Source organism: Dechloromonas sp. HYN0024, from assembly GCF_003441615.1.
Lineage (GTDB): Bacteria > Pseudomonadota > Gammaproteobacteria > Burkholderiales > Rhodocyclaceae > Azonexus.
Genome location: NZ_CP031842.1, coordinates 2,693,845 through 2,749,638, shown reverse-complemented (window position 1 = coordinate 2,749,638; position 55,794 = coordinate 2,693,845). Strand labels below are relative to the sequence as shown.

At 59.3% G+C, this 55,794-nt stretch carries 55 protein-coding genes, 1 tRNA gene and 1 pseudogene (2 of these 57 cut by a window edge); 25 read left to right on the top strand and 32 right to left on the bottom strand.

The window, feature by feature from the left end; all coding sequences use genetic code 11:
* A protein-coding gene (gene rpiA, locus HYN24_RS13220) for a ribose-5-phosphate isomerase RpiA (RefSeq protein ID WP_117609681.1) crosses the window boundary here: on the bottom strand, positions 1–508 show its 5' portion. The gene continues 161 nt to the left of window position 1, outside the view; only the first 508 of its 669 coding nucleotides appear in the window; the start codon lies at positions 506–508; its stop codon lies off the left edge, out of view.
* A 137-nt stretch (positions 509–645) separates the two neighbouring features.
* On the opposite strand from rpiA, the gene HYN24_RS13215 reads away from it, so the two are divergent.
* The 8 genes from HYN24_RS13215 (at position 646) to phoR (ending at position 7,872) form a co-directional block, all read left to right on the top strand.
* Positions 646–1,260: a hypothetical protein gene (locus HYN24_RS13215; RefSeq protein WP_205421392.1), complete on the top strand. Its 615-nt coding sequence runs from the start codon at positions 646–648 to the stop codon at positions 1,258–1,260.
* 107 nt (positions 1,261–1,367) lie between these two features.
* On the top strand, positions 1,368–2,369 hold the full coding sequence (locus tag HYN24_RS13210) for a PstS family phosphate ABC transporter substrate-binding protein (protein WP_117609680.1): 1,002 nt from the start codon (positions 1,368–1,370) through the stop codon (positions 2,367–2,369).
* Positions 2,370–2,451: 82 nt separating this feature from the next.
* Complete coding sequence (gene pstC / locus HYN24_RS13205) at positions 2,452–3,387, top strand: phosphate ABC transporter permease subunit PstC (protein ID WP_205421391.1); 936 nt, start codon at positions 2,452–2,454, stop codon at positions 3,385–3,387.
* A complete protein-coding gene (pstA, locus tag HYN24_RS13200) occupies positions 3,387–4,325 on the top strand; it encodes a phosphate ABC transporter permease PstA (RefSeq protein ID WP_117609679.1) in 939 nt (312 codons plus the stop codon). Before pstC ends, pstA begins: the two co-directional genes overlap by 1 nt.
* A gap of 69 nt (positions 4,326–4,394) precedes the next feature.
* Positions 4,395–5,174 carry a phosphate ABC transporter ATP-binding protein PstB gene (gene pstB, locus HYN24_RS13195; protein ID WP_117609678.1) on the top strand — a complete coding sequence of 260 codons (780 nt, stop codon included), beginning with the start codon at positions 4,395–4,397 and terminating at the stop codon, positions 5,172–5,174.
* Between the two features lie 27 nt (positions 5,175–5,201).
* Entirely contained in the window at positions 5,202–5,891 is a 690-nt protein-coding gene (phoU, locus tag HYN24_RS13190; protein ID WP_117609677.1) for a phosphate signaling complex protein PhoU, read from the top strand.
* Entirely contained in the window at positions 5,888–6,574 is a 687-nt protein-coding gene (phoB, locus tag HYN24_RS13185) for a phosphate regulon transcriptional regulator PhoB (RefSeq protein WP_117609676.1), read from the top strand. Before phoU ends, phoB begins: the two co-directional genes overlap by 4 nt.
* A gap of 5 nt (positions 6,575–6,579) precedes the next feature.
* The gene (phoR, locus tag HYN24_RS13180) at positions 6,580–7,872 is read left to right on the top strand and encodes a phosphate regulon sensor histidine kinase PhoR (protein WP_117609675.1); all 1,293 of its coding nucleotides are present in this window, start codon (positions 6,580–6,582) and stop codon (positions 7,870–7,872) included.
* Positions 7,873–7,961: 89 nt separating this feature from the next.
* Here phoR and HYN24_RS13175 read toward each other — a convergent pair whose 3' ends face one another.
* Positions 7,962–8,441, bottom strand: coding sequence for a bacteriohemerythrin (locus HYN24_RS13175; protein ID WP_117609674.1), 480 nt, complete (start codon positions 8,439–8,441; stop codon positions 7,962–7,964).
* Positions 8,442–8,561: 120 nt separating this feature from the next.
* On the bottom strand, positions 8,562–9,761 hold the full coding sequence (gene purT, locus HYN24_RS13170; protein ID WP_117609673.1) for a formate-dependent phosphoribosylglycinamide formyltransferase: 1,200 nt from the start codon (positions 9,759–9,761) through the stop codon (positions 8,562–8,564).
* Positions 9,762–9,882: 121 nt separating this feature from the next.
* Between purT and HYN24_RS13165 the strand changes: the two genes are divergently transcribed.
* From HYN24_RS13165 to HYN24_RS13150, 4 genes are all read left to right on the top strand, one after another.
* A complete protein-coding gene (locus tag HYN24_RS13165) occupies positions 9,883–11,508 on the top strand; it encodes a glycosyltransferase family 39 protein (protein ID WP_117609672.1) in 1,626 nt (541 codons plus the stop codon).
* Positions 11,505–12,341: a phosphatase PAP2 family protein gene (locus HYN24_RS13160; protein WP_117609671.1), complete on the top strand. Its 837-nt coding sequence runs from the start codon at positions 11,505–11,507 to the stop codon at positions 12,339–12,341. Before HYN24_RS13165 ends, HYN24_RS13160 begins: the two co-directional genes overlap by 4 nt.
* Positions 12,342–12,426: 85 nt before the next feature.
* Positions 12,427–13,224 carry a UDP-2,3-diacylglucosamine diphosphatase gene (locus HYN24_RS13155; RefSeq protein ID WP_117609670.1) on the top strand — a complete coding sequence of 266 codons (798 nt, stop codon included), beginning with the start codon at positions 12,427–12,429 and terminating at the stop codon, positions 13,222–13,224.
* A gap of 1 nt (position 13,225) precedes the next feature.
* Positions 13,226–14,407 carry a glycosyltransferase gene (locus HYN24_RS13150; protein WP_117609669.1) on the top strand — a complete coding sequence of 394 codons (1,182 nt, stop codon included), beginning with the start codon at positions 13,226–13,228 and terminating at the stop codon, positions 14,405–14,407.
* Positions 14,408–14,608: 201 nt separating this feature from the next.
* Here HYN24_RS13150 and HYN24_RS13145 read toward each other — a convergent pair whose 3' ends face one another.
* Both HYN24_RS13145 and HYN24_RS13140 read right to left on the bottom strand, forming a co-directional pair.
* Positions 14,609–14,983 carry a Crp/Fnr family transcriptional regulator gene (locus tag HYN24_RS13145; RefSeq protein ID WP_117609668.1) on the bottom strand — a complete coding sequence of 125 codons (375 nt, stop codon included), beginning with the start codon at positions 14,981–14,983 and terminating at the stop codon, positions 14,609–14,611.
* 92 nt (positions 14,984–15,075) lie between these two features.
* A complete protein-coding gene (locus HYN24_RS13140) occupies positions 15,076–15,759 on the bottom strand; it encodes a hypothetical protein (RefSeq protein WP_117609667.1) in 684 nt (227 codons plus the stop codon).
* A 108-nt stretch (positions 15,760–15,867) separates the two neighbouring features.
* On the opposite strand from HYN24_RS13140, the gene HYN24_RS13135 reads away from it, so the two are divergent.
* On the top strand, positions 15,868–16,284 hold the full coding sequence (locus HYN24_RS13135; RefSeq protein ID WP_117609666.1) for a diacylglycerol kinase: 417 nt from the start codon (positions 15,868–15,870) through the stop codon (positions 16,282–16,284).
* On the top strand, positions 16,284–17,414 hold the full coding sequence (locus tag HYN24_RS13130) for a glycosyltransferase family 1 protein (RefSeq protein WP_117609665.1): 1,131 nt from the start codon (positions 16,284–16,286) through the stop codon (positions 17,412–17,414). The genes HYN24_RS13135 and HYN24_RS13130 overlap by 1 nt, the downstream gene beginning before the upstream one ends.
* A 5-nt stretch (positions 17,415–17,419) precedes the next feature.
* On the opposite strand, the gene gloA is transcribed toward HYN24_RS13130, so the two are convergent.
* The 6 genes from gloA to glyQ are packed head-to-tail and all read right to left on the bottom strand — an operon-like array spanning position 17,420 to position 22,870.
* Positions 17,420–17,803 carry a lactoylglutathione lyase gene (gene gloA, locus HYN24_RS13125; protein ID WP_117609664.1) on the bottom strand — a complete coding sequence of 128 codons (384 nt, stop codon included), beginning with the start codon at positions 17,801–17,803 and terminating at the stop codon, positions 17,420–17,422.
* Between the two features lie 10 nt (positions 17,804–17,813).
* Entirely contained in the window at positions 17,814–18,533 is a 720-nt protein-coding gene (locus HYN24_RS13120) for a M48 family metallopeptidase (RefSeq protein WP_117610387.1), read from the bottom strand.
* The gene (locus tag HYN24_RS13115; RefSeq protein WP_117609663.1) at positions 18,511–19,263 is read right to left on the bottom strand and encodes a 1-acyl-sn-glycerol-3-phosphate acyltransferase; all 753 of its coding nucleotides are present in this window, start codon (positions 19,261–19,263) and stop codon (positions 18,511–18,513) included. The genes HYN24_RS13120 and HYN24_RS13115 overlap by 23 nt, the downstream gene beginning before the upstream one ends.
* Positions 19,260–19,811, bottom strand: a complete 552-nt coding sequence (gene gmhB, locus HYN24_RS13110; protein WP_117609662.1) for a D-glycero-beta-D-manno-heptose 1,7-bisphosphate 7-phosphatase — start codon at positions 19,809–19,811, stop codon at positions 19,260–19,262. The genes HYN24_RS13115 and gmhB overlap by 4 nt, the downstream gene beginning before the upstream one ends.
* Before the next feature lie 15 nt (positions 19,812–19,826).
* Positions 19,827–21,935: a glycine--tRNA ligase subunit beta gene (gene glyS / locus HYN24_RS13105; protein WP_117609661.1), complete on the bottom strand. Its 2,109-nt coding sequence runs from the start codon at positions 21,933–21,935 to the stop codon at positions 19,827–19,829.
* A 2-nt stretch (positions 21,936–21,937) separates the two neighbouring features.
* Positions 21,938–22,870, bottom strand: a complete 933-nt coding sequence (gene glyQ, locus HYN24_RS13100; protein ID WP_117609660.1) for a glycine--tRNA ligase subunit alpha — start codon at positions 22,868–22,870, stop codon at positions 21,938–21,940.
* 119 nt (positions 22,871–22,989) lie between these two features.
* On the opposite strand from glyQ, the gene msrA reads away from it, so the two are divergent.
* On the top strand, positions 22,990–23,541 hold the full coding sequence (gene msrA, locus HYN24_RS13095; protein ID WP_117609659.1) for a peptide-methionine (S)-S-oxide reductase MsrA: 552 nt from the start codon (positions 22,990–22,992) through the stop codon (positions 23,539–23,541).
* Positions 23,542–23,965: 424 nt separating this feature from the next.
* Positions 23,966–24,697 (top strand): transglycosylase SLT domain-containing protein, encoded by a 732-nt coding sequence (locus HYN24_RS13090; RefSeq protein ID WP_117610386.1) that lies wholly within the window; start codon positions 23,966–23,968, stop codon positions 24,695–24,697.
* Between the two features lie 18 nt (positions 24,698–24,715).
* Here HYN24_RS13090 and HYN24_RS13085 read toward each other — a convergent pair whose 3' ends face one another.
* Entirely contained in the window at positions 24,716–25,552 is an 837-nt protein-coding gene (locus HYN24_RS13085) for an alpha/beta fold hydrolase (RefSeq protein WP_117609658.1), read from the bottom strand.
* Between the two features lie 67 nt (positions 25,553–25,619).
* On the opposite strand from HYN24_RS13085, the gene HYN24_RS13080 reads away from it, so the two are divergent.
* The 5 genes from HYN24_RS13080 to HYN24_RS13060 all read left to right on the top strand — a co-directional run bounded on the left by HYN24_RS13080 (position 25,620) and on the right by HYN24_RS13060 (position 31,695).
* Positions 25,620–26,564 carry an MBL fold metallo-hydrolase gene (locus HYN24_RS13080; protein WP_117610385.1) on the top strand — a complete coding sequence of 315 codons (945 nt, stop codon included), beginning with the start codon at positions 25,620–25,622 and terminating at the stop codon, positions 26,562–26,564.
* A gap of 219 nt (positions 26,565–26,783) precedes the next feature.
* On the top strand, positions 26,784–27,353 hold the full coding sequence (locus tag HYN24_RS13075; RefSeq protein ID WP_117609657.1) for a lipocalin family protein: 570 nt from the start codon (positions 26,784–26,786) through the stop codon (positions 27,351–27,353).
* A 293-nt stretch (positions 27,354–27,646) separates the two neighbouring features.
* On the top strand, positions 27,647–29,119 hold the full coding sequence (locus HYN24_RS13070; RefSeq protein ID WP_256372110.1) for a DUF4118 domain-containing protein: 1,473 nt from the start codon (positions 27,647–27,649) through the stop codon (positions 29,117–29,119).
* Positions 29,116–29,805, top strand: coding sequence for a two-component system response regulator KdpE (gene kdpE / locus HYN24_RS13065; RefSeq protein WP_117609655.1), 690 nt, complete (start codon positions 29,116–29,118; stop codon positions 29,803–29,805). Before HYN24_RS13070 ends, kdpE begins: the two co-directional genes overlap by 4 nt.
* 9 nt (positions 29,806–29,814) lie before the next feature.
* On the top strand, positions 29,815–31,695 hold the full coding sequence (locus HYN24_RS13060; RefSeq protein WP_117609654.1) for a potassium transporter Kup: 1,881 nt from the start codon (positions 29,815–29,817) through the stop codon (positions 31,693–31,695).
* A 32-nt stretch (positions 31,696–31,727) separates the two neighbouring features.
* On the opposite strand, the gene HYN24_RS13055 is transcribed toward HYN24_RS13060, so the two are convergent.
* From HYN24_RS13055 to miaB, 7 genes are all read right to left on the bottom strand, one after another.
* Positions 31,728–32,888 carry an IS30 family transposase gene (locus tag HYN24_RS13055; RefSeq protein WP_117608264.1) on the bottom strand — a complete coding sequence of 387 codons (1,161 nt, stop codon included), beginning with the start codon at positions 32,886–32,888 and terminating at the stop codon, positions 31,728–31,730.
* Positions 32,889–32,998: 110 nt separating this feature from the next.
* Positions 32,999–34,891 (bottom strand): ATP-binding protein, encoded by a 1,893-nt coding sequence (locus HYN24_RS13050; RefSeq protein ID WP_117609653.1) that lies wholly within the window; start codon positions 34,889–34,891, stop codon positions 32,999–33,001.
* Positions 34,892–35,042: 151 nt separating this feature from the next.
* Positions 35,043–36,518: an apolipoprotein N-acyltransferase gene (gene lnt / locus HYN24_RS13045; protein ID WP_117609652.1), complete on the bottom strand. Its 1,476-nt coding sequence runs from the start codon at positions 36,516–36,518 to the stop codon at positions 35,043–35,045.
* On the bottom strand, positions 36,496–37,347 hold the full coding sequence (locus HYN24_RS13040) for an HlyC/CorC family transporter (RefSeq protein WP_117609651.1): 852 nt from the start codon (positions 37,345–37,347) through the stop codon (positions 36,496–36,498). The genes lnt and HYN24_RS13040 overlap by 23 nt, the downstream gene beginning before the upstream one ends.
* A 5-nt stretch (positions 37,348–37,352) precedes the next feature.
* Positions 37,353–37,718 carry an rRNA maturation RNase YbeY gene (gene ybeY / locus HYN24_RS13035; protein ID WP_371413213.1) on the bottom strand — a complete coding sequence of 122 codons (366 nt, stop codon included), beginning with the start codon at positions 37,716–37,718 and terminating at the stop codon, positions 37,353–37,355.
* A 55-nt stretch (positions 37,719–37,773) separates the two neighbouring features.
* Positions 37,774–38,748: a PhoH family protein gene (locus HYN24_RS13030; protein ID WP_117609649.1), complete on the bottom strand. Its 975-nt coding sequence runs from the start codon at positions 38,746–38,748 to the stop codon at positions 37,774–37,776.
* Positions 38,749–38,770: 22 nt separating this feature from the next.
* On the bottom strand, positions 38,771–40,108 hold the full coding sequence (miaB, locus tag HYN24_RS13025) for a tRNA (N6-isopentenyl adenosine(37)-C2)-methylthiotransferase MiaB (RefSeq protein ID WP_117609648.1): 1,338 nt from the start codon (positions 40,106–40,108) through the stop codon (positions 38,771–38,773).
* 130 nt (positions 40,109–40,238) lie between these two features.
* Here miaB and HYN24_RS13020 point away from each other — a divergent pair.
* Positions 40,239–40,315: transfer RNA gene (locus tag HYN24_RS13020), tRNA-Met, on the top strand.
* Between the two features lie 384 nt (positions 40,316–40,699).
* On the opposite strand, the gene HYN24_RS13015 is transcribed toward HYN24_RS13020, so the two are convergent.
* From HYN24_RS13015 to HYN24_RS16205, 11 genes and pseudogenes are all read right to left on the bottom strand, one after another.
* Positions 40,700–41,140, bottom strand: a complete 441-nt coding sequence (locus tag HYN24_RS13015) for a type II toxin-antitoxin system PemK/MazF family toxin (protein ID WP_117609647.1) — start codon at positions 41,138–41,140, stop codon at positions 40,700–40,702.
* A 53-nt stretch (positions 41,141–41,193) separates the two neighbouring features.
* A complete protein-coding gene (locus tag HYN24_RS13010; RefSeq protein WP_117610312.1) occupies positions 41,194–42,420 on the bottom strand; it encodes an IS256 family transposase in 1,227 nt (408 codons plus the stop codon).
* Between the two features lie 222 nt (positions 42,421–42,642).
* Positions 42,643–43,374 (bottom strand): hypothetical protein, encoded by a 732-nt coding sequence (locus HYN24_RS13005; RefSeq protein ID WP_162888736.1) that lies wholly within the window; start codon positions 43,372–43,374, stop codon positions 42,643–42,645.
* Positions 43,352–43,780: a single-stranded DNA-binding protein gene (locus HYN24_RS13000; protein ID WP_117609645.1), complete on the bottom strand. Its 429-nt coding sequence runs from the start codon at positions 43,778–43,780 to the stop codon at positions 43,352–43,354. Before HYN24_RS13000 ends, HYN24_RS13005 begins: the two co-directional genes overlap by 23 nt.
* 169 nt (positions 43,781–43,949) lie before the next feature.
* The gene (locus HYN24_RS12995) at positions 43,950–45,926 is read right to left on the bottom strand and encodes an AAA family ATPase (RefSeq protein WP_240327678.1); all 1,977 of its coding nucleotides are present in this window, start codon (positions 45,924–45,926) and stop codon (positions 43,950–43,952) included.
* Positions 45,923–46,279: a hypothetical protein gene (locus HYN24_RS12990; protein ID WP_162888735.1), complete on the bottom strand. Its 357-nt coding sequence runs from the start codon at positions 46,277–46,279 to the stop codon at positions 45,923–45,925. Before HYN24_RS12990 ends, HYN24_RS12995 begins: the two co-directional genes overlap by 4 nt.
* Before the next feature lie 404 nt (positions 46,280–46,683).
* The gene (locus HYN24_RS12980) at positions 46,684–47,415 is read right to left on the bottom strand and encodes a hypothetical protein (RefSeq protein WP_117609642.1); all 732 of its coding nucleotides are present in this window, start codon (positions 47,413–47,415) and stop codon (positions 46,684–46,686) included.
* A 196-nt stretch (positions 47,416–47,611) separates the two neighbouring features.
* A pseudogene (locus tag HYN24_RS12975) lies at positions 47,612–48,716 on the bottom strand (IS3 family transposase).
* A 522-nt stretch (positions 48,717–49,238) separates the two neighbouring features.
* Positions 49,239–49,424 (bottom strand): hypothetical protein, encoded by a 186-nt coding sequence (locus HYN24_RS15965; RefSeq protein ID WP_162888734.1) that lies wholly within the window; start codon positions 49,422–49,424, stop codon positions 49,239–49,241.
* A gap of 78 nt (positions 49,425–49,502) precedes the next feature.
* A complete protein-coding gene (locus tag HYN24_RS16210; protein WP_240327677.1) occupies positions 49,503–50,291 on the bottom strand; it encodes a tyrosine-type recombinase/integrase in 789 nt (262 codons plus the stop codon).
* 182 nt (positions 50,292–50,473) lie between these two features.
* Entirely contained in the window at positions 50,474–50,944 is a 471-nt protein-coding gene (locus HYN24_RS16205; protein WP_240327676.1) for an Arm DNA-binding domain-containing protein, read from the bottom strand.
* Between the two features lie 438 nt (positions 50,945–51,382).
* On the opposite strand from HYN24_RS16205, the gene HYN24_RS12960 reads away from it, so the two are divergent.
* Positions 51,383–51,907, top strand: a complete 525-nt coding sequence (locus HYN24_RS12960) for a DsrE family protein (protein ID WP_117610383.1) — start codon at positions 51,383–51,385, stop codon at positions 51,905–51,907.
* 17 nt (positions 51,908–51,924) lie between these two features.
* On the opposite strand, the gene ahpF is transcribed toward HYN24_RS12960, so the two are convergent.
* Both ahpF and ahpC read right to left on the bottom strand, forming a co-directional pair.
* The gene (gene ahpF, locus HYN24_RS12955) at positions 51,925–53,478 is read right to left on the bottom strand and encodes an alkyl hydroperoxide reductase subunit F (RefSeq protein ID WP_117609640.1); all 1,554 of its coding nucleotides are present in this window, start codon (positions 53,476–53,478) and stop codon (positions 51,925–51,927) included.
* 89 nt (positions 53,479–53,567) lie between these two features.
* Positions 53,568–54,131: an alkyl hydroperoxide reductase subunit C gene (gene ahpC / locus HYN24_RS12950; protein ID WP_117609639.1), complete on the bottom strand. Its 564-nt coding sequence runs from the start codon at positions 54,129–54,131 to the stop codon at positions 53,568–53,570.
* A gap of 290 nt (positions 54,132–54,421) precedes the next feature.
* Here ahpC and HYN24_RS12945 point away from each other — a divergent pair, with 290 nt between their 5' ends.
* Both HYN24_RS12945 and napA read left to right on the top strand, forming a co-directional pair.
* Positions 54,422–54,682, top strand: coding sequence for a chaperone NapD (locus HYN24_RS12945; RefSeq protein ID WP_117609638.1), 261 nt, complete (start codon positions 54,422–54,424; stop codon positions 54,680–54,682).
* Positions 54,679–55,794, top strand: the 5' end (the start) of a protein-coding gene (napA, locus tag HYN24_RS12940) for a nitrate reductase catalytic subunit NapA (RefSeq protein WP_117609637.1). Its footprint extends 1,398 nt past the window's final position; the window shows 1,116 of its 2,514 coding nt (coding positions 1–1,116); the start codon lies at positions 54,679–54,681; its stop codon lies beyond the right edge, outside the window. Before HYN24_RS12945 ends, napA begins: the two co-directional genes overlap by 4 nt.

Here is a 55,794-nt window from a genome sequence, read left to right as displayed (position 1 = left end):
TGCCGTTGTCGGTCACGAAGCCGTCACGCAGGACGGGGGTGCCGCCCAGTTTGGTCAGCTCCCTGGCCACATAGGCGCGGGACATGGGGATCACTTCGACCGGCAGCGGGAACTTGCCCATGGTGTCGACCAGCTTGGAACCGTCGCAGATGCAGACGAATTCGCGGGCGACCGCCGCGACAATCTTTTCACGGGTCAGCGCACCGCCGCCGCCCTTGATCATGTTGAGCCCGGCATCGATCTCGTCGGCACCATCGACGTAGACCGGGATGTCGGTCACGTCATTGAGATCGAAAACCGTGATGCCATGGCCTTCGAGACGTTTGCGGGTGGCTTCCGAACTGGCCACGGCACCCTTGTATTGGTCTTTCAGCGGGGCCAGCGCATCGATGAAGAAGTTGGCGGTCGAGCCGGTGCCGACGCCAATGATGCTGCCGGCCGGCGCCGTTTTCGCCACGTAGTCGGCGGCGGCCTGGGCCACGGCCTGTTTGAGTTCGTCCTGGGTCATGCTGTTGCTCCTGATGGATTTTTCGCCATTTTAACCTGTGCCGGGGCACGTGCCTGAGTCCGAAAATGTCATAAAAGTGTCATCTTTGAGTGATGTAATAAGGACTAAACTAGCCATACTGTTTTTTGGAGAACATGATGAGCGATAAAACCAAGAAATCCGCTGCACCGAAGCCGGCTGTAGCAGCCAAGCCGCCAAAGAAGCTGGTGCCGCGTACGGCACCCGTCGCGGCGAAGCCGACCCCGGCTGCCGTCGCCGATGTGGCCGTGGCCGCCCCCAATCTGGCGCCGGCACCTGCCGCAGCGCAGCCGGCCCCGGCTGCGGCCAAGGCCGTCCTGGCAAAACCGGTTGCCGCCAAGCCGGCTGCCGAAAGCAAGGCCAAGCCGGCGCGCAAGCCGACCCAGGTCGAAGCCACCGTGGCCAAGCATCAGAAGGTGCTGGCCGATGCGCTGGTCAAGGCGCAGGCGATCAAGTACGACCAGCCCAAGGTGGTCAAGGCTGAAACGGCCAAACCCGCCAAACCGGCAAAAGCGAAAAAGGTGAAACTGGTCCGTGACAGCTATGCCATGCCGGAAACGGAATATGCCCGCATCGGCGAACTCAAGAAGCGTCTGGTCGGGCTCGGCAGCGAGGCCAAGAAGAGCGAACTGCTGCGCGCCGGTATTGCCCTGCTGGCGGCGCTTAACGACGCCGAACTGAAAGCCGTGATGGGGCGTGTCGAACGCATCAAGACCGGACGCCCGGCCAAGTAGTTCAAAAGTAATAACTTTTTCGATTGTTACAGCCTGTCATCCGGCTGTAACAATCGACCGGTAACCTGCGTGGCGTTATCAGTCCAACCCTGTGCAGGAGTTACCTCATGTTCAAGTATTCCAAGCTTGTTTCCGCGCTGGCGGTTGCCGGTGTCGCCCTGTTTGGCGCCCAGGCCGCCCAGGCACAAGTCATCAAGATCGACGGTTCGTCGACTGTCTATCCGATCACCGAAGCGGTGGCCGAAGAGTTTCAGAAAGCCAAGAAGAACGTCATCAAGGTGACGGTCGGCATTTCCGGTACGGGCGGTGGCTTCAAGAAGTTCTGCCGCGACGAAACCGATATTTCCAACGCTTCCCGCCCGATCACCAAGAGCGAAATGGACCTTTGCAAGGCCGCTGGCGTCGATTACATCGAAATGCCGGTCGCCTTCGACGCGCTGACCGTCGTCATCAACCCCAAGAACACCTTCCTCAAGCAGGCTACCGTGGCCGAGCTGAAGACGATGTGGGAACCGGCAGCCCAGGGCAAGATCACCAAGTGGAACCAGATCAACCCGGCCTGGCCTGATGCCCCGATCAAACTGTTCGGCGCGGGTGCCGACTCCGGTACTTTCGAGTACTTCACCGAAGCCACTGTCGGCAAGGCCAAGTCCTCGCGCGGCGACTACACCGCTTCGGAAGACGACAATGTGCTGGTCCAGGGCGTCTCACGTGACGTCAATGCCATCGGCTATTTCGGCTACGCCTACTACGCTGAAAACAAATCCCGCCTGAAGGCGCTGGCCATCGTCAATCCGAAGACCGGCGTCGCTGTCGAGCCGTCCGAAGAGTCGGTGATCAAGGCCTCCTACCAGCCGCTGTCGCGTCCGATCTTCATCTACGTCAAGGCAAAGTCACTCGACAAGCCGGAAGTCCGCGAGTTCGTCGAGTTCTACATGAAGAATGGCGCCAAGCTGACCAAGGAAGTCAAATACGTCCAGTTGCCGGCCGCAGCCTACACCGGCAATATCGAGCACATGAACAAGAAGAAGCTCGGCACGGTGTTTGGTGGTCACAACGAAATCGGCATCACCATCGAAGAACTGATGAAGCGCGAAGCCAAGAACTGATTTTCCTGACCGCATCAAAAAGCCCGATCCCTCGCGGGTCGGGCTTTTATTCTAGGGAATTCCACCAGTGAATTCGCAAGCCATGACTGCAAATAATCCTTCCGACCTGTCTGTCGTCAGCGATCGCCTTTCCAAGAAAGCGATGCGCCACGCCAGCGAACGGTTCATCGAGGCGCTGCTTTTCGCGGCTGCCGCCGTTTCGGTGTTGACGACCATCGGCATCGTCTATGTGCTCGTTTCCGAGTCCGTACATTTTTTCCAGAATGTCAGCATTATCGATTTTCTGACCGACAGCCAATGGACGCCGCTTTTCGATGACGCCCATTTCGGTATTGGCGTGCTCGTCTCGGGTACGCTCGTTTCATCAGTGGTGGCGCTCGGTGTTGCCATCCCGATGGGCACCATCATCGCCATCTACCTGTCCGAATTTGCCCACAGCAATGTGCGCGAGATTGCCAAGCCGATCCTCGAGTTGCTCGGTGGCATTCCGACCATTGTCTTTGGCTATTTTGCGCTGCTCATGGTGACCCCGCTGTTGCAGATGATCTTTCCGGAGCTGCCGGGCTTCTCGCTGCTGTCGGCCGGTCTGGTCATGGGCATCATGATCGTCCCCTACATCGCCTCGCTGTCCGAGGATGCCATGCGCGCCGTGCCGATGAGCCTGCGTGAAGGCTCGTATGCACTGGGTTCGACCCGTCTGCACACCGCCTTGCACGTCGTCGTCCCGGCTGCCTTCTCCGGTCTCGCTGCCTCCTACATCCTGGCCATCTCGCGGGCTGTCGGCGAAACGATGATTCTCGCGGTGGCTGCCGGCATGCAGCCGAATCTGACCTGGAACCCGATGGAACCGGCCGCAACGATCACCTCCTTTATCGTCCAGGTTGCCCTTGGCGACCTGCCGCACGGCTCGATCGGTTACCAGACCATTTTCGCAGCCGGCCTGACGCTGATACTGATCACGCTCATGTTCAATATTCTCGGCCAGTGGCTGCGCCGCAAATTCCGGGAGAATTACTAATGCAAGCAACGACCCTGACCACCGAACAAATCCGTGCCCTGATTGCCCGCGGAAAGCTCAAGGACGCAATCTTCAAGGGCCTGGGTATTTTCTGCCTGGCCGTCGCCCTGCTCGTCATCGTGCTCCTCGTCTCCGACATGGTGATCAAGGGCTCGGAACGCCTGACGCTGGATTTCTTCACCAACTTCGCCTCGCGTCATGCCAGCAAGGCCGGCATCCTGTCGGCCTGGGTCGGCTCGCTGCTGGTCATGTTCGTCACTGCCCTGGCGGCCGTACCGATCGGCGTGGCCGCCGGTGTCTATCTGGAAGAATATGCAGCGCGTAACTGGGTCACCGAGATCATTGAGATCAACATCACCAATCTCGCTGCGGTGCCGTCGATTGTCTATGGCCTTCTCGCCCTCGGCATCTTCGTGTACCAGTTCGGTTTCGGCCAGAGCATCCTGTCGGCCGGCCTGACCCTGGCCCTGCTCATCCTGCCCATCATCATCGTGTCCACTCGTGAAGCGATCCGCGCCATTCCGGCGATGATCCGCGAAGGCTCGATGGCGGTCGGTGCGACGCGCTGGCAGACCTGCCGTTACCACATCATCCCCTACGCCATGCCCGGCATTCTGACCGGTGTCATCATCGGTCTTGCCCGCGCTATCGGCGAAACGGCACCGATCATCACCATTGGCGCGCTGACCTTCATTGCTTTCCTGCCGCCGGTGCCCTACACCGAAATCAGCGAAGGGGTGAATGCCGGCCTCTTCGACTGGGTGATGTCGCCCTTCACCGTCATGCCGATCCAGATTTTCAACTGGACCTCGCGCCCCGACCCAGCCTTCGAAGTCAACGCTGCTGCTGCCGGCTTTGTGCTGATGGCCATGGTGCTCAGCATGAACGCCATCGCCATCTACCTGCGCTACAAGATGCGCAAAAACATCAAATGGTAATTTCATGCGCCGGAACGCCCCGGCGCATGAGATGAAATGCCGCATACGAATATCGATATGGAGTCTCCAATGCAGATCCAAGACACACCGAACCTCAAGGCCGAAGCACGCGGTCTAAACTTTTATTACGGTGAAAAGCAGGCCCTCAAGGGCATCAACATGCCCATCTACGACAAGAAGGTGACGGCGCTGATCGGGCCTTCCGGCTGCGGCAAGTCGACCTACCTGCGCAGCTTCAACCGCATGCACGACCTCTACCCGGGTAACCGCTACGAAGGCGAGATCCGTTTCTTTCCGGACAACACCAACCTGCTGTCGCCGGAAGTCGATCCGATCGAGGTGCGCATGCGCGTCGGCATGGTTTTCCAGAAGCCGAATCCTTTCCCCAAGTCGATTTACGAAAACGTTGCCTATGGCCTACGCGTGCGCGGCGAGAACAATCGTCGCGTCCTCGATGACAAGGTCGAGCATGCCCTGCGTGGCGCGGCGATCTGGGACGAAGTGAAGGACCGTCTGCAGGACATGGCACCGAATCTTTCCGGTGGTCAGCAGCAACGTCTGTGCATCGCCCGCGCCCTGGCGACCGATCCCGAACTGCTGCTCTTTGATGAGCCGACTTCGGCCCTCGACCCGATTGCTACCGGTGCCATCGAAGAACTGGTGCATGAACTGAAAAAGCGCGTCACCATTCTCATCGTCACCCACAACATGCAGCAGGCAGCACGGGTGTCCGACTACACGGCGTACATGTATCTGGGCGAAATGATCGAATTCGGCAAGACCGACGAAATCTTCATCAAGCCGCAGGACAAGCGTACTGAAGATTACATCACCGGCCGTATGGGTTAAGCGCACAGCGCCATCGAGGAAATGAAAATGAACGAAAGCCAACACCTGTCCAGCCAGTTCGACGAAGAACTCAGCCGCCTGCGCACCCACGTGCTACAGATGGGCGGACTGGTTGAAACTCAGGTTTCCGCCGCCATCGAGGCTTACTCGACGGGTGAGATCGCCAGCGTCAAGACCATCGTCGAGACCGACCGCAAGGTCAATGAACTCGAAAAAGCCATCGACGACGACTGCGCCCACATCATCGCCAAGCGTCAGCCGACCGCCTCCGACCTGCGCCTCATCCTCGGCATCAGCAAGATCGTCACCGATCTTGAACGGGCCGGCGACGAAGCCAAGAAAATCGCCAAGGGCGTTCGCCGCATTTACGAAAACGGTCATCTGCCCGGCCAGTACGGCGTCGGTATCCGCCATCTGGCGGAAGCTGCGCTGACCATGGTGCGCCAGGCCCTCGACGCCTTCGCCCGTCTCGATACGCCGCAGGCGGCCGATGTCATCCGGGCCGATACCGATGTCGATGCCGAATTCAAGTCGATCATCCGTCAGTTGATCACCCACATGATGGAAGACCCACGCACCATCACCACCTCCATCGACATCATCTGGATCGCCCGCGCCATCGAACGAATCGGCGACCATGCCAAGAATGTGTCGGAGCAGGTAGTCTATATCGTCGAAGGGCGTGACATCCGTCATACCAAGGAGCTGGCCAAGTGACACCGACGATACTGGTCGTTGAAGACGAGCCAGCCATCCAGGAACTCGTCACCATCAATCTCAAGCACGCCGGCTTTCTGGTCGTCCGTGCCGGCAGCGCCGAGGAAGCCGAGTCGGCGATCCGCGCTGCGCTGCCCGATCTGGTCATTCTCGACTGGATGTTGCCCGGTCAGTCGGGCGTGGCGCTGGCCAAGAAAATCCGTGCCGATGAGCGGACGCGCGAGCTGCCGATCATCATGTTGACCGCCCGTGTCCATGAAGAAGACAAGGTTCAGGGACTCGAAGCCGGTGCCGACGATTACATCACCAAGCCCTTCTCGCCCAAGGAAATGGTCGCCCGGGTCCGCGCCGTGCTGCGCCGCCGGGCTCCGCACCTGGCCGGCGAGGCAGTCGAGATCGGTACGCTGGCCCTTAATCCGGCGACCCATCGGGTGATGGCAGGTGGTCAGCCGATCGAGCTGGGGCCAACCGAGTTTCGCCTGCTTTTCTTTTTCATGACCCACGCCGAGCGGGTCTATACCCGCGCCCAGTTGCTGGATGAGGTGTGGGGTGACCATGTCTTCATCGAGGAACGCACGGTTGATGTGCATATCCGTCGTCTGCGCGCCGCGCTCGAAGGCTCGGGCAACCACGAGCGGGTCGAAACCGTGCGCGGTACCGGCTACCGCTTTCGGGGAGCCTGAACGGCGTGTCATCGCAACTGATTCGGGCCCTGTTGCTGGCCTTGCTGTCGATGGTCATTGCCCTGCCGGTCGGGCATTTCATCGCCCACTGGGCCGGCTGGCTGGTCTTCTGTGGCGGTCTCGGCCTGCAGATGGCCTTTCATTTTCGCAACTTCGCCCGGCTTGATCGCTGGTCATACCAGCCGATAGTCGATGCCGGCCTGGAAGGTGAAGGGGCCTGGGACGGGATTTTTGGCCGCCTTTACCGGCACGAGAAAGAACTGCGTAGCCAGATCGCTGAGCGTGACGATCAGATCGTCCGTCTTTTTGCGGCCTTGCAGGCGCTGACCGACGGTGTCGTTGCCCTCGATTTCAATCAGCAGATCGTCTATTGCAACACCACGGCCGAAGAACAGTTGGGCCTTGCCTTGAGCACCGATGTCGGGCAGCCGATTGTCAATCTGGTACGCCAGCCCGAGTTTGTCGCCTACCTGACCGGTGGCGACTTTGAACGGCCCCTCACCCTGCGTTCGGATCGTGGCTCGGATCGTGTCCTCTCCATCCACATTGTTCCCTATGCCGGCAACCGCCGGCTCATGCAGATCAAGGATGTGACGCAGACTGATCGTCTCGACCAGATGCGCCGCGATTTCGTGGCCAACGTTTCGCATGAACTGCGTACCCCGCTGACCGTGCTGGCCGGCTTTCTTGAAACCTTGCAGGAAATCGACCTCGACAAGGCCGATCAGCAACGCTATCTCGACCTGATGGCCGAGCAGTCCAAGCGTATGGAGTCGATTGTCCAGGATCTGCTCACCCTGTCGTCCATCGAGTCGGCACCGCCGCCGTGTACCGACGTGGTGGACATGAGCAATCTGATCGACAAGCTGCGGCGAGATGGCGAGGCCCTGTCGGGTGGCCGTCACCGCATCCTGGCCGAGAACGACGGGATGTGCGACCTGCGTGGCTCCGAGCCCGAACTGGTCAGTGCTTTCGGGAATCTGGTTGCTAATGCCGTGCGCTACACGCCGGCCGGCGGTACGGTGCGCATCGAGTGGAAGCGGACGCCGCAGGGGGCCGAGTTTGCTGTCGAGGATACCGGGATCGGCATCGATGCCAAACACATTCCGCGTTTGACCGAGCGCTTTTACCGGGTGGATCGTGGGCGCTCACGCGACGCCGGCGGTACCGGCCTTGGCCTGGCTATCGTCAAGCATTCGCTGAATCGTCACCAGGCCCAACTTGAGATCAAGAGCGCACCGGGTGTCGGCAGCCGCTTTGCCGCAAGGTTTCCGGGTAGCCGCGTGGCCAGCCTTTAAACGTGGGAAATTGAGCCGCGATTCCCGCCTTGGCGGGAGATCACATCGTCATGGCGCGCGCCCCGCGCTGTCACGGGGCGTCTGACTGATCAGCGGAAGAAGCGACCGAAGATGCTACCGAAGAAGCCCGGACGGGCCGTTTGCGTGATGGCGGCCTTGGCTGTCTCATCGCCATCGGCAACCATCTTCTTGACGGCATCGGCGTAGTCGCGGTCTTCGCTGGCGATGTGATTGATCAGCCACTTGGACAGCATCAAATGCAGTTCATCGGCAATATCCTCACCCTTGGCGGCGCGCATGGTGAACTCGGTGACGCGCTTGATGAACAGTTCGTGCACCTTCTTGTGCGGCTTGAGGAACTTGTAGCCGGCATCTTCGAGCATCGATTCCTCAAAGCCGAAATGCGACTGGGTGTAGTCAATCAGTTGCTCGATGATGTCGGTGACCATGTGCTTGTCACCCTTCATCTTGGCGATTTCCAGGTCGTTGATGTAATCGACGATGCGCTGGTGCTGCGAGTCGATGACGTCGATTCCGGTATTAAGTCGATCTTCCCAAATGATAGGCATGCTGTTTCCCCCGGTATTTTTGCGATCTAGAGAGTAGATATTACTTTTAGGATAGTGCTGTTGACGTGAGTCAACATTGTCGCGCAAGTCATCCCTGGTCGGGTGAGTTCCGTTGAATTTTCAGGCTTTGACCGGCCTCACCTTGCTGGCGGCGAGCTTGGCAGCAGCCCTCGCCTGGTCGGTCGTGCCGGCATTGGCGACGGCAACGCCCATGCGCCGCTTGGCGAATGCTTCTGGTTTGCCGAACAGGCGCAAGTCGGTGCGTGGCACGGCAAGCGCCTCTTCGATGCCGGTGAAGGCAATCCCCTTTTCGTCCATGCCGCCATAGATGACGGCCGAGGCGCCGGGCTCGCGCAGGGCGGTGTCGACGGGCAGGCCAAGGATGGCCCGGGCGTGCAGCTCAAATTCTGAGAAACGCTGCGAACACAGCGTGACCAGTCCGGTGTCGTGCGGGCGCGGGCTGACTTCGGAAAACCAGACCATGTCACCCTTGACGAACAGTTCTACGCCAAAAAGCCCACGCCCGCCGAGATTGCCGGTTACGGCGGCAGCGATTTCCTGGGCGCGGGCCAGTGCCGTCGGTGTCATCGCCTGTGGCTGCCATGATTCGACGTAGTCGCCGGCCACTTGAATGTGGCCGATCGGCTCGCAGAAGTGAGTCACCACTTCGCCGGCTGCATTGCGGGCGCGGACGGTGAGCAGGGTTATTTCGTAGTCGAAGTCGATGAAGCCTTCGACGATGACCCGGCCCTGATTGACCCGGCCTCCGCTTGCTGCGTAGTCCCAGGCCTTCTGCACATCATCCGGGCCGCGCAGCAGGGACTGCCCCTTGCCTGACGACGACATGGTCGGTTTGACAATGCACGGATAGCCGATGCCGTGGTCGATGGCGGCCCGCAGTTCACCCAGCGAATCGGCGAATTGATAGGGCGAGGTGGGCAGGCCGAGTTCCTCGGCGGCCAGCCGGCGGATGCCTTCCCGGTTCATGGTCAGTTTGGCGGCGCGGGCCGTCGGGATGACTTCAGCCAGCCCGGCGGCTTCGATATCGACCAGCATGTCGGTGGCGATGGCCTCGATTTCCGGGACGATGAGATGCGGCCTTTCCTGTTCAACCAGACGGCGCAATGCCGCACCATCGGTCATTGAAATGACATGGGCGCGATGGCCTACCTGATGGCCGGGGGCATTCTCATAGCGGTCGACGGCGATCACTTCGACGCCCAGACGTTGCAGGGCAATGATCACTTCCTTGCCGAGTTCGCCGGCGCCAAGCAGCATGACGCGGGTCGCGGAGGGGGATAGCGGGGTGCCGATTTGCATGCGGTTGCCTTGGAGGAAAGAGTTCTGAATTCACCCGAATTTAGGCGTTTGCGCGTCGTATCGTCAAGCCACGCGTGTCGGCGCACCGGAATGGGGTGCCGGGCTGCTTTATAATGCCGCGATGCAATTGCGATCCCTGCCACTCTCAATCGAGCGTTTTCTGCTGTCGCCGTTCAGCCTGTTGCTGGCGATCTTTCTCGCCTTCTTCCTGAATGCCTACAGCCTGCCGCTGACCGATGTCGACGAAGGGGCCTTCTCCGAAGCCACGCGGGAAATGATGGCGCGCGGCAATCTCGTTTCGCCGACCCTCAACGACGCACCGCGTCACGACAAGCCGATTCTCATCTATTGGGCTCAGGCCGCTTCGGTCAGTGTGCTGGGCGTCAGTGAAATCGGCTTCCGGCTGCCGTCGATCATTTTTGCCATGCTCTGGATGTTCGCGCTCTATCGTTTTTGTCTGCGCCACGGCAACCGGATGACGGCGCAGGCGGCGGCGCTGGTCATGGCCCTGTCGCTGGTGGTGGGTTTCATCGCCAAGGCGGCAATTGCCGATGCCTTGCTCAATCTGCTCATTGCCATGGCGATGTTCGGCATCTACGACTATTTCTGCGCCTGCCGCGAAGGGCGGGGGACGGCCGAACGTCGGCGCCTGCTGATTGGCGTTTATGCCGCCCTCGGTCTCGGCTTCCTGGCCAAGGGGCCGGTCGCTGTCTTCTTTCCCTTGCTGATCAGCGGCCTTTTCTTTGTTTCCGCCGGTGCGCTGCGCCCGTGGCTCAAGGCCGTCTTTTTCTGGCCGGGCTGGCTGCTCTTTCTGGTCATTGTCGTGCCCTGGCATGTGGCGGTCTATCTCGATCAGGGCGACGCCTTCTTCCGCGGTTTCTACCTCAAGCACAACATCAACCGCTATGCCGACACCTTTGAGGGGCACGGTGGCCGCTGGTGGTATTACTTCGCGGTCATGCCCTTCATCCTGCTGCCCTTCACCGGCTGGCTGCTGGCCATTGTCGGCAAGGTGGCCAGTCAGTTGCGGCACGCCGATAGCGAAGCACTATTCGAACGTTTCCTGATTGTCTGGTTCGTCGTCGTCTTCGCCTTTTTCTCGTTTTCCGGTACGCAGTTGCCGCACTACCTGCTTTACGGCTGTACCCCGCTGTTCATCCTTCTGGCCCGCCACCGGCTCAATGCCGAGCGGCGGCTGGTGGCCTTTGTCCCGATGGTTCTCTTTGCCCTGCTGCTGGCTGCGCTGCCCGAAATTCTCGCGTTCGCCGCCAGCAAGGTAAGCCGGCCATTCGAAACGATGCTGCTGTCGGGGCTGCTGGCCGCCTTTTCCGACGAGGCCCGCTGGTTGTTGCCGCTGCTGGCACTGGCCGTTATCGCTATCGCCCTGTGGCGTCGTTTGCCCGTCTGGCAGGGACTGGTGCTCGCCGGACTGTTGCAGGCGACGACCGTTGCCCTCGTCGTCGCGCCGCGCGTTATCGGCGTCACTCAGGGGCCGGTGCGAGAGGCCGCGCAAGTTGCCAGAGAGAGTGGCGCGACGGTGGTCGCCTGGCGCATCATCATGCCCAGCTTCAGTGTCTATCGGCAGGCGGCGACGCCCACCCGAGTGCCTGAACTCGGCCAGTTGGTATTTACCCGCACCGACCGCAAGCATGAAGTGCAGGCGCTGCTCCCGCCCAACCTCATCCTTCACGACGTCTATCAGCGCAGCTTTGTGACGCTGGCCCGTGTCGAGACCCAGAAAAAGTGACCAACGATCAGCCACTGCATGCGCCGAACCGCTGGTTCGATGCAGCCATGCTCGCGCTGTTCCTGTTACCGGCTCTTGGGCTCATCCTGCTCGGCCAGACGGGTGACTGGCATGGTGGATTCGTGCCGGCGCAGGCGGCCAGCCAGGTCTTGCCGCCCTGGTTCTGGGAAACCTTGACGACGCTCGGCGACGGTCGCCTTCAACTGGCCCTGATGCTCCCGTTCTGCCTGCGCTACCCGCGTGTCTTCTGGGCACTGGTGCTTGGTGCGCTGATCGCCGGGATGATCAGCCGTGGTTTCAAGATCTGGCTGCCGCTGCCGCGTCCCGCGGCGGTAATCGATGCCAGCCAGATCACCATTATTGGCGCCCGCCTGACAGCGCACAGTTTTCCCTCGGGGCATACCGTCTCGGCCTTCTCCTTTGTCGTTGCCTGGCTGGCTCTGCTCGGCTGGCGCGCCCTGCCGATCGTTCTCATCGCCCTTCTGGCCGCCTTTTCGCGCATCGCTGTCGGTGCCCACTGGCCGGTGGATGTGCTGGCCGGGGCCATCATCGGTCTGGCCGGTGGCTGGGTCGGCCTGCGCCTGAGCCGGTATTTTCGCTGGGGTCTGGCGGTGCGCCCGCACTGGATTCTCATCGGCATTGCCGTTGTCGCGGTGGCCAGCCTGCCATTTGACGGGCAGGGCTATCCCGATACCCTGGTCTGGCGCAGCATTGCCTGTCTGTGGGGGCTGGGTGGCTTTGCCATGGTCTATCTGCGGCCCCTCGTCCGCGACGGCTGGCAGGCCGTCAATGCGCCCCTCGCCGGGCTTGATGCGAAAATCGGCGCAGCTTGAGCCGATTGCTGATGCGCTGACGGCTGCAACAAAAGCTTAACCCGGCCGTAATTTCCGGGTCACGGCATGGTCGTATCGTGCGGCCATGCCCAAGGTCCGATCCGTCTTCCTCTCCGACATCCACCTTGGCACGCGGGCGTGCCAGGCGGACAAACTCCTCGACTTTCTGCGTGACCATCCGGCCGATCAGACTTTCCTGATTGGTGACATTGTTGATTTCTGGGCGATGAGTCGCAGCATCAACTGGTCGCAGGCCCAGAACACCGTGGTTCAGAAACTGCTGCGCCGGGCCCGGCATGGCGACCGTGTTGTCTTTATTCCGGGTAACCATGATGAGGTGTTGCGCGAATACTGCGGCATTGTCTTCGGCGAGGTCGAGGTGGTCGATGAGCTGGTGCATGAAATGGCCGATGGCCGGCGCTTTCTGCTCATTCATGGCGACCAGTTTGATCAGGTGACGCGTCATCATCGCTGGGTGGCCGTGCTCGGCGATCATGCCTACGAGTTGCTGGTCCGCATCAATACGCTGCTCTCATGGGGGCGGCGCAAGCTCGGTATTGCTGGCTACTGGTCGCTGGCCGGCTACGCCAAGCGGAAGGTCAAGACGGCCCTGACTTTCATTTTTGATTTTGAAGAATCGGCTATCCATCATGCCAAGGAGCGCGGCCTGGACGGCGTCATCTGCGGCCACATCCACTGGGCGACGATCCGCGAGATCGACGGCCTGACCTATGTAAATTGCGGCGACTGGGTCGACTCCTGCACGGCCATCGTCGAGCACTTCGACGGTCGGCTGGAACTGGTCACCTGGGGCGAAGCACCGCCGGTGGCCTTGCTGGCTGCGCCGGTGGTCGAACCGATTGGCGAAACTGTAGAGGCCTGAGATGCGTGTATTGATGGTGTCCGACGTGTATTTTCCCCGCGTCAATGGCGTTTCGACCTCGATCGAGACCTTCCGTCGAACCTTGTCGGCGCACGGGGTCGAGGTCAGGCTGGTGGTGCCGCGTTACGGTGACGAAGCCGATGAGCCGGGCATCGTTCGGGTTGCCGGCCGGCCCGTGCCGGGTGACCGCGAAGATCGTCTGGTGGGCTGGCAGGCGATGCACCGGGCCGTACTCGAGGCAGCGCGCGATTGCGACCTGATTCATGTGCAGACCCCCTTTGTTGCCCATTACGCCGGTCTGAAGGCCGGGCGGGTGCTGGGCTTGCCGGTGGTGGCGACGTATCACACGTTGTTCGAGGAATACCTGCAGCACTATGCGAAGCTAATCCCATCCGGCTGGCTGCGCGGTCAGGCCCGGGCTTTTTCTCGCCGCCAGTGCAATCAGCTCGATGCCGTGATCGTGCCGTCGACAGCGATGCACCAGCGACTGGAGGCCTATGGGGTGACTTCGCCGATGCACGTACTGCCGACCGGCATTCCGATGGCGCAGTTTGCCGCCGGTAACGGGCCGAGGTTTCGCCAGCAGTTCGGCATTGCCGAAACGCGGCCGGTGGCGCTCTTTGTCGGCCGGGTGGCTCATGAAAAGAATATCGGATTCCTCCTGGAGGCCCTTGTCCAGGCGCGCCAGATCAGGCCGGACAGCTTGCTGGTGATCGCCGGGGAGGGGCCGGCGATGGCTGACCTCAAGGCGCAGACGGCGGCGCTCGGGCTGCACGAGGCCGTGCATTTCATCGGTTATCTCGATCGCCAGCAGGCCTTGCCGGATTGCTATGCGGCCGCCGATGTCTTCGTTTTCGCCTCGCGCACCGAGACGCAGGGGCTGGTCCTGCTGGAGGCGATGGCGGCCGGGTTGCCGGTTATCGCCCTGTCGGAAATGGGGACGACCGATATCCTTTCGCCAGGTCGTGGCGCTTTTTCGCCGCCTGACAATGCGCGGGCTTTCGGCGAGGTGCTCGGTCAGTTCCTGAATGATCCGGAGGCCTGGCGACATCTGGCCGAGGAGGCACCGGGCTATGCCCGCGAATGGAGTGATGTGGCGATGGCCGAGCGACTGGCCCGGCTCTATCGCCAGCAGGCTGGCCGGCAGGCCGGTCAGGTTACGCCATTGACCTCGGCGGCGTGAGTGCGCAGACGATGAATCAAGCAATGACGCCGGCCTGCATTCGTTGCCGCTATTTCGGGCGGCGGATGCCCTGAACGGTAGTTGTCACCGCTACCCGCCGGCTTATTCCGGCGACAGTTCACCGCGCGAGTCGCACCACTGGCGTCATCCGGTGATTGGGCCGCATGGCTGGTGCGGCGAGTTCCGGCCGCTCGCCAACGATCAGATATCTTCGAGCGGCGTCACCATCTGATTCAGATTGCGCAGGCGTTCGGCCATGACGCGCATGACCTGGGTAGCGAAAAACGGGGTTTGCTGGACGAGAAACTGGAAGCGTTTTTCGTCGACCGCGACGAACTCGCAATCGCTCAGCGCAACCACGCTGGCCGAACGCGGGCCGGGTGAAACCAGGCCCATCTCGCCAACGATGCTGCCGTGTTCGAGCTGTTCGACGACGCGGTTATTGACAATGACTTCAGCGCTGCCGACGGCGAGGACATACATCATGTGCCCCGGCTCGTTCTCGGAAAACAAGGCTTGTCCGGCGGCAACCTTGATGATGGTCGGGTTGTGGGAGAACAGTTCGAAAAAAACCATGATTAATGTTTCCGGAAGGCGACAACCCGCCTTGTAGCACAGGGCTACCAACAATCATGTTTCAGTTGTGTGAACAATTGGGCGCATATGACCTAGAACAAGGTCGGCGAGATCAGGCGCAGGCCGATCGAGAACCAGTGCTGCTCGCTGATCGCGTCGACGCGGCTGCCATAGGTGGTGTCGATCTGGATACGGTTGGGCACGATCCAGTGGCGGATACCGAGTTGAAAATACGGATTGCCCTTGTCCTGGCCATAACTTTCGGCGATCAGGTAAGTCCGCTCGCTCATCTGGATTTCGCTGCCGAGGCCCCAGGTCATGCGGTTCTCGCGGTTTTCACGCTCGCGGGTGACGCCGAGATTGGTGTGGATGACGACGCGGTCGTCGGCCAGCGAGAAACTGACCGGGACATAGAAGTAAGGATTGGCGTCATGGGAACTGCCCGGTTGCGCCGCGTAGCCGACGGACAGACCGATGCCGTAGCCATTGGTTTCAAGGGGTTTGAAGAGCGATTTCAGCTGGATCACCGCGGCACCGGTTTCCTGATGGCTGTCGTTGTAAGCCAGCGCCCCACCCATCGTCAGTTCCAGGTTGCCGCCAGGGTTGCAGGCCGGCAAGGCCCACAGTTCGTGCTGACTGCCGTGCAGGTGCAGCCATGACTCCAGCTGGCAGGCGCCGCCATCGGTCAGTCGGGCATCGTCGGTGACCATCGGGCGGGCGGCTCGCGCGGTCGGAGCGATGGCAAGCAGTATGAGGAGGGTGGCAAGCAGGCGCATGGGGGAAATTCCGAGGAGCTTATAGCGCGATTGTGACATTCCGATGACCGTTTCTGTCATCAAAACTTAGCGCGGGCTGATTAACGTGAGTGCTTTCACGGAGATCTCATGGCGGAACCCTCATCGAACGAACTCGGCCTCGATCCGGCCAACGAATCCCCCTTCAAGGGGAAAACCGGCCTGCGCCGGGTGTGGAATGCGCTGAGTTACTCGCTGGCCGGGCTCAAGGCCGCGTATCTCTGTGAAGATGCCTTTCGCCAGGAGGTCATGCTGGCAGCCCTGCTCGTGCCAACCGCCATTTTGCTGCCAGTTCCCTGGTTGGGGCGTGGCCTGATGATCGCCAGCGTCTTGTTGGTACTGGTGGTGGAATTGCTCAATTCGGCCATCGAGGCAGTCGTTGACCGCGTCAGTCTGGAAAATCATCGCCTCGCCAAACGCGCCAAGGATATCGGCAGCGCCGCCGTCCTCGTTTCGCTGCTGATGGTCATGGTGATCTGGGGCTGCGTACTCATGGAGATGGTCTGATGTCCCTGGCGATCGCCTTCGTCACAGAAACCTTTCCGCCGGAAGTCAATGGTGTCGCCATGACCATCGGTCGTCTGGTCGGCGGCCTGCGTGATCGCGGCCACCTGATCAGCGTCATTCGTCCCCGTCAGGACAAAGCCGATAACGGCGGTGAGCATGAACTGGCATTGCCGGGGCTGCCGCTGCCCGGCTATCCCGGTCTGCGCTTCGGCATGCCGGCCGGGCGCCGGTTGACCAGCCAATGGCGGCAGAATCGGCCAGACCTCGTACACGTGGTGACCGAAGGGCCGCTTGGCTGGTCGGCCGTCAGTGTCGCCCGCAAGCTGGGCATTCCGGTGACTTCCGGCTTTCACACCAATTTTGACCGCTACAGCGTGCATTACGGCATGGGCTGGATGCGCCCGGCGCTCTCAGCCTATCTGCGTACGCTGCATCGACGAACGTTGGCGACGATGGTGCCGACCGCTGCACTGGCCGCCGAAATGGCCGGTGAAGGGCTGACTGGTGTGCGCGTCGTCGGGCGTGGCGTCGATACCGAGCTATACGATCCGGCCCGGCGTAGCGCCGCACTGCGCCAACGCTGGGGTGTCGAAGGCGAAGGCCCGGTCTGTCTTTACGTCGGGCGGGTGGCGGCAGAGAAAAATCTGGCCTTGGTCGAGAAAGCCTTTGCGGCGATTCAGGTCTGGCATCCGCAGGCAAAGATGGTGTGGGTGGGCGATGGGCCATCCGCCCGGCAACTGGCGGTCGATCACCCCGATCATCACTTCGCCGGCATGCGAACCGGCGAGGATCTGGCAGCCCATTATGCCAGTGCCGATCTCTTTCTCTTTCCCAGTCTGACCGAAACCTACGGCAATGTTGTGGCTGAGGCGATGGCCAGTGGCCTGCCCGTCATCGCCTACCGTAGCGCCGCGGCAGCCGAGCTCATCGTGGCGGAGAAAAACGGCATGGTCGCCTCACCTGGCGATGAGCGTGCCTATGTCGATGGTGCCTTGTGGATGCTCGACGATCCCGAGCATCTAGCCGCAATGGCCAAGGCAGCCCGGCAGACGATGTTGCCGCGCAACTGGGCCGGCGTTGTCGAGGTGTTCGAGCGTGTCGCCCGCGAGGCGATGGCCGGTCGGGCCTGAAACGCTCAGGCGCGCTGGATCAGTTCGATCTTGTAGCCGTCCGGGTCTTCGACGAAGGCGATAATCGTCTGCCCGTGCTTCATCGGCCCGGCTTCGCGCACGACCTTGCCACCCCGTGCCTTGATCGCGCTACAGGCAGCGGCGGCGTCCGGCACGGCCAGGGCGATATGGCCGTAACCGTTGCCCAGCTCATAGGCCGGGGTGTCCCAGTTGTGGGTCAGCTCGAGGACGGCTTCGCTGGCCTCGTCGCCGTAGCCAACAAAGGCCAGCGTGAAGCGGCCGTCCGTGTAGTCCTGTCGGCGCAGCAACTGCATGCCGAGGATTTCGGTATAAAAAGCGATGGACTTGTCGAGGTCGCCGACCCGGATCATGGTGTGCAGAATGCGCATGACGTTTTCCTTAAAGCTGGGGAATTTTTCGGGCCAGCTGGCGCAGTTCAAGTCGCCGCGCCTTCCAGTCCGGACAGAGTTGTTCCACCACAGACCAGAAGCGCGGGCTGTGGTTCATTTCCTTGAGATGCGCCAGTTCATGGCAGACAACGTAATCGACGATGGCCAGTGGCATGAGTACAAGTCGCCAGTTCAGGGCGATGCCGCCCCGGTGACTGCAACTGCCCCAGCGGGTGCGGGCCGAGGACAGGCGCAGCGGTGGCAGGGCGACGCCAAGCAGCGGCGCGAAATGGTCCAGGCGCTCGGCAAAGACGGTGCGGGCTTTGTCGCGCAGGGCAGCTTCGAGCAAGGCGTTGGCGCTGTGCGTGATGTCGGGGCGCAGGTAAATCGTGCCCGGGCCAAACTGCCAGCGACTGCGCCCGATGCTGGTCAGCGTTACAGTCAATGGCTCGCCGAGTGCCTCGATCACGGTGCCGTCGGAGACTACAAGCGGCCCCAGTGTGACACGGTCGCGCCAGGCCGCCAGCTTGTCGATCACCCACTGGCCGTGTTCGTGAATCAGGCTTTCGATGTCGCCGAGGCGGGCGCGTGTGGGTGCGGCAACCCGCAAGCCGCGATGATCGACCGATAAGCCGATGGTCCGGCGCTGGCTGCGTCTGAGCTGATAGGCGACCGCCTGGCCGGCAATGACGATGCTGCGGGGTGGCTCAGGTGGCGTTATGCGAGGCATTCGAGTAACGATGCGGCGAAATGCGGTGCATCTCGTCCTCGATCCACGCCTCGGCGCGCTGATTGACTTCGGCCTCGGACATGCCGGTGGCGTCGAAAGCCGGGCCGATACTCATGGTGACGGTGCCGGGCGTTTTCAGGAAGGCCTGGCGCGGCCACAGTTCGCCTGCATCGTGGGCGACCGGCACGACCTTGCAGCCGACGTGGGTGGCAAGGTAGGCGCCACCCGGCTTGTAGCGTTTCTTGTGGCCCGGGGCGACGCGTGTGCCCTCGGGGAAGAGGATGACGTAGAAGCCCTGCTGCAGGCGTTCCCGGCCCTGGGTGACGACCTGGTCGAGGGCATCCTTGCCGGCGGCACGGTCGATTGAAATCATTTTCATGGCAGCCAGGCCCCAGCCGATCAGCGGTACGCGCAGCAGTTCCTTTTTGAGGACGAAAACGCAGTAGGCGCCATTCGGCACGAGGTCCTGGATCGTCATCGTTTCCCAGGCTGACTGGTGCTTGGCCAGGATGACGCACGGCTCAGCCGGCATGTTTTCGAGACCGATAACCTTGGGGCGGATGCCGAGGATGTTTTCGACGCCGAACTGCATGCCGAGGCGCCACAGCTTGCCGAAGCGATAGCCCCAGAGACCGCGCAGGAGCAGGGCGGCGATCACCACCAGCGGAGCCGAGAGCACCGACCAGACGATGGCGTAGGCCATGAACAGCGTCGAGCGCAGGGTCTTCATGGCGTGGTTTCCTTGAGGATGGCGTCGATGGCTGCCGACAGGTCCTTGAACTCCAGGGTGCCCGCGGGCAGGCTGCCTTCGGCCTTGGTTTTTTCGCCCTTGCCGGTCATCACCAGCATCGGCTGACAGCCGTAGGCGGCGCAGGCCTGAAGGTCGCGCAGCGAATCGCCAATAGCCGGGACGCCCTTGAGGTCGATGTTGAGTGTGTCGGAAATGCGCTTGAACATGCCGGGGTTCGGTTTGCGGCATTCACATTTCGAATCGGCCGCATGCGGGCAATAGAAAATGGCGTCGATCCGCCCGCCCAGGGCCACGACTGCCTTGTGCATCTTGCTGTGGATCTGGTTGAGCGTTTCCATGTCGAACAGGCCGCGGCCGACGCCCGACTGGTTGGTTGCCACGACCACCTTGTAGCCACACTGGGTGAGGCGGGCTATCGCCTCCAGGCTGCCCGGGATCGGCTTCCATTCGGCCGGGCTCTTGATGAACTGGGCCGAATCGAAGTTGATGACCCCGTCGCGGTCGAGGATGACGAGCTTGGTGGGCATGGCAGGCTCCCTGGCTTAAGCCGACAATTTCGAAATGTCGGCCACCTTGTTCATCGCCGCATGCAGCTTGGCGAGCAGGCCGAGACGGTTGGCGCGCAGGGCTGGATCGTCGGCATTGACCATAACGCCATCGAAGAAGGCATCGACCGGGGCGCGCAAAGCGGCCAGGGCCTGCAGCGATTCGGTGTAGTCACCGGTGACGAAGGCGGCATCGGCCTGCGGCACGACCTCGACGAGGGCGTCATGCAGGGCGACTTCGGCAGCTTCCCTGAGCAGGGCGTTATCGACCGTCGCTTCAACCGCGTTTTCAACCTTTTTGAGGATGTTGCCGACCCGCTTGTTGGCCGCAGCCAGGGCGGCGCCTTCGGGCAGTGCCGAGAAGGCGCGGACGGCGGCCAGGCGCTTGGGAATGTCGCCGAGGCGTTGCGGCCGCTGGCTGACCACGGCATCGACTTCCTGCGCCGTATAACCCTGCTCGCGCAGGCTGCCGGCGAGGCGGTCGTAAATGAAGTCGGCCAGTTCTGCTTCGGCGCTCTTGAAACCTTCCACGCTGGCAAAGGCGCGGCCGGCAACGGCCAGCAGGGAATTGAGCGGCAAGTCCAGATTGCCTTCGCTGAGCATGCGGATGGTGCCCAGCGCATGCCGGCGCAGCGCGAAGGGGTCGCGGTCACCGGTCGGGATCTGGCCGATGCCGAACATGCCGACCAGGGTTTCCAGCTTGTCGGCCAGTGCGACGACCGTGCCAACTTGGCCGCGCGGCAGGCTGTCACCGGCAAAGCGGGGTTTGTAATGATCTTCGACGGCATCGGCAACCGCCTCGGCGAGGCCGTCATGCAGCGCGTAATAGCGGCCCATGATGCCCTGCAGTTCAGGGAATTCGCCGACCATGTCGGTGAGCAGGTCGGCCTTGGCCAGCACGGCGGCCTGTTCGGCATGGTGGGCCAGTTCGCCGCCGCCAAGATGGTCGGCGATGGCGCGGGCAATCGCGGCGACACGCTGGACGCGCTCGCCCTGGGTACCCAGCTTGTTGTGATAGACCACCTTGCCGAGGCCGGCAACGCGGCTTTCCAGCGACTTCTTGCGATCCTGGTCGAAGAAGAACTTGGCGTCTGCCAGGCGCGGGCGGACGACGCGTTCGTTGCCGCCGATCACGGCAGAAGCATCTTCCGGGCTGATGTTGCTGACGACCAGGAACTTGTTGGTCAGCTTGCCAGCGGCGTCGAGCAGGGGGAAATACTTCTGGTTGGCCTTCATGGTGAGAATTAGACATTCCTGCGGCACGGCGAGGAATTCTTCTTCAAACTGGCCGATCAGGACGTTCGGGCGTTCGACCAGTGCGGTCACTTCATCGAGCAGAGCGTCGTCGTCAATCGGCTTGCCGCCAGCCTTGGCGGCAGCGGCGTCGAGCTGGCGGACGATTTCCGCCCGGCGTTCGGCGAAGGAGGCAATCACGGCACCATAGGTGGCCAGCTTGCCGGCATATTCGTCGGCATTGGCGAGAACGACCGGATCGATGGCCGCTTCGAAGCGGTGGCCGTGTGTTTCACGACCGGCGTTCAGCCCGAGAATGGCGAGCGGCACGACATCGTCACCGTGCAGGGCGACCAGGCCATGGGCCGGGCGCACGAAATTGACGCTGCTCCAGCCGTCCTGCAACTGGTAGCTCATGACCTTGGGGATGGGCAGTGCGGCGAGTGCGGCTTCGAGCGCCTTCTGCAGGCCTTCGGCCAGTGTCGCGCCCTTGGCCAGACTGTCGTAGAACAGGATGTCGGCCTTGCCGTCGTTCTCACGGCGCAGTGCCGGGACGCAGGAGGCATCGGCACCGAGGGCAGCGAGTTTCTTGAGCAGGGCGGGGGTGGCGTTACCGGCAGCGTCGAGGCCGACGGCAACCGGCATGAGCTTCTGGACGACCGGCTTGTCGGCGGCGACGGCGGCGACATCGGTGACGTGGGCGGCGAGGCGGCGCGGCGAGGCGTAGGCGGTGACGCTTGCAGCGGCGGTGGCGAGGCCGCTGTTTTTCAGCGACGCAGCAAGGGTGGCGGCAAATACTTCACCGAGCTTCTTGAGTGCCTTGGGCGGCAGTTCTTCGACAAACAGTTCAACGAGCAGATTCTTGGCGGTCATCTTCAAGCAGCTTTCTTTTCAATCTGGGCGAGGACTTCTGCGGCCCATTCCTTGGGGGCCATCGGGAAGCCGAGGCGGGCGCGGCTGTCGAGGTAGGCCTGGGCGACGGCGCGGGCGAGATTGCGGATGCGGCCGATATAGGCGGCACGCTCGGTCACCGAGATGGCGCCCCGGGCGTCGAGCAGGTTGAAAGTGTGGGCGGCTTTGAGCACCTGTTCGTAGGCGGGCAGGGCCAGTTGCTGGGCCATCAGATGGACGGCGGTTTCTTCGTGCTTGCCGAAAGCGTGGAAGAGGAACTCGACGTTGCTGTGTTCGAAGTTGTAGGCCGATTGCTCGACTTCGTTCTGGTGATAGACGTCGCCGTAGGTCAGGCCTTCCGTCCACGTCAGGTCGAAAACGTTTTCAACGCCCTGCAGGTACATGGCGAGGCGTTCGATACCGTAGGTGATTTCCCCGGTGATCGGCTTGCAGTCGATGCCGCCGACCTGCTGGAAATAGGTGAACTGGGTCACTTCCATGCCGTTCATCCAGACTTCCCAACCAAGGCCCCAGGCCCCCAGGGTCGGATTTTCCCAGTCGTCCTCGACGAAGCGCACGTCGTTTTTCTTCAAATCGAAGCCGAGGGCTTCGAGCGAGCCGAGGTACAGTTCGAGGATATTGTCCGGAGCCGGCTTCAACACCACCTGATACTGGTAATAATGCTGCATGCGGTTCGGATTCTCGCCGTAGCGGCCATCCTTGGGCCGGCGCGACGGTTGCACGTAGGCGGCTTTCCACGGCTCGGGGCCGATGGCGCGCAGGAAGGTGGCGGTGTGGCTGGTGCCGGCGCCGACTTCCATATCGTAGGGCTGGAGCAGGGCGCAGCCCTTGTCGCTCCAGTATTGCTGCAGGCGCAGGATGATTTCCTGAAAGGTCGGTTTTTTGGCAGTGCTCATCGGACGCAATCGGTGATGTTCTGAGACACACGATTTTACTTGCTTTTGCCACGGATGGCGCGGAACGAAGGCGGCGGCATGCTGTCTGCGGGATATCAGGATAAAGAGAGAGATTGCAGATGCAGAAATCGACGAATGTGCAAACGGCGACCCTTGCGGGTGGTTGCTTCTGGTGCCTGGAGGCGGCTTTCGAACAGTTGAAGGGGGTTGTTGGGGTGCGGCCCGGCTATATGGGCGGGGACGATCCACAACCGACCTACGAGGCGGTCTGTCGCGGCAATACGGGGCATGCCGAGGTCGTCGAACTTGAGTTCGACCCGGCCATTATCGATTTCGAGACCCTGTTGTCCGCCTTCTTCGCCATCCACGATCCGACAACCCTGAATCGTCAGGGGCATGATGTCGGAACGCAATACCGCTCGGCGATTTTCTTTCATGATGCCGGCCAGCAGGCGGTGGCCGAGGCGATGATCGGCCGCCTCAACGCTGAGGGGGTCTGGTCCTCTCCCATCGTGACCGAGGTCAGCCCGGCGTCGACCTTCTTTGTCGCGGAGGAATACCACCATCAGTATTTTCGTCGTAATCCCTATCAGGGGTATTGCATGGCGGTGGTGGCACCCAAGGCGCAGAAATTGCGGCTGGCTTTTGCCGATCGGCTCAAGGTTGGGTGAGCCGTGTTTTGATGGGTGGGCCTTGTAAATTGGCTTGGAGTTCCGCCTTGCTGGCAGGCGTACTTTCTTCTGGCGAAACAAGAAAAAGTGGGATGCCCCCTCAAGGGCAGAACCCTGAGTCAATCAGGCGATCAGCCTAACCAGGGCAGCCAAAACCCTGGCCCCCAACCCCGCATAACGCGTGAAATTGTTGCGGCAATGCAACACCAGATCCCGCTGCTGTTGGGTGCGATATTGACAATATCTATATAAATCAATACACTGCAATTAATGCTGCGGTGCAGCATCGGTTTCCGCGGCAAATTCCCTGTCTGGCTGCGGTCTCCAGCGCCCCTTTTTCCGGAGCCTGGCCGATGTCGTACCCCCTGTAACCGTTCGCTGTCAGACGATGTTTGTCGACAGTGGCAACAGTGAAGGAGGTCGCATGATTACCTCAACAGTTCTCCCCATGTCGATGCTGCGGCTTTCCAACGCCGCCTCGGCTCTGTTCCAGAAAGCCCTGATGTTTGCGGGCATCCTGTTTGTCCTTTCCTTGGCTGGCCTGCAAAGCGGCAACCAGACCCTGCTCGGGGGCTTGAAGGCGATTCTGCCGCTGTCCGAGGAAGTTTCTGTCGACGACGAAGATTTTGCCGTCTCCGACGAACCGGCAAGCGAGGCCCTCAATGCCCGCATGCTCGGCGCCATGGATTATGTTTCCCGGCGCTATCACGTCTCATCCGATGCGCTTCAGCCGATCTTCGCGACGGCGCAGGCGACCGGCCGCCAGTTGAAGCTTGATCCCCTCCTGATCATCGCGGTGATCGGTATCGAGTCGCGCTTCAACCCGTTTTCCGAAAGCGTTGTCGGCGCCAAGGGGCTGATGCAGGTGATGCCGCAGTTCCATCAGGACAAATTGCCGGAAGATGCCGATCAGGCAGCCTTCCTCAATCCGGTGATCAATGTTCAGGTTGGTGCCAAAGTCCTGAAAGAGTCGATCCGTCGCAATGGCGGGCTGGAAAGCGGCCTGCAGCAGTTTGGCGGGGCGAGCAGCGATCCGGGCCGGCGCTATGCGGTCAAGGTGCTGGCCGAGCGTCAGCGTATCGAGCAGGCCGTCCAGCATCTGCGCGCCACTGGTGGTACGCAGGCCTCGGCGGCGAGCCAGGCCAAGACCGGCTAAGCGGTCAGGGCGTTGAGTTCAGCGCCCTTCGTCAATAAATTCCAGCAGTTCGCGGACGAAGCGTTCGCGCTGCCACTGGTGTGGCGAATGGTCGGTGCCTTCATAAATGCGCAGCACGGCGTTCGGAATGTTGTCGGCCACGTAATGCGCCGTCGAAGCATGGTAGAAGTTGCTCTCACCGCCATAGACCAAGAGGGTCGGTAGCGGGATATTGGCTAGCACGTCGCGATAGTCGGCGGCGGTCAGGCTCAGCCAGCAATTGATCAACGGTTCCGGGTCCTGGGCGCGCAAGGCGGCGCGCGAGCGCTCCCACCCTGATGCATTTTGCAGGTATTTTTCTTCGGCGCGCTTGTTCAGGCCGTGTGCCGTCAGTTTCAGCACACCTTCGGCAAAGTCATCGTTCAGCCACGAAACCAGCTGGTGGTTACGATCGCTGCCAAAATCCCCGTAAATTCCGTGTTCCCAGTCGTCGGCTGTCAGCAGTTTGGGTGACTGGTCGATCAGGCAGAGCTTGCCAAGGCCATGTGTGCCGTGGTCGCGCAGGTATTGCCAGAGGGTCAGGGCGCCCATCGAGTGGCCGACGGCGGTGGCATCGTGCAGGCCGTAATGGTCAATCAGGTTCTTGAGGTCGCGCGCCATGCGCTCGACTGTCGCCGAGCCGGGGTGGTTCAGCGTATGGCCGCCGTGACCACGGGCATCCCAGCGATAGACGCGGTGCCGTGCATTGAGATCGGCCATGAAGGGGAACCATTCCTGACTGCTCGACGTCCAGCCATGGAGGAGGATCAGCGGCGAACCTTCGCCGGATAGTTTGACGTGAATCCTCTCGCCATCGTCGGCCACGAAATGGGTCATCGCTCGGCTCTGTGAAATTGCAAAGCCGCCAGTATAATCGCCGCCATCAATACGGAGGAGTATGGAAATGTTCGACTGGAGAGACTACGGCAACGGCATCATTGCCTTCGACGCCGGCTATGTGCGCCCGATCCTGGCCGCTATCCACATGATTGTCGATAATGGCCGCGTTGCTTTCGTTGATACCGGCAGCAACGACTCGCTGCCCAATGTCATCGCTGCCCTCGACAAGATCGGGCTGGGCCGCGATGCGGTCGATTACGTCATCCTCACCCACATCCACCTCGACCACGCCGGTGGTGCCGGGGCGCTCATGCGCGAATTTCCCAATGCCAAGCTGGTGGTTCATCCGCGCGGTTCACGCCATATGGCCGAGCCGTCCAAACTGGTGGCTGGCGTTACTGCCGTTTATGGCAAGGAATACGTCGACACCGTCTATGGCGAGATTCTGCCTATTGCTGCCGAGCGTATCATCGACGCCCACGAGGGTCTGACCCTGCAACTGGGTGGTCGCGAATTGCTGATGATCGACACGCCGGGCCATGCCAAGCACCACATCTGCATCATCGACCGTCAGGCCAGCGCCATCTTTACAGGCGACATGTTTGGCCTGTCCTACCGCGAATTCGATGTCGATGGCCGCCAGTTCATCCTGCCGACGACCAGTCCATCCCAGTTCGATCCGGCCGAAATGCGTGCCTCCATCGACCGTCTGATGAGCTACCAGCCATCCGCCATGTACCTCACCCACTACGCGCAAGTCACTGACCTGCCAGCCAAGGCGGTCGATCTGCATCGTCGGCTCGACCGGCACATCGCCATCGCCCAAGCTCACGCCAATGACGGCGAAAAACGCCATGCGGCGACCAAACAGGACCTGACCGCCTATATCCTGGCCGAACTGCGCAGCCACGGCTGTGCGCTGCCCGAAGCAACGATCCTGGAGATTCTCGCCACCGATCTTGAGCTCAATGTTCAGGGGCTGACCTGGTGGCTCGATCACCCCGCATGATTGGCTGATCGCCGGGCCTTGAGCCCGGCGCAGTTGTGGCTGCCATAGTGCAGGAGACGACAATCTAAGGCATGTGGGGTGTCGATGCCGGGAGTCGGCCTCCTGCAATCGTCGATGAAACCCGTCCGAATTGCGCATGTCTCACTGCTGCTTAAGTGTTAGCGTGGTGACGTCAATGCTTGAACCTGCGGGATAACCTTCCAATCGAGATGCCACTTCATGAAAAATAGTTTGCTTGCAACCGTGCTCTGCCTTGGCGTGCTCAGCACCATGGCCAATGGCAGTGCGGCAGACAATGAACCGCCAGGCTCAAGTAATGCGGTGAGAACGATTCCCTCCCTGGATGTCGCCCGCTATATGGGTACCTGGTACGAAATCGCCAAATACCCCAACTGGTTTCAGAAAAAATGCACTGGGGGCACCAGGGCAGATTACAGTCCCATGAGTGATGGCCGGGTAAAGGTCATTAACCGTTGCCGCATTGCGGGGGGCGACATGACCGAGGCGATTGGGGTGGCCAGGCAGGTTGGCCCTACCACGTCCGCGAAGCTGGAAGTCCGATTCGCACCCGCATGGCTGTCATTCCTGCCATTCGTGTGGGGCGACTATTGGGTCATTGAACTCGATGACGACTACCAGTTAGTCGCGGTCAGCGAACCGAAAAGAGAATACCTGTGGATCCTCTCCCGGACACCCAAGGTTGACCCCGTCAGCTACAGCGCGCTCTTGACCAAGTTGCGGCAGAAAGCATTTGACCTTCATAAGCTGGAAGTGACGCAGCAGGATTGATGGATCGTGCCTTGTCTCGCTGGTGACTGCTTTCCGGCGTTGAGTCTGAGCGGAGGGAAGTCGCTTCGGCGCCCGGAGCGGCCAGTCCATCGCTCGACTATGTCTGTCCGCTCACTTGTCGCCAACAGACCTTCACTGCGGTACGGGATTTTTACAACATTTTTACGGCGTAATCGCCAGAATAGTCAGCGTTTTTACACGGGGAAGCCTAGTCTTTAGCTATCCCATCTGAGGAAACGCGACATGGAATCCTCCACCACAACGAATGAACGGTCGGCGTTAAAAATTACGGCCTGACCGTTGTCATTTGCATCGGCACTACGCTCGTCGCTACCCCCTTGCTTGGTCATCTCGACCTGGCAAACATCGTGATGCTCTTCCTGCTGGCCGTTCTGGTCATTGCGGTCAAACTTGGCCGGAACGCTGCCGTATTGGCCTCAATTCTCAGCGTTCTGCTGTTTGACGTATTTTTCGTTGCACCGCGCTTTTCACTTGCGGTCAGCGATATTCAGTATCTGGTCACATTTGCGGTGATGCTGGTCACCGGCCTGACCACCGCTCACTTCACGTCGGTTCTGCGACAGAAGGCACTGGAAGCGGAACAACGCGAGCAGCGTACCGAAGGCCTTTATCAGTTGGCTCGCCAACTGGCCGGAACGCTGACCACGGAACAGGTGGTCGAAATTGCCAAAGGGTTTGTCAAAGAGCAGTTAGCGGCCGAATGTGCCATCTTGGTCCCGGACGATCTCCGGAAGAATTTGGCCCGCACGAGTCCTGCCTGTTCGCTGCCTATTGAAAGCCATTTGGCGAAAGTTGCCCTGGAGAGCGGCAAACTGGTTCGCAGCGATGAAATGAGCGGCATGGGCTATGCCCCGCTCTATCTGCCGCTCCACGCTTCCATGCGAATTCGCGGTGTATTGGCTGTGCGCTTTGCCGACAATTCCACTGAGCCATCGTCGGATACGATTTCCCTGCTTGAAGCACTGGCTTCATTGCTGGCGGTCGCTTTGGAACGCCTGCACTACGTCGAGATTGCCCAGGCTACCGAGGTCAAGATGCTGACCGAGCGGCTGCGCAGTTCGATTTTGTCTGCGCTTTCTCACGACCTGCGAACCCCCCTGACGGCAATGGTTGGACTGGCTGACTCGCTATTTCTGATTAAACCGGCTTTGCCTTCGGCGGCACTGGAAACAGCGCAGGCGCTGCACGAGCAGTCGGCTCGGCTGGCTGGAATGGTTGGCAACCTGCTTGACATGGCCCGTCTCAATGCCGGTGAAGTGACGCTCCGTCGAGAGTGGCAGCCCCTGGAAGAAGTCGTGGGTGCTGGTATCAAGCTGCTTGGTAACGCCTTGGCTGACCACCCGGTCAAGGTTGAATTGCCGGCCGATTTGCCGCTCCTTGAATTCGATGCGGTGCTGGTCGAGCGTGTGCTCTGCAATCTGCTGGAGAACGCCGCGAAATATGCGCCGCCTCACACCTCGATTGAACTGTCGGCGCAACGTACCGGCAACACTGTCGCAGTGATGGTCAAGGATCGTGGCATTGGATTTCCGGAGCATCGCGGCGATGAACTGTTCAACATGTTCGTTCGGGGCCAAGCCGAGTCGGGCAAACCGGGCGTTGGCTTGGGTCTGGCTATCTGTAAGGCGATCGTGGAAGCGCATGGCGGGCATATTCATGCCGAGAATCGGCCCGACGGTGGTGCTTGTGTCACTTTTACCCTACCCGTTGGCAATCCCCCTGTCGTCGAGGAGGAACCGGCATGAATACGCCCGCCAAAGTTCTGGTGATCGAGGATGAAAAGCAGATTCGCCGTTTTGTGCGAGCTGCGCTGGAAGAAGAGGGGTGTCAGGTCGCTGAAGCTGAAACCATGGCACATGGCCTGATTGAGGCAGGTTCCCGGAAGCCGGATTTGCTCATTCTGGACCTTGGACTTCCGGATGGAAACGGTATTGACCTGATCCGTGACCTGCGTGGCTGGTCGGATGTGCCTGTCCTCATTCTCTCGGCCCGCTCCCAGGAAAATGACAAGATTGATGCCCTCGATGCCGGTGCTGACGACTATCTGACCAAGCCCTTCAGCGTCGGAGAATTGCGCGCACGTGTTCGCGCATTATTGCGGCGGCGTAGCCGCAGCGGTGAGACGGCATCCCCTGTCATCGAATTCGGCACCGTGATGGTGGACCTGTCGCGGCGGGCAGTCAGCCGTGCGGGTGAACCAGTGCATCTGACACCCCTCGAATATCGCTTGTTATCGGCCTTGCTGGCACAGCCCGGCAAAGTGCTTACACAGCGTAATTTGCTCAGGGAAATCTGGGGGCCTTCGTATATCGAGAGCAGCCACTATCTGCGGGTCTATGTCGGACATCTCCGCCAAAAACTGGAAGGCGACCCAGCACAACCCAAACATATTCTGACTGAAACCGGTGTGGGCTATCGCTTCCAGCCCTAAGGGAAAATCATGCAACAAGTACAAGACAAGAAGCGTCTGGCGACGCTGACCATGGCGGCGCTCGGCGTTGTTTATGGTGATATTGGCACCAGTCCCCTCTACGCCATCAAGGAAGTCTTCGGGGGAGCTCACCATCCGGTGCCAATTACACCGGAGAATGTGCTGGGTATCCTTTCGCTCTTTTTCTGGACGCTCATCATCGTGGTGACGGTGAAGTATGTTTCCTTCATCATGCGCGCCAACAATAAAGGTGAGGGCGGCATCATCGCCCTGATGACCTTGGCCCTGCACAAAGGAACGCCCGGCACCTTGCAGCAGAAGCTGCTGGTCATCCTGGGGTTGTTTGGCGCAGCATTGTTTTACGGTGATGGCGTAATCACGCCGGCAATTTCCGTTCTTTCTGCCGTTGAGGGACTGGAACTCATCACGCCCGCATTCAAGCCCTATATCCTGCCCATTTCGCTGGTCGTCCTGGTCGGACTGTTCCTGTTTCAGCGACGCGGAACCGCCAGTGTCGGCGCCCTGTTCGGCCAGGTCATGGTTATCTGGTTTGCAGTGTTGGCGCTGCTCGGGATCCTGGCTATCGTCGACAACCCGGCGGTACTGGCGGCCGTCAATCCGCTCCATGCACTTTGGTTCATCACCGGTAACTCGTTGCTCGGATTCTTTGCCTTGGGGGCGGTGGTTCTGTGCATCACTGGTGCGGAAGCGCTTTATGCTGACATGGGCCACTTTGGTGCCAAGCCGATTCAGTACGCCTGGCTGGGTTACGTCATGCCGGCCTTGCTCATCAATTACTTCGGCCAAGGCGCGCTGTTGCTGGCCGATCCGAGCGCCGTGGAGAATCCGTTTTATCGACTGGCGCCGGAATGGGCCATATTTCCCTTGGTGATGTTGTCCACGATCGCCTCCGTTATCGCCTCGCAAGCCGTCATTTCCGGTGCCTTCTCGATTACCCAGCAGGCAATTCAACTGGGCTACACACCGCGCCTGGAAATCCAGCATACCTCGGACAGGGAAATCGGCCAGATATATCTGCCGGGCATCAACTGGCTATTGCTGGTCGCTATCATCGCGCTCGTTATCGAGTTCGGTTCGTCGTCGAATCTGGCTGCGGCCTACGGGATTGCGGTGACGGGCACGATGTTGATTACCAATATTCTGGCGATTGCCGTAGCTATCCGACTTTGGGGCTGGAGCCCCGTGAGGGCGGTTCTCGGCGCCTTGCCATTCATCTGTATAGACCTCGGCTTTTTCCTTGCCAATTCCGTGAAAATTCCGGACGGCGGTTGGTTCCCGTTGGTATTTGGTCTGGCCATCTTCATTCTGCTCACAACCTGGAAGCGTGGCCGTGAACTTCTCAGCGAACGACTGGCAGCAGATGCCATGGAGTTGAACTCGTTCATCGCCAGCATTGCTGAGGGTGGCGTCGAGCGCGTCGCGGGGACCGCCGTGTTTCTGACACCAAACCCCAAATTGGTGCCACATGCGATGCTACACAGCCTCAAACATTACAAAGCATTGCACGAGCAGGTCATCGTTCTCAGTGTCGAAGTGTTCGATGTGCCCTATGTGCCCGATGTGGACCGGGTCGAAGTGCATCGTTTAGATGGAAACTTCAGTCAAATCATCGTTCAATATGGTTTCAAGGATGAGCCGGATATCCCCGCTGCGCTGAAATTATGTGCAGAGGCCGGCTTGGATATTGACATGATGGATACATCGTTCTTCCTTGGCAGGGAGACGTTAATCCCGAAACTCGGTTCCGAAATGGCCTATTGGCGGGAGTTGATTTTTGTGGCGATGTTCCGGAATGCAGGGAGTGCGACGGCGTTTTTCAAGATTCCGTCAAACCGCGTTGTGGAACTTGGTTCGCAGGTTGTTCTGTAGCGTGAGCGAACGGCCGCTTTACGGATGCGGATTCAACCGGTGGATGCAACGGTTTGGTAAAAACGTTGTGCCGGTGTTTCGTAGTTTAGTGTTTTCCGAGGGCGCTCATTCAGTTTCCGGGCAATGGCACTCAGCTTCGCTTGCGAATAGGGGGACAGGTCAATTCCCTTTGGGAAAAACTGGCGCAACAGTCCATTTGTATTCTCATTCGTTCCACGTTGCCAAGGGTGATGGGGGTCGCAGAAATAGACTTGGATATCCGTCGCCAGCGTGAATCGCTTGTGGCCAGCCATTTCCTTGCCCCGGTCCCAGGTCAGCGATTTGTAGAGCTCTTGCGGCAACTTACGAGCGTTTTTGATCAGGGCGTTGGTGACGGTCCCGGTATCTTTGCCGGAGAGCTTGACCAGCATCAGGTAGCGCGATTGACGTTCGACGAGCGTCGCAATCTGACTGTTCTTGCTGCCGCACAGCAGATCACCTTCCCAGTGCCCCGGCACCGCCCGATCATCAGCCGTGGCCGGCCGTTCGCTGATTGACACAGCATCGACGATTCGGCCGTGATCGCCAGTCTTTTGTGTGTGATGGCGAGAGCGGCGCATGGCTCGCGTCCGCCGCAAATACGCCAGCAACTCCTTCTTCAGAGCGCCTCGGGTTTGAATATAGAGGGTGCGATAGATAGTCTCGTGTGACACCTGATGACTCGCATTGTCTGGGTTGGTCCGCTTGAGCCAGCCAGCAATCTGTTCTGGTGACCACAGCGAATGCAGCTTGTTCGCCACTATATGCGCCAGCTCAGGGTTCTCAGCCAGTTTGCAAGGCTTGGGGCGAAGTGCCCGAGCCCAGGTTGCCTGGTCGGCTTGAGTCGCTCGGTAACACTCCCGGCCACCATTGCGGTTGACTTCACGACTGACGGTGGACGGCGCTCTCCTCAATTGAGTAGCGAGCGCACGGATGGAACAGCCCGCAACTAAACCTCGCGAAATATCTTCCCGGTCGGAAAGTGTCAATGCCCGTTTGGAGCGACATCGCAGTGCCGGAGTTATCCCGCCAGTCTCGGCCAGGATTCCCTGAACCGATGAGTGATTTCGATCAAAGAGCTGGGCGATTTGTTGTAGTGAGTCGCCCTTGCGCCAGCGTTCCCACATCAGCGCCTTCTGGCTATCCGTGTAATAGATCCGGGTTCTCTGTTTCATTGGCAACACTCCTTCTGCTTACGCAGATTCTAGTGTGTTGCATCCACCGGTTGAATCCGCAGGATATAAGCAGACTGATTCGGGGACAATATTCAACGGCAGCAGTTGGCTTATTGGGTGATTTCGCCAATGGCAGCTTTGGAGCACTCCAGTCCGCGATTCAGGGCTGCGGCCAGGTCTTCGCGATTGAATGGCTTGCTCAGGAAGTCGTTCATGCCGGCCTCACGACAAGCATCCTGGTCTGACTGCATGGCATTCGCCGTCAACGCGATGATCCAGGTATTGGCATTCGGACCTTCGCCGGCGCGGATTCGGCGGGTTGCTTCAAGGCCATCCATTTCCGGCATCTGCATGTCCATCAGGATGAGCGCATACGCCTTGGCTTCTGCCGCCTCAGCGCCTTGGCGACCGTTTTCGGCCAGGTCAAAGGTATGACCAAGGCGTCCGAGCAGGGCACCGGCCACTTTCTGGTTGATCCGGTTGTCTTCCACCAGCAATACATGCGCTGAGCGTTGTTGCGGTGCGGTCGAGTCGGTGACCAACGGCTCGTCTTTCTCGGTTGCGGCAGATACGCTTAGTGGCAATTCCACCCAAAACCGGCTGCCTTCGCCGAGTACACTTTCAATGCCTATACTTCCCCCCATGCCCTCGGCCAGCTTCTTGCTGATTGCCAGGCCCAAGCCGGTCCCGCCGAAGCGGCGCGTTGTCGATGCATCGACCTGACTGAAACTGGCAAATAGGCGCTGGACCGCATCCGGGGGGATGCCGATACCCGTGTCGGACACCTCGAACAGCAACCCTCTCGGCGTTGGAGTTACGGTAATGCGCACCTCTCCCTTCTCGGTGAACTTGACGGCGTTGCCTGCCAGATTAAGCAGAATCTGGCGTACGCGCGTTCCGTCGCCAAGAAAAAGACCCTCGGCGGCAGGGGCGATATCCAGTACAAGGCGAATGCCCTTTTCCTGTACGCGCACCTTGAGTAGCGAATCGATGGCATCGAGCATGTCACGCACTGAAAATGGATACGTTTCAAACTCCATGCGTCCGGCCTCGATCTTTGACAGGTCTAGGATGTCGTTGATGATGGCAAGCAGCGATTCGCCAGAGACCGCAATGCTGCGGGCAAACTCCCGCTGCTCGGCGTGAAGATCGGTGTCGAGCAGCAAATTGGCCATGCCAATGACGCCATTCATTGGCGTGCGGATTTCATGGCTCATGGTTGCCAGAAACTGCGATTTGGTCAGGTTGGCCTGTACGGCCGCCTCGCGGGCAAGGCGACTTTCTTCCGCTAGCCGGATCAGCGACTGGTCATGATCACGGCGCGCCCGTTCGGTCTGGCGGAAGATAGCCAGCAAAATGAGAAACAGCAGGAAGAAGACCACAACCAGCTTGTGCAACAGGCCAGTCAGTTGCAGGTCCGTCATTTCGATCTCACGCGTGCGGTCGGTGTAGATTTCGACCACGCTGCGCAACTCTCCGTTGTGAACAACGGGTACATATGACGATACTAGGTTCCGCCGCTGCAATGCGCCATCAAAGCTCATGAAACTTTCGCGAAATGAGAGTTCGCTGATGGGCTTTCCTTCGCGCGCACTGCGAAAGCCATTGGTCATCGATTTGTCGTCGCCAATCTGGTGCGCTTCCGATGAATATAGCGTCAGCCCCTTGAGGTCGAAAATCTTGAGTTTGACAATGTCGGTATTCGGACTGAAACGCCGAACGATGGCATCAATGGCTGGCAGGTTGGGGTTGCTGCGGGCGCCTTCGGCATTGACTTCGGCTGTCGGCAGCAGCGGTGCCAGGTTGGGCCATACCTCGGTCGCGATCAACTGGGTAATGGCAAGGTTTGATGCGGCGGTGGTCTCGAGCACGCTTTGTTGCGTGCTGTATTCGGTTAGGCGCCAGATCGAATACAGCGCACTACCTAACAACAACAGCGTAATGACGATGAACGTCAGCGTTGCATGTCGAAAATAGAGCTGTTGCCAGAGATTCCTGTTCATGTAGGCAGAAGGGATTCTGTATCCGGAAAATGTAGGGAGCGTCGCTCGTTGGCTCCATATTCTGATCCGGCTTTGGGCAAAATGACAGCCACCGCGAAAGAAATCGCTCCGCTGGCCGATGCCGTTACTTGCGGCGTGCTCCCACCATGAGTCAGCTTGCGCGTGGCAGGGGGCGTGCTCGCCCGAGTAGAAGGAAGCCAGCCATCAGCGCCAGCGCCAGCCAGTTTCCGAAGCGAACAAAGGGGGTCGTTCCGGCATAGGCACTGACTTCGCCTTTCAGGACGCCTGTAGCGAAGGGAGGGAGTGCGGCGATGAGCCGGCCGTCGGCACCGACGATGGCGGTCATGCCGGTATTGGTGGCGCGCAGCATCGGGCGGCCGGTTTCGGCGGCGCGCATCTGGGCGATCTGCAGGTGTTGTGGCTGGGCAAGGGAGTGCCCGAACCAGGCGGTATTTGACAGATTGGCGAGAATGCCGGCTTGGGGCAGGGCGCGGATGAGTTCTTCGCCGAAGACGTCTTCGTAGCAGATATTGGCGGCCACGTGCTGACCGGCGACGGCCAGCGGGGGCTGGGTTTCCGGTCCGCGGGTGAAGGACGACATGGGGATGCTGGCGTAGGCCATGAACCAGGCAAAGCCGGCCGGGATGAATTCGCCGAAGGGGACCAGATGGTTCTTGCTGTAGACCTGTAATGGCGAGGTGCCAACGCTGACGGCGCTGTTGAAATAGTGGTCGCCGACCCCCGTCAATGTGCCGAAGATGAGGTCGCCATTCTGGCGTCGGGCCAGGGCTTTCAGGGTGTCGAGATACTCGGCTGGAATCTGGTCGATAAATACCGGGATGGCGGTTTCCGGCAGAATCGTCAGTTGCGCCGGGTTCTCGGTGATCAGGTCGCGGTAGAGGTCGAGCGTGTGGAAGAAGGCTTCCGGCCGGAATTTCATTTCCTGCGGGACGTTGCCTTGAATCAGCGCGACGCTGACGGGGGCGCCGATGGGGGTCGTCCACTGTACCTGTTGCAGGCCGAAGCCGGCAAGTGCCAGCAAGGCAGCGACGGGCAGGCCGACGCGCCAGCGGACGAGCAGGGCTGCGATCAGGGCAACGAGCAATGACAGGCCATGTACCCCAAGCAGCGGAGCGAATCCGGCCAGCGGACTGGGGGCGGTTTGCGAATAGCCGACGGTGAGCCAGGGAAAGCCGGTGAACAGCCAGCTCTTGACCCAGTCGGCGGCGGCGATCAAGGCTGCGAAGAAGAGCGCTTCGCGCCAGAACTCATCTGGCTGCCAGCGTTTGAACAGGTAGCCGGCGGCCATGGGGAAAAGCGCCATCACGGTACAGAACAGGAAGGCCGCGGGGCCGGCCAGCCACCACGGCATGCCGCCGAACACGGAGAGGCTGACATAGACCCATGAAACGCCGGTCAGAAAGAAACCGAGCCCGAAGGCGAGGCCGGTAAGCAGGCCCTGGCGGGGGCTTTCGGCTTGTCGCAGGAGAATGAAAAAGGCGAGCCAGACCAGGGGCGCCAGCCAGAACAGGCCGACCGGGGCGAAGCAGCCGACGCCGACGACGCCGGTGGTCGCGGCGATCAGGTAGCGTCCGGCCGGTGTTTCAAGCAGCAGTGTCTTCGGCACCGGTGTCAGGTTTGTTGGCCGGGGTGACCAGCAAGGTATAGAGCCGGCGGCTGTCGGCGCGCAGGACCTGGAAGCGGACGCCGTCGATGTCCATCACCTCGTTGCGTTTTGGGACGCGGCCGAGATGACGCAGAACAAGGCCGCCAACAGTGTCAAACTCCTCGTCGGAGAACTTGGTCGAGAAGGCAGCGTTGAAATCCTCGATTTCGGTCCGCGCCTTGACGCGGTAGCGCCCGGTCGAGTCGAGGCGGATGTTGTCGTGCGCCTCGTCAAAGTCGTATTCGTCCTCAATGTCGCCGACGATCTGCTCCAGCACGTCCTCGATGGTGACCAGACCGGCGACGCCGCCATATTCATTGACGACGATGGCCATGTGGTTGCGCGAGACGCGGAATTCACGGAGCAGGACGTTGAGACGCTTGGATTCCGGGATGAAGACGGCCGGGCGCAGCCAGTCACGTAAATCAAAGTTGGGTTCGATCTGGACGCGTAGCAGATCCTTGGCGAGCAGGACGCCGAGGACCTTGTCGCGGTCGCCATCAACCACCGGGAAACGCGAGTGGGCAGCTTCGATGACGACGGGGACGATTTCGCTCAAGGGGTCGTCGACGTCGATGACGTCCATCTGGGCACGGGGAATCATGACGTCGGTGACCCGCGTGTCGGAGGCCGAAAGGGCACCCTCGATGATGGTCAGGGCGTCGGCGTCCATCAGGTTGCGCTCGTAGGCGCCGTGCAGGATTTCTAGCAACTGCTCGCGGTCGTCAGGCTCGCGCAACAGCAGGGAAGTCAGTCGTTCGATGAAACTCGGTTTACTGTCACTGTCCATAATGTTTAAACCGCATACGGGTCTGGATAACCCATGGCGGCGAGAATCTCCGTTTCTTCGTCTTCCATTGCCTGGGCATCATCGTCATTTTCGTGATCCCAGCCCTGTAAATGCAGCATACCATGCACGGTCAGGTGCGCGTAGTGAGCGGCCAGCGGCTTGTTTTGCTCGGCCGCCTCGCGGGCGACGACGCTCGGGCAGATGACCAGGTCGCCTGTTACCACCGGCTCAGTGTCGTAGGGAAAGGACAGTACGTTGGTGGCGTAGTCCTTGCCCCGGTATTCGTCGTTCAGTTCCCGACCTTCATCGGCATCAACGAGGCGGATGGTGATTTCGCCTCCGCCGACCAGCGCGGCACGCGCCCAGCGCACGAAGTCCGCCCGCAAGGGTAGGCCTTCCCTGTTACAGGCGAATTGCACGGAGAGATTAAGTCGCTTGTTGGGTGTGGGATTCATAGGCGGCAACGATGCGGGCAACCAGCGGGTGGCGCACGACATCTTCTTTTTGAAATTCGGTAAAGGCCAGTCCGCGCACATTCTGCAGGATATCGCGGGCTTCGCGCAGGCCGCTCTTGTGCCCCTTGGGCAGGTCAATCTGGGTGATGTCGCCGGTGACCACGGCCTTGGCGCCGATGCCGATGCGGGTCAGGAACATCTTCATCTGCTCCGGCGTCGTGTTCTGCGCCTCGTCGAGAATGATGAAGGCGTGGTTGAGCGTGCGCCCGCGCATGAAGGCGAGGGGGGCGATCTCGATGGCGTTCTTTTCGTAGAGCTTGCTGACCCGGTCGTGACCCATCAGGTCATAGAGCGCATCGTAGAGCGGGCGCAGGTAGGGGTCGATTTTCTGCGTCAGGTCGCCGGGCAGGAAGCCCAGGCGCTCGCCGGCTTCAACCGCCGGGCGGGTGAGGATGATGCGCTCAACCAGGTCGCGCTCGAAGGCGTCAACGGCGCTGGCGACAGCGAGATAGGTCTTGCCGGTGCCGGCCGGGCCGATCCCGAAGGTGATGTCGTGCTCCTGGATGGCTTTCAGATACGCCACCTGGCGCGGCGTGCGGCCATGCAGTTCGGTCTTGCGGGTGATCAGTTGCGGCCCGTCGACCGGGCCTTCGGCCTTGCGTGCCAGGCGGCGGACCGGGGCGTTGAGCAGTTCGATGAGGCCGAGCTGGATTTCATCGACGGTCAGCATTTCGCCGGCCATGGCATAGAAATATTGCAGTGCATCGGCCGTCAAGCGGGCTTTTTCGCCGGCAATCGAGAAGCGTTCATTGCGCCGTTTGATGACCACGTCGAAGCCGGTTTCGATCTGCCGGATATTTTCGTCGAGCGGGCCGCACAGATTGGCTAGCCGATGGTTGTCCACCGGCGTCAGGGCGATGCTTATCGGCTTGGCTTTGGCAACCACCGGGGTGGCGGCCTCGCTGCGCTCAGTCTTCGCGGATGACAATTTCGCCTCTCAGGCTGTGCGACAGGGACGAGGTGATGCGGACATCGACAAAGGTGTTGATCAGACGCGGGTTGCCGGCGAAGTTGACGATGCGGTTGTTGTCGGTGCGTCCGGCCAACTCGTGCACATCCTTTTTCGAGGTGCCTTCGACCAGTACGCGCTGGATGCTGCCGATCATCGCCTGGCTGATCACCTGGGCCTGTTCGTCGATGCGCTTTTGCAGGCGGAGCAGGCGGGCCGACTTGACTTCCGCCGGGGTCGAATCGTCGAGTTCCAGCGCCGGCGTGCCGGGGCGCGGGCTATACACAAAGGAGAAGGAGCTATCGAAGCCGACCTCGTCGATCAGCTTCATGGTCTTCTCGAAATCCTCGTCCGTTTCGCCGGGAAAGCCGACGATGAAGTCCGAAGACAGCGAAATGTCGGGCCGTGCGGCGCGCAGCTTGCGGATGATCGACTTGTATTCGAGCGTCGTGTAGCCGCGCTTCATGGCCGCCAGGACACGGTCGGAGCCGGCCTGCACGGGCAGGTGCAGGTGCGATACCAGCTTCGGCACATTGGCATAGGTGTCGAACAGGCGCTGCGTCATCTCGCGCGGGTGCGAGGTGGTATAGCGGATGCGCTCGATACCCGGCACTTCGGCAATGTATTCGATCAACATGGCGAGATCGGCCTTCTCGTCGGTCTCCGCCATGTCGCCGCGATAGGCGTTTACATTCTGGCCGAGCAGGGTGACTTCGCCGACACCATTGGCAGCCAGCCCGGCCACTTCGGTCAATACGTCGTCAAAAGGCCGCGACACTTCACCTCCACGGGTGTAGGGCACGATACAGAAGGTGCAGAACTTCGAGCAGCCTTCCATGATCGAGACAAAGGCCGAGGCGCCCTTCACTTCGGCTGGCGGCATCGAGTCAAATTTCTCGATTTCCGGGAAGGAAATATCAACTGCCGCCTTGCCCTTGGCTTTGCGCTCGGCCATCAGTTGGGGCAAACGGTGCAGGGTTTGCGGGCCGAAGACGATATCGACGTAAGGGGCGCGGGCGACAATCGCATCACCCTCCTGGCTGGCGACGCAGCCACCCACACCGATCACCAGATCGGGATTGAGTTTTTTCAGGTGACGAACCCGGCCCAGATCGTGGAAAACCTTCTCTTGCGCCTTCTCGCGCACCGAGCAGGTGTTGAACAGTATGATGTCCGCTTCTTCAACGTTGTCAGTTCTGACAATCGCTTCCGAGGCATTGAGCACGTCGGCCATCTTGTCCGAGTCGTACTCATTCATCTGGCACCCGAAAGTGCGGATGAACAATTTTTTAGGCATGGGAAACACTTCGCAAATCGGTGGGTGCCGCTTAGGTATTCGCGCAGCACAAAAGTTCGCCATTATAACCGACCCGAAATTCGGTTGACCCGCCAAGCTCCGGCAAACTATAATCCGCGCCCTCAAGCGTGGTGATGTAGCTCAGTCGGTTAGAGCGATGGATTCATAACCCATAGGTCGGCAGTTCGATTCTGCCCATCACCACCAGTAATATCAAAGACTTAGCCCGGTTCTCGTGACCGGGCTTTGTCGTTTACGCTGTCGTGTAGGCTGTGTGTAGGTTTTGGCGGCGGCTGTCAGTCTGACTCCTTGGCGTGATAGGTACTCAATTTCCGCACGAATTGGCGCTGATGTTCTGATGACAGTCGGGGGCAGCGGCTTTGCGTGTTGGGTAGGCTGAGGGGTTGTGGCGGCCATCGCTATTTCCATGAGCCAGAAAAGACAAAGGGCGCACTAGGCGCCCTTATTCACAGGAGTTGCGGGCTTGTCATCGCCGATGCAGTCCTGGCTCTTCGCTGCCCTTGCGGACGCTTGGAGTCTCAAAAGTCCCTTTCGGGTACGCCCTTATTATGGATTACCAAGGGGTAAAAATCAAAGTTTTTGTGCCAAAGCTCCATTGTTTACAGTGGCTGACTGGGGTTGATGCAACGACAATGCGGCGCGTACTGCATCTCGAATTGACTCAAAATCGGCCTCGCCAATACACGCATTTGCTATTTGCCGACCCTGCCTGGTGCGAATGCTGAACAGTTCAAGTCGGTCAGTCGATAACGTATAAATCATGTCGCACTTAGCCCAGACTTGTTTGCTCTTGTCTTCGCCAGGCTTTGGATTCGAGCTTAACAAGTGGTGATGAACACACACTTTTTCAGGAGCGGTGGTTGAAAGAGGAACCACCGTTACTAATTTGCTGTTGTGTTTATGCTTGGCAAGAATAACCACAGGTCTCGTTTTGACCATTTCAGGCTCGTTAAAGCCATCAAAACGGCACATTAGAACGGCTCTTGTTCTTGGTTGATATTTAAGGGTCATGCGTTATTTTAGCGCAAGGGCGTGTCCGGAATTTTGTGTAAACGGGGTTTGAGTTAAACGTTATTCATCCGGTCTTCGAACTGGATAGTAAATCGGGTCAGTGCTGCTTTCCAATCGCGAATGGGCATGGTCCATTTCTGGCTGATGTTGCGGAGTGCCAGATAGAAGAGTTTCATCAGCGCCTCATCGCTCGGAAAGGAGCCCCGGTTCTTGGTGATTTTCCGCAGGCTCATGTTCACTGATTCAATCGCATTGGTCGTGTAGATGACTTTCCGGATCTCCGGCGGGTAGTCAAAGAACGGCGTTATGCGCGGCCAGTTCCGGCGCCAGGACTGGCTGATGGGCAGGTAGGCATCGTCCCATTTGCCCTCAAACTCTCCGAGCATCTGTTCTGCTTCGTCGGCGGTGGCACAGCTGTATATCCGTTTGAGGTCAGCAGCAACATCTTTACGCATCTTCCAGGAAACGTAGTTCAGGCTGTGCCGGACCATATGGACGATGCACAGTTGAACGGCTGCATGGGGATAGACGGCCTCGATGGCTTCCGGAAAGCCCTTCAACCCATCGACGCAGGCAATGAAGATATCCTGGACGCCACGATTCTTGAGTTCGGTGACCACCTGCAGCCAGAACTTGGCGCCTTCCGTCTGGGCGATCCACAGACCGAGAACTTCCTTCTCGCCCGCCATGTTGAGTCCGATGGCCAGATACACGGCTTTGACGCGCACACTGCCATCCCTGACTTTGACGTGAATGCAGTCCAGATAGACGATCGGGTACAGCGCATCCAGTGGTCGTGATTGCCAGGCCTTAGCCTCTTCAATGACCGCATCGGTGACTGACGAAATCAGGGTGGGCGACACCTCCGTGCCGTACATCTCTTCCAGATGCGACTGGATTTCACGGACCGTCATGCCACGGGCGTATAGCGACAGAATCTTGTCGTCAAAGCCTGTCCAGCGGGTCTGGTGCTTTGGGATTAGCTGCGGCTCGAAAGTGCCTTGGCGGTCGCGGGGAACCTCTATCGGCAATGCCCCGAACTCCCCTTTCAGCGTCTTCTTACTCTTGCCATTACGGGTATTGCCGGCGGTGTTCTCCACCGGCTCATTCTTGCCGTGGCCGAGATGATCAGCCATCTCAACTTCCAGCGCCTTCTCAACCAGCAGCTTGGTGAGTTGCTTGAGCAACCCATTCTCACCAATCAGGTCTTCCGGCTTCCGGTAATCAGCCAACAGGCTATCCAGCAACTCTTTGGGTACTGCTTTCTTTCCTACGGTCATCATCGCTCCTGGCAATGTGGCAGTTTCCTGCCGGGTGACCGTTTACACAAAAATTCTTACACGCTCTAGCGCAATGCTATTGCAATCTACCGGCTTCCATTGGCCGTCAGAAAGCCAATCTATTCGCTACTCAAAAACTCCCGAATCCATTCCAATTCATCCAGCGCAGCCCTTGAGCGGTTTCCATGCTTCCAGCTATTCGCTGCGCTGCTGGCTTTCCCCTCATCGGTTCGCGGCCCGGTGGATTTCTCCCACGGCTTCCACTTCCTGATTAATTCGGCACGCAGCCTGCGATGCTCTGGTGTCCGGCAATAGCTCATGCGATTCCCCTGATAGTTCGTTTGATTGATTAATAATTTCCCCTGCGTGTGAGGGAGCAGGTGTGCCGTTATTTACTTGCTGGGGCCCGTTGGAAATGTTGGCTTGCTTTACGAAGGCAATTGGACGCGGGTTCTTGATTTCGGCCAGTGCTTCTACCGTAGTTCGGCACTGTGACTGCGCCTTGAGTGCCAGACGCATATACCTATCTGCGGCATCCAGATAACCGGCCGCCGTGTTGGCTTGAGAGCGCAGCGCCAGTGATGAGAAGAGAGCATCCAGTGTATGAGCCTGGGCAACTAGCATTGCTTCCGGCCTCTGCATATTTCCAGCATTCACGGCTGCAACCTGTAGCCTCAACTCATCGGCACAGGCATTGATGTCTAGGTTGTCGCCTTCAAATCGCTGAATAGTTCTCGCCGCCCTTACCTCTGGTTTGCCCAATGCCCTTGCCGATAACTCATCATTGAAAGCTGCAATTTCAGCATCGCTCATTCCCTTGATGCGCTCGACGTCATTTTTTTCCAGGTACCTCTTATCAATGGTCAGGCAGCCTCTGTCCTTCTTCACGGGTTCTACTGCTTTCGCTTTTCTCGCCATTACGTTGTTCTCCTTATTCGTTCCACGGAAGGTCATCAGCCAAGCCGCAACCATTCGGAACGGTGCGGGTTGATTGCGCTTCGGTTGCTGCCTTGAAGCTGGCTTGCGATGGCTTGGCGTGGCTCCGGTGCTGCGCAGGCTTGCGCGACTTCTTGAGGGCTGGGGAAATGGCACGGTGCGCCATCATCGAGAGCGAAGGCGATGCTTTGCCGTTGGACTCCCATACGCCAACCGTTAGCGTGCCAATGGCCGATACAGCGTCCCCCTTGGCTAGTGACAACACCTCGGCAGCGTCATCGCCCCAGACGGCAGCACGAACAAACTGCGCCGGCTCTCCTGCGGTGCGAATGACCAGAGCTGTGTATTCCTTGCCGCTCCCGCTTACCTTCGCCTCGGCATCCTTTGTCAGGGTGCCAGTAATCATTGCCTGAATGGCGCTCATGCTTGTTCCTTTCGTTCCAGAGATACGATGTCTTTCCCGTTTTCCCGCGATTCCCGAAAACTCCCGAAACGGGACTGCCGGACTTTCCCGCGATTCCCGCGCCCCCTATAAGAGGGCGGGAACGAAACGGGAAGAAATGCAGGAATGGGAAGGCGGTAGAGAAATGGGGTTATGCGCACCACAGCCAGCCCTCCCGAAGCTCAAGCAGGCCACGGTTAATCAATCCCGTGATTGCTGCGCTAGTCCGTTCTGTCTGGCGCTTGCTGTCGCACACAAGACGCGTGCGGGTGCCTGCAATGGCGTCATCCAATCGAAGGCATGGCCGGCCAACAGGCAATTCCTTTGGCGCACCTTCTGGCGTGAATGAGCCAGCATCGCGGAACATCGCCCCCAGTGCATCCCAGATGATTCGCTGGTTACCAGACTTCGGCGGCAGGGCACGGCGCATCACCTCGCTGGTGTGCTCCTCGGCTGTGACCACGCAGCTAGTAATCGGCTCGCCGTCATCGTCGGTGTCGATTTCTACAACCTCCAGGCGGAACGGATGCCCTTGCGCATCGTCACCATCCTTTGCTTTGGCTGTAGCCCATTCGCGGCGGTCACCTTCGCGCATTACGACGATGGCTGCATCAAGCGCAGCGTGCAGGCTGGAATGCCCTCGCAGGCCCTTGGTGGCATCCTTGCCGGTGTGATGTACTAGAAGGACCAGCCCGCCAAGTTCGGCTTGGAGCAACTTTGCCCCGGCGATGATTTCGCCCATTGCTGCGCTATCGTTTTCATCTGCTCCGGGGGCGGCACGGTTGAGGGTGTCGATAGTCAGCACGCCATCCGAATATGAGGCAGCGCGGGCAGCGCTAACCAAGTCGGCGCGGTCGGTTGCTTTGCGAATATCAAACCCTTGCAGCAGGAAGCGGAAGCCAGCAGGCAGGGGCCCGTGCTTCATCTGGTGCGCTCGGATGCGTTGAGATATGCCTGCTTCACCTTCTAAGGCGGCGTAGAGCACTGGACAGGGCATTGCCTTGCATCCAAACCATGCGGCACCTCTTGCCATCGCTGCAAGCATGTCGAGGGCTAGGAATGACTTACCGGAACCAGAAGGGCCAAACAGTGCGGCAATCCCTGTTTTTGGCAGCACACCACGAATGCGCCACGCGATAGGCGGCAGGGCAGCAAGCTCCGCAGGCGTCAGCAGTCGGAAGCGCTGCGATGGCTCCTTAGCCTGTTTCAATATCTCCGCAACTGCGCTCAATCCATGTGCTTGGTGATGGTCGTTCAGGTCATAGTTTCGCGGGCTGCCGTCTGGCATTTCAACCCATGCACCACGCACATTCCTGGCTATCACCTCGGCTTGCTGCTCCTTGCCGGTGTCAGGAACGACAACCAGTCGTGCGCTTGGATATTTAGCTCGCAGCGCTTCTGCAACCTTTGCAACCCGCCCCCATCCAAAGCACACCACAGCCGGGCAGCTTGTCGCTTGATGCGCGCTCCAGGCTTGGCCGATGCCTTCCACCAGATATACCGGCTTATCAGCAATCGGGCCGCCAACAATCAGGCAACCATCGGCAGGCAGTTTTACGCCGGGCAAGAAGGGCTTGCCGTCCCCGGTCACGAATTGCAGACTTGCCAGTTCTCCCGAGAGAGTGAAGCACGGTAGCACTAGCGCACCGTCGCAGGCTTGGCCGGCGATGCTCAGAGAGCCGCTATATTCGCGAAGGCCATCCGGCAGGCCCTTTTTGCGGGTGATGTATTCATGGCTGGCGTTAGCTGGATTGGAAGCGCTCCACAGCGTTTCAGGGTTGTGCGGCAGGGGCTTGCTCGGCTGTTGCGGTTTGCGCTCGTTCTGGCCCGATTGTGTGCGTTCTGGCCTTGCTTCTGCGCCATCCGTCCAGCCTTCAGCGAAAGCAAGTCGAAACAGCGAGGCGGCAGTAACTCCGCCATCCTTGATGCTGTTCCATACAGAGCGGCATTCGCTCTCGTTCTTGTAGTTCCCGGCTCCGGCGCTCCAGTTGTGGAAGTCGTCAAAATCCAGGCCGGCAGCTTTCGCACCCATGCCAATGCGAACCCATGTATCACGGTCGCAGCCAGCATCGAGGCTCCAGAGGGCGGAGCGTGCCCGTTCCAGTTCATTGAATTGGTCGCGCATCATGCGGCACCCCGCGCAATCAATGCGGCACTGGTTCCGGGGTCGGCGCGGTCGATGCGGTATTCCGTAATCGAGCGACGGCAACCGGGGCGGTTAATGTCGCGCTTGATGAACGCCCAGCCATCGTATTCAAGCTCTTTGACGTAGGCGGCCAGTCTCCAGCCATGCCAGTAATCGGCTTGGTTCTGAGGTGCGCTAATCAGGGCTTGCAGGGCTTCATCTGCACGGGTGCCACGGGTCGGCCAAAGGGCTGGCGTAACAGGCGGCAGAGTGTCCGGAAACAGGTCGTTTGCGGTATGATTGTGGCGCGGTTCCAAGGCGCTCACGGTCACTTCGGTGGTGTGGGCGCTTCGCATTTATGCCACCTTCCCGGAGAGCAGTTCAGCGACTTCGGCAACCGGCCACAACAGGCGATTTCCGAACTTTACCGGGCGAATTCCAAAGCAAGCGCCGGTAAGGCAGTAGTTCTTTCGGATTGTCTGGCTGGCGCGATTAACAGCCCGAGCAAACTCAGAGGTTTGAATGTGGTCGCGCCCTGCGGCTATTTCACCAAGTTTGGTGGGGATGTGGCTTACCATTTGTTGCACTCCTAAGAAACCCGATTGCTCGGTACGGAATGCACTTCAATGGTGGGGATTTTCCCCGCAAAGAAAATAGAAAAACGGCTAAACCGCTTGTTGGGTCAGCGTTTCAGGCAGTTTAGAGCGAAGTGGGTGTTCCGTCATTTCGTGTTTCCCGTTTCTCCCGTATTTCCCGCGATTCATTTCTTCTTGCCTTGCCACCATTGCGGTCCTTGCAAGGCTTCTCTTTGAACGGTCTTGTGGTTATCAATACGCCCCCTTGGGCCGTGAATTTGACGCTTCTGCATCTCTTCCATCGTCCGCATTGAGTAGCCATCAAGGCTGTCTCGGCATTGGTTCGCTGTATCTCTTTCAAATAATTCATCCGCTATATTTCGTGCAGCTACCCTCCAATCTGGGGTGCTAATCGTTGTTGTATTTGGATGGATGGTTTCTTCTGTTAATGACGCTTGTTTTGTTATTGGCCTAGGGAATCTCCAGTCTATGCGCGGCTCATTTTCGGAAAGCCAAGCGTTCAGGTCATCCCAATAGGCTTCCTCGTAGAAATCACGAACGTGCTGTCGCCAATCAGTCCCCGCGAAGTAAGAGATACCTCCCGGCAAAGTGCTCGCGTTGCTGCGGACAATGCCGTCTTGCGGGTAAGCATGCCGCGCCTTCTCGCCGGGAAGATGAACAGGCAGATTTCCTTCAAATGCGGCTTTCGATAATTTGTCTATCATCGTGTCCGCGCGCTCTCCTGCGTGAAGCTGTAGCTGCTCGGCTGCTTCGCGAATTTGATAGCGGCCTGCATTTCGCCTTGCTTTTTCTTGCTCCGCTGCTTTTCCCGGCCAACTGTAACTTTGCTCGATTTTCGTTTTGTCATTGGTTCGAAAAGCTGCTGGTACTTCAAACCCACGGTCTTCTAGCAGCATTAAGAACTCATTGCGGTCGATTTGCAGCCCATCCTCTAAAGCGGTCAGGCTCAGGTCAAAGCTGCCATTAATCTCGCAGATGGTTAGCGCGGCAACGTCTTCTATAACTTGCCCTCTTGAATAGCACTTGAGGTCGCGATTGACGAGCCAGTTACGAAATAGACCGACGCCCCCCCGTTTTCAGTAGCAGTAGGCTTTAGAGTCCGGGGTTAATTTAACCGATTTCTGGGCAAGTGATCTGGCATAAGCAGCAGGGGTCATTCCGCCAAGGGATTTCTTGGGCCGCTCCTCGTTATATTCCCGCCGCCAAGCTTCGATGATGACTTGGGCGTGGCGCATGCTGGTGAACCAGTGTTCATTCAGACATTCATCGCGGAAACGTCCGTTGAACGATTCGATATAGGCGTTCTGGTTAGGTTTGCCTGGCTCGATGAGGAACAACTGAACACCACGGGCATGCGCCCAGGTCAGCATGGCCCGGCTGCAGAACTCCTTGCCGTTATCGGTTCGGATCGCCTTGGGGAGTCCCCTCGTCTTTGCCAACTGGTCGAGAACACGGGTTAGTTGCAGACCGCCCAGTGCTCGTTCAGGAACAATGGCCACAGCTTCATGAGTCGCGTCATCGACCACGGTGAGATTCTTGATGACACGTCCTTCTGCTGTCCGATCGAACACGAAATCCATCGACCAGACCTGGTTGGCCGCCAAGGGGCGTTCTAAGGGATGCCGGTCGGCCGCCGGGATTTTCTTCCGCTTGCGCCTTCTCACTTGCAGACCTGCCTCGGCATAGAGCCGATCCACCCGCTTGTGATTCACGACCTCTCCTGCCTGACGCAGCTTCAGATAGATCATCCCAGCCCCGTAGCGCCGGTGGCGCTGAGCGAGCGTGATGATCCTTTCTTTCAAGGCGGTATTGCGATCCATCACCGGCCGGTACCGGAAAGCGCTCGGGCTCATGCCAACGAAACGGAGTGATTTCCGCTCGCTGAGTCCCTTGTCGATCAGGAAGCGCACCAGATCACGTCGTGACGGTGCGCTCACCACTTTTTTCGCAGGGCCTCTTTCGCAATCTCGTTCTCCAGCAGAGATTCCGCAAGTAAGCGCTTGAGCCGGGAATTCTCCAGCTCCAGTTCCTTCAGGCGCTTGGCATCTGAGACGCTCATCCCGCCAAACTTGCTGCGCCAGAGGTAGTAGCTGGCTTCCGAGAAGGCGTGTTTGCGGCAAAGCTTCGCAATAGGCATTCCTGCCTCTGCTTCACGCAGAAAACCAATGATCTGTTCTTCAGTGAATCGCTTCTTCATGTCCAATCTCCTTGATGGTGGGATTGGACTCCAAAGTCACGTGCTACTCAATTCCGGGGGGACGTCGAGACCACTGACGGCTGATGCAGGGGAGTGCGTCGAGACTCGGTCAATAAAGACCAGCTCATTTAGGGCTTGCAAAACAAACTCCGGGTCATTTTCTAGGGCTTCGATAAGCCTAGGCAATGGAACGCGTTGGCGATTAAGCATTGCATACCTTCCGTGCTGCCTTCATCAGGTGCCGCCCCCAAGCGGTGAAGGTGTCCGCTGTTCGTCTGGCCGGACTAGGGGGCAGCAAACTCAGTTAATTAGAAAACCGTGCCGACTTCACCGAATCCAGTGCCGCCGCGCAACAGCGAATAAGGCAATTTGCACCGTGGGCAGTCGCTTTGCTAAAGCCAGTGTCGCGTTCTACGGCAACGAGCGAATCAGCAATGAAATCCAATGCGGCTTGGACGTTGTTGATTGTGTCCTCGGGGGTATGGCTATCTTCTACCAAGGGGTTGCAATCACTCGCGCTGCTCATGCTGCCACCTCATCTTTCTCAATGATTCGCCACAGGGAATCAATCTCGCCTTGAACGGCAGGCAAGAGTGCCTCCAAAACATCAAAATCAGTGTTGTTGTGCGCTTTTATGTCTTGCGCCATAAGGTTTAGCAGCGTGTTGATACGGCAGAAACTTGGTGTGATATTTTCGGCGGTAGCCATGATGCAATCTCCTGTATTGCGTTTGGTTAGGGTCGGTTGGTGCTCGTAACACCTTCCGGCCCGCTTTGCCTGAGTCCGTCAGGCGGCGGTTACTTCTTTCAGTTCCGGCTTGGTTTTTGGCTTCGGCTGCTCGATACCTGCCTGTTCCAGAATCCATGCTTCAATCTTGGTGTGCCAGAGGCGGAGCAGGTCTAGGGGGCGGACACGGTAATGCTTCTCAGCGGTGGCGCTTGGTTTGTGGCCCATGATTTGAGCGCTGATGCCAGCAGGGCATTCAACCCATTCTGCTAGCGTTCCAAAAGAGCGGCGCAGGCCGTGAATGCTGAGATGTGGCAGGCCGGCCGCCTTGATTGCGCGGTCATGGGCTGTGCGCGGTTCCTCAATGTGGCCTGACTCCGATGTGTTGCTGAAAAACACCCAAGGTGATGGCTTCCAGTTCGCCAAGTCGTTTTCGATTCTCTTGCCGTTCAGGAGTCGGTCTTTTGGGGGCGGGGTTTCGTTTTTCGCCTTGAGTCCTTGTAGGAGGCTTGCAACATACGGAGTTAGCGGGATGGTGCGCTCGCCTTCTACCTTGTCGCGAATGGTCATGCTTCCCCACTTGAAATCGACGTCATCCCATTTCAGCCCGGTCAGTTCATTGCGACGGGGGCCGGTAATCAATACGGCTTGCAGGTAGGCCGATTGCACAGGGTTGAGTTTCTTTACCTCGGAAAACCAAACCTCAAGCTGCTCCCTTTGTAGGCAGTCTGACTTGGCTGCTTTCTTTGGGAGCGAGTCCTTTGCTACGCGAGCAGAACAGGCGTCAGGATGTACATGGCGCTTATGTTCCGGCTGGTCGCTGCACCAGTTCATAAAGGCGCGAAGCATTCCATAGCAAAGGCGGGCATGTGTGGGGCGTGTCTGCACTTCAGTCTTGAGCCATGACTTTACCTCTTGGCTATCAATGGCGCTGAGTGGCTGGTTTAGTAGGCTACGAAGTGCGCCGGGTTGAGTTAGCTCCGGGTCGCCAGGGCGCCGGCCCCGTTTTCGTTTCTCGCCCCCGGCCTTCACTACTTCATTGTGCGTTTCGGCATGCTTCTCCCCCAGTGCGCTTTTCGAGCCTTGATGTAGTCGCTCCAGATGTCGAGAGCCAGAACAGCTTTCTGTTTTGCTGCGGCTGCGGCTGTTTCTGCCTTGGTGCGCTTCTCTGCTTTCTCGTCGCGAGGGTCAATGCCTTGGTCGGTTAGCGTTCTGAGGCGGGCTGCTTCTTGCCTTGCTCCACGCTGAAACTCGATGCGCTCTCCGGTGGCACTGTCGGTGCGCCATTGGGTTTCTAGCGGCCATACATCCGGGTTGCCAATGGTTAGGCGAATTGTTTTGCCGTGTAGGCGCGATTCAAAGATGTATGCCTTGGCCCCGCTAACGGTGACGCGCAATCCGAGGCTTGGCGTTTTGCCGTCCCAGTAAATGGACTGCTGCTTGCCTTCTTCGCACTTGAAAGTCGCGACTCGTTCGGCAGTGAAGTTTTCCCGTTTGTTCATGGCGCTCGCCTTCATGTAGGCACTGTGTAGGCAAATTATATCAACACGCGGGAATTCTGGGGAATCTGTTTGGTATGGCTGTTCCCTGTAGATTGCCGTAAATAGGAGATTTGTTCGGGTTTGTGGAATCGCAATCAACGCCGATAAATGCCTACACCGTCAGATTCATAACCCATAGGTCGGCAGTTCGATTCTGCCCATCACCACCAAAGAATGACGACAAGCCCCGGTTTCTGACCGGGGCTTTGTCGTTTACGCCCCATCAGTGACCCTTTTCGGCGGATTCGACCGGAGTCAATCCGCAAGGCGACATGTGCCGCGATAGCCATTGACGCACTTGCTGGTCGGCATGGCGAGATTGTCATTGGGGGTTACACTGCATCTCTGGCGTCTTTCTGCCCGGCATGGGCGTGCTCATAGAAAGTGATGGAGAAACTGATGCTGAAAAAATTGGTTGCAAGCCTTCTGCTCTGCGCAACCGTTGCATGGGCTGGGCCGGATGCGCCGTCGAAGTTTGATGACTCGCCGCTGGGGGCGCAGAAGGCCGTTTATCAGTTCAATCTGGAAAAGCCGGAAGATTTGTATCAGGCGCTGGGCTATATCAATAATCATCTGAATGGCCTGAAGCAATTTGGTGGCATCAAGCAGTCGCATATCGTGGTGGTGGCGCATGGCAATGAGTTGCACATGCTGTCGCGCCTGAATCGCGCTGCCTATCCCGATGTTTATGATCGACTCAAGGCGCTGACCGACCAGGGCGTGACTATTCGCGTTTGCCGCAATGCCGCCAATTTTCGCGGTTACAAGCCGGGTGATTTCTATGATCTGGTGACTGTTGTTCCGGCTGCGATGACCGATCTCGCCCTGTGGCAGCAAAAAGGGTACGCCTATATTTCCGGGTCTGTAATCAATCGCAGCAAGCGCAGCGATTTCTTGCAGAGCCACCCGGAAATACTTGAATAGTCAGTCCCGAGTGGATTTCAGGCCGGCGCCGACCGCCGGATGAGGTGATCAAAGGCGCTCAGCGAGGCAGTGGCTCCGGCGCCCATGGCGATGATGATCTGCTTGTAGGGTACGGTGGTGCAGTCGCCTGCCGCGAAGACGCCGGGGACTGAGGTCTGGCCCCTGGCGTCGATCTCGATTTCGCCGCGGCTGGACAGGTCGACCACGGACTTCAGCCAGTCGGTGCTGGGCAGCAGACCGATCTGGACGAAGATGCCGTTGAGGTCGATGCGTTTCACCTCGTCGGTTTCGCGGTCCTGGTAAACCAGCCCGTTGACCTTTTCGCCATTGCCGGTGACTTCGGTTGACAGGGCTTTGACGATGACCGTGACGTTGGGCAGGCTGAACAGCTTTTTCTGCAAAACTGCATCGGCGCGCAACTGGCCGTCGAATTCGAGCAGGGTGACGTGGCCGACGATGCCGGCCAGATCAATGGCGGCCTCGACGCCAGAGTTGCCGCCGCCGATCACCGCAACGCGCTTGCCCTTGAATAGAGGGCCGTCGCAGTGGGGGCAGTAGGCGACCCCCTTGCCCCGGTAATCCTGTTCGCCTGGGACGTTCATTTCACGCCAGCGGGCACCCGTGGCGAGGATGACAGATTTGCTCCTTACCGAAGCACCGTTTGCTAGCCTGATTTCGATGAGGTCACCGGGGATCAATTGTGTCGCGCGTTGCAGGTTCATGACGTCGACGGCGTAGTCCTTGACGTGCTCTTCAAGGCCCATGACCAGCTTCGGGCCATCAGTGGCCTTGACGGAAATGAAATTCTCAATGGCCAGCGTATCCATCACTTGGCCGCCGAAACGCTCGGCCAGGAGGCCTGTGCGGATGCCCTTGCGGGCGGCATAGATGGCGGCCGAGGCACCGGCCGGGCCGCCGCCGACGATGAGTACGTCGTAGGGTGCCTTGGCGCTGATCTTTTCGGCATCCCGTGCTGCGGCTCCGGTGTCGAGCTTGGCGATGATTTCCTCGATGCTCATGCGGCCGGCACCAAACTCTTCACCATTCAGGAAGATGGTCGGCACCGCCATGATCTTGCGGCGCTCGACTTCGCCCTGGAACATGCCGCCGTCGATCAGCGTGCTGGTCACGCCGGGGCTGAGCACGGCCATCAGGTTGAGCGCCTGCACGACGTCCGGACAGTTGTGGCAGGACAGCGAGATGAAGGTTTCGAATTGGAATGTGCCGGGCAATGCCTTGATCTGCTCGATCACGGCGGCATCGACTTTGGGCGGATGGCCGCCTGTTTGCAGCAGGGCAAGCACCAAGGACGTGAATTCATGGCCCATCGGGATGCCGGCAAAGCTGATGCGCGGCGTTTCGTCGGGCAGGCCAATAGCGAAGGATGGGCGCAAGGACGCCGTGCCGTTTTCGCGCAGGCTGACCTTGGGGGACAACGCGACAATATCTGTCAGCAAGTCGCGCATTTCCTGTGCCTTGGCGCTGTCGTCGAGCGAGGCGACGAGCTCGATCGGATATTGCAGCTTGTCGAGATAGGCCGAGAGCTGGACCTTGATATTGTTGTCGAGCATGGTGTTTTCCCTGTTGCGAGTTGCTAGGCATTGATCGCTAGTCATCAGCAGGCAGCGCTGGCAACTAACGACCAATAACTAAAAACTAATCAGATTTTGCCGACCAGATCGAGCGACGGAGCCAGGGTGGCTTCGCCTTCCTTCCATTTGGCCGGGCAGACTTCGTTCGGGTGGCTGGCAACGTATTGCGCCGCCTTCAGCTTGCGGAGGGTTTCCGAGACATCACGGGCGATGGCGTTGTCGTGCACTTCCAGGGTCTTGATGACGCCGTCCGGATTGATCACGAAAGTGCCGCGCAGGGCCAGGCCTGCTTCGTCGATATGCACATCGAAGGCGCGGGTCAGCTGATGGGTCGGATCGCCGACGAGCGGGAAGCGGGCCTTGCTCACGGCCGGCGAGGTCTCGTGCCAGACCTTGTGCGAGAAGTGGGTGTCGGTGGTGACGATGTATACCTCGGCGCCAGCATTCTGAAATTCGCCGTAGTTGTTGGCGGCATCTTCGATTTCCGTCGGGCAGTTGAAGGTGAAGGCAGCCGGCATGAAGATCACGACGGACCACTTGCCCTTCAGGTTGGCTTCGGTGACTTCGACGAACTTGCCATTGTGGAAGGCCTGTGCCTTGAAAGGCTGAACTTGGGTGTTGATGAGCGACATGAGTTTCTCCTGAGTGGGTTGAGTGATAGGTACGGAGTGAATGGTAGGCAGGGTGCAAAAATTGATCCAATTGATTGCTTAAATAAAATCGATAGCGTTCTTGCATGGGTTCCTTGCGGCTCAGTCGGGCCTGTCTAGCTAAATGGAACTAGTCAAATACGCCATTGGTACTAGGCAAGAATGATCCTTGGCTGTGAATTTGATGCGCATCAAATTCATGGCACGGTGCTATCGGGAACACTGCTGTCCACGGTTGCATTGGGCTACCGAAGCTTGAGGAGGTCGGCCGGATGAACATTTCCAGCGCCATTATTTATATCGCCCCGGAGCGCCTCGATGAGGCCTGTGCGGCGCTTCTCCGGATGGCCGGGGTGGAAATTCACGCCCGGAGTGCGGAGGGGAAGGTGGTCGTCACGCTCGAGGACGACGATACCAATTCGGCCGCTGACAAATATGTGGCCTTACATGGCGTTCCCGGCGTCGCATCGGTGGCCATGGTTTATCAATTCAGCGACGACGAATCAGTAGATACCGAGGAGGTAGAGGCGTGAAGCTCAATCGACGCGATTTCATCAAGGCCAATGCAGCAGCAGCGGCCATGTCGGCAGCAGGTTTGTCGGCGTCCGGTACGGCCGTGGCGCAGGGGAAGGACGAGATTCGCTGGGACAAGGCAGCCTGCCGCTTTTGCGGAACGGGTTGTGGCGTTCTGGTCGGAACCCAGGAAGGGCGTGTCGTGGCGACGCAGGGCGACCCTGATGCGCCGGTCAATCGAGGCCTCAACTGTATCAAGGGCTATTTCCTGTCGAAGATCATGTACGGCGCGGATCGTCTGAAGACGCCGATGCTGCGCATGAAGGGCGGCAAGTTCGACAAGAACGGTGATTTTGCGCCGATTTCCTGGAAACAGGCTTTCGACATCATGGAAGAAAAGGCCAAAGCGACGCTCAAGGCCAAGGGGCCGAACGGCCTGGCGATGTTCGGTTCGGGGCAGTGGACGATCTGGGAGGGCTACGCCGCCGCCAAGTTGATGAAGGCCGGTTTCCGCACCAATAACCTCGATCCCAACGCCCGTCACTGCATGGCTTCGGCGGTTGCCGGTTTCATGCGCACTTTTGGTATCGACGAGCCGATGGGTTGCTACGACGACATCGAGCATGCCGATGCCTTCGTGTTGTGGGGCTCCAACATGGCCGAGATGCACCCGATCCTGTGGACCCGCATCACCGACCGCAAGCTCTCGAACAAGGGGGTCAAGGTCGCCGTGCTGTCGACCTTCGAGCACCGCTCGTATGAGCTGGCCGATATTCCGATGATCTTCACGCCGCAGACGGATCTGGCGATCCTCAATTACATCGCCAATTACATTATCCAGACCGGCAAGGTGAATCAGGCTTTCGTCGACAAGAACATCAATTTCAAGAAGAGCGCCACCGACATCGGCTACGGTCTGCGGCCGACGCATGCCCTGGAAAAGAACGCGACGAGCAACGGTTATCCGGATGCCGACGGCAAGCCGAAGGGCGATACCGGAAAGTCCGAGCCGATTACCTTTGACGAGTTCAAGAAATTCGTCTCCGAATACACCGTCGAGAAGGTCTCCAAGCTGTCCGGCGTGGCCGAGAAGGATCTCAAGGCGTTGGCCGAGTTGTACGCCGATCCCAAG

Excerpts from the sequence above, each read along its gene's own strand:
- HYN24_RS13215 (WP_205421392.1), top strand. The coding sequence starts at position 646 with ATGAGCGATAAAACCAAGAAATCCGCTGCACCGAAGCCGGCTGTAGCA.
- HYN24_RS13210 (WP_117609680.1), top strand. The coding sequence starts at position 1,368 with ATGTTCAAGTATTCCAAGCTTGTTTCCGCGCTGGCGGTTGCCGGTGTC.
- pstC (WP_205421391.1), top strand. The coding sequence starts at position 2,452 with ATGACTGCAAATAATCCTTCCGACCTGTCTGTCGTCAGCGATCGCCTT.
- pstA (WP_117609679.1), top strand. The coding sequence starts at position 3,387 with ATGCAAGCAACGACCCTGACCACCGAACAAATCCGTGCCCTGATTGCC.
- pstB (WP_117609678.1), top strand. The coding sequence starts at position 4,395 with ATGCAGATCCAAGACACACCGAACCTCAAGGCCGAAGCACGCGGTCTA.
- phoU (WP_117609677.1), top strand. The coding sequence starts at position 5,202 with ATGAACGAAAGCCAACACCTGTCCAGCCAGTTCGACGAAGAACTCAGC.
- HYN24_RS13175 (WP_117609674.1), bottom strand. The coding sequence starts at position 8,441 with ATGCCTATCATTTGGGAAGATCGACTTAATACCGGAATCGACGTCATC.
- purT (WP_117609673.1), bottom strand. The coding sequence starts at position 9,761 with ATGCAAATCGGCACCCCGCTATCCCCCTCCGCGACCCGCGTCATGCTG.
- HYN24_RS13165 (WP_117609672.1), top strand. The coding sequence starts at position 9,883 with ATGCAATTGCGATCCCTGCCACTCTCAATCGAGCGTTTTCTGCTGTCG.
- HYN24_RS13155 (WP_117609670.1), top strand. The coding sequence starts at position 12,427 with ATGCCCAAGGTCCGATCCGTCTTCCTCTCCGACATCCACCTTGGCACG.
- HYN24_RS13150 (WP_117609669.1), top strand. The coding sequence starts at position 13,226 with ATGCGTGTATTGATGGTGTCCGACGTGTATTTTCCCCGCGTCAATGGC.
- HYN24_RS13145 (WP_117609668.1), bottom strand. The coding sequence starts at position 14,983 with ATGGTTTTTTTCGAACTGTTCTCCCACAACCCGACCATCATCAAGGTT.
- HYN24_RS13140 (WP_117609667.1), bottom strand. The coding sequence starts at position 15,759 with ATGCGCCTGCTTGCCACCCTCCTCATACTGCTTGCCATCGCTCCGACC.
- HYN24_RS13135 (WP_117609666.1), top strand. The coding sequence starts at position 15,868 with ATGGCGGAACCCTCATCGAACGAACTCGGCCTCGATCCGGCCAACGAA.
- HYN24_RS13130 (WP_117609665.1), top strand. The coding sequence starts at position 16,284 with ATGTCCCTGGCGATCGCCTTCGTCACAGAAACCTTTCCGCCGGAAGTC.
- gloA (WP_117609664.1), bottom strand. The coding sequence starts at position 17,803 with ATGCGCATTCTGCACACCATGATCCGGGTCGGCGACCTCGACAAGTCC.
- HYN24_RS13120 (WP_117610387.1), bottom strand. The coding sequence starts at position 18,533 with ATGCCTCGCATAACGCCACCTGAGCCACCCCGCAGCATCGTCATTGCC.
- HYN24_RS13115 (WP_117609663.1), bottom strand. The coding sequence starts at position 19,263 with ATGAAGACCCTGCGCTCGACGCTGTTCATGGCCTACGCCATCGTCTGG.
- gmhB (WP_117609662.1), bottom strand. The coding sequence starts at position 19,811 with ATGCCCACCAAGCTCGTCATCCTCGACCGCGACGGGGTCATCAACTTC.
- glyS (WP_117609661.1), bottom strand. The coding sequence starts at position 21,935 with ATGACCGCCAAGAATCTGCTCGTTGAACTGTTTGTCGAAGAACTGCCG.
- glyQ (WP_117609660.1), bottom strand. The coding sequence starts at position 22,870 with ATGAGCACTGCCAAAAAACCGACCTTTCAGGAAATCATCCTGCGCCTG.
- msrA (WP_117609659.1), top strand. The coding sequence starts at position 22,990 with ATGCAGAAATCGACGAATGTGCAAACGGCGACCCTTGCGGGTGGTTGC.
- HYN24_RS13090 (WP_117610386.1), top strand. The coding sequence starts at position 23,966 with ATGATTACCTCAACAGTTCTCCCCATGTCGATGCTGCGGCTTTCCAAC.
- HYN24_RS13085 (WP_117609658.1), bottom strand. The coding sequence starts at position 25,552 with ATGACCCATTTCGTGGCCGACGATGGCGAGAGGATTCACGTCAAACTA.
- HYN24_RS13080 (WP_117610385.1), top strand. The coding sequence starts at position 25,620 with ATGTTCGACTGGAGAGACTACGGCAACGGCATCATTGCCTTCGACGCC.
- HYN24_RS13075 (WP_117609657.1), top strand. The coding sequence starts at position 26,784 with ATGAAAAATAGTTTGCTTGCAACCGTGCTCTGCCTTGGCGTGCTCAGC.
- kdpE (WP_117609655.1), top strand. The coding sequence starts at position 29,116 with ATGAATACGCCCGCCAAAGTTCTGGTGATCGAGGATGAAAAGCAGATT.
- HYN24_RS13060 (WP_117609654.1), top strand. The coding sequence starts at position 29,815 with ATGCAACAAGTACAAGACAAGAAGCGTCTGGCGACGCTGACCATGGCG.
- HYN24_RS13055 (WP_117608264.1), bottom strand. The coding sequence starts at position 32,888 with ATGAAACAGAGAACCCGGATCTATTACACGGATAGCCAGAAGGCGCTG.
- HYN24_RS13050 (WP_117609653.1), bottom strand. The coding sequence starts at position 34,891 with ATGAACAGGAATCTCTGGCAACAGCTCTATTTTCGACATGCAACGCTG.
- HYN24_RS13040 (WP_117609651.1), bottom strand. The coding sequence starts at position 37,347 with ATGGACAGTGACAGTAAACCGAGTTTCATCGAACGACTGACTTCCCTG.
- miaB (WP_117609648.1), bottom strand. The coding sequence starts at position 40,108 with ATGCCTAAAAAATTGTTCATCCGCACTTTCGGGTGCCAGATGAATGAG.
- HYN24_RS13015 (WP_117609647.1), bottom strand. The coding sequence starts at position 41,140 with ATGACCCTTAAATATCAACCAAGAACAAGAGCCGTTCTAATGTGCCGT.
- HYN24_RS13010 (WP_117610312.1), bottom strand. The coding sequence starts at position 42,420 with ATGACCGTAGGAAAGAAAGCAGTACCCAAAGAGTTGCTGGATAGCCTG.
- HYN24_RS13005 (WP_162888736.1), bottom strand. The coding sequence starts at position 43,374 with ATGACCTTCCGTGGAACGAATAAGGAGAACAACGTAATGGCGAGAAAA.
- HYN24_RS13000 (WP_117609645.1), bottom strand. The coding sequence starts at position 43,780 with ATGAGCGCCATTCAGGCAATGATTACTGGCACCCTGACAAAGGATGCC.
- HYN24_RS12995 (WP_240327678.1), bottom strand. The coding sequence starts at position 45,926 with ATGATGCGCGACCAATTCAATGAACTGGAACGGGCACGCTCCGCCCTC.
- HYN24_RS12990 (WP_162888735.1), bottom strand. The coding sequence starts at position 46,279 with ATGCGAAGCGCCCACACCACCGAAGTGACCGTGAGCGCCTTGGAACCG.
- HYN24_RS12980 (WP_117609642.1), bottom strand. The coding sequence starts at position 47,415 with ATGCTGCTAGAAGACCGTGGGTTTGAAGTACCAGCAGCTTTTCGAACC.
- HYN24_RS15965 (WP_162888734.1), bottom strand. The coding sequence starts at position 49,424 with ATGGCTACCGCCGAAAATATCACACCAAGTTTCTGCCGTATCAACACG.
- HYN24_RS16210 (WP_240327677.1), bottom strand. The coding sequence starts at position 50,291 with ATGCTTCGCGCCTTTATGAACTGGTGCAGCGACCAGCCGGAACATAAG.
- HYN24_RS16205 (WP_240327676.1), bottom strand. The coding sequence starts at position 50,944 with ATGAACAAACGGGAAAACTTCACTGCCGAACGAGTCGCGACTTTCAAG.
- HYN24_RS12960 (WP_117610383.1), top strand. The coding sequence starts at position 51,383 with ATGCTGAAAAAATTGGTTGCAAGCCTTCTGCTCTGCGCAACCGTTGCA.
- ahpF (WP_117609640.1), bottom strand. The coding sequence starts at position 53,478 with ATGCTCGACAACAATATCAAGGTCCAGCTCTCGGCCTATCTCGACAAG.
- ahpC (WP_117609639.1), bottom strand. The coding sequence starts at position 54,131 with ATGTCGCTCATCAACACCCAAGTTCAGCCTTTCAAGGCACAGGCCTTC.
- HYN24_RS12945 (WP_117609638.1), top strand. The coding sequence starts at position 54,422 with ATGAACATTTCCAGCGCCATTATTTATATCGCCCCGGAGCGCCTCGAT.